The sequence below is a fragment of the Flavobacterium fluviale genome (assembly GCF_003312915.1).
Lineage (GTDB): Bacteria > Bacteroidota > Bacteroidia > Flavobacteriales > Flavobacteriaceae > Flavobacterium > Flavobacterium fluviale.
The window spans coordinates 1,960,827-2,018,497 of record NZ_CP030261.1; the positions used below are offsets into that span (position 1 = coordinate 1,960,827).

The window sequence follows — 57,671 nt, forward strand, 5'->3', positions numbered from 1 at the left end:
CATCAAAATTTTTAATGGTTTTTATTCGGAATAATTTGAGAATCGAGGTGGCATTTTTTAACTTCTTTTTTTCAAAATCGTAATTGTGTTCTCTTCTTAAAACATGCCCCATCACAATTAATTCTTGCTCATTTGCATAACCTCGATATAATTGTAGAATTGGTTTCATTAATTACGTATATTTAGGTAACTGTAAATTACTTAAATTAATTGGTTTTAAAAATAAAATTTTGAAAAAGAATATACTATTTATTGTAAATCCGATATCTGGAGATCTAGATAAATCGGATTTAATCGAATCTGTTGCAGAATTTGCGTCGACACATCATTTTAATCTGGAGGTTTATGAAACTACGGGTAAAAACGATTTAAAAGCGATACAAACAATATATAAGCAGCATAATCCAGAAAGAATTGTTGTGGCTGGAGGCGACGGAACTATAAAAATGGTTGCAGAAGCAATGGAAGATCACGATGTAATAATCGGTATTCTGCCAGCGGGCTCTGCAAACGGACTTTCGGTAGATTTAGATCTTCCGCCCGGAATCGAAGAGAACCTTAAAATAGCCTTTTTAAATAACTATATCGAAATGGATATGATTTGCATCAATGGCAAAAAAAGTATCCATTTAAGCGATCTTGGTTTAAACGCAAACTTGGTAAAGAACTACGAAGAAAGCGATGTGAGAGGTTTTTGGGGATATGCATTACAAGCTTTTACAACACTTAAAGAGGCAGAAGAACCTTTTGTAGCAACTATTACAGCAAACAATAAAACGGTTCAGCACGTTGCGAGAATGATTGTAGTGGCTAATTCCCAAAAATATGGAACTGGAGTGATCATCAATCCAAATGGTTCCATGAATGACGGAAAGTTCGAATTGGTAATCTTAAAAAGCTTGGATCTACTTTTAATCGGAAAAATTATTACAGGAAATATGCCAATTGATTCTGAGGATATCGTAATTATTTCAACAGAGAAAGCAACTATCGAAACAGATTATGCGGTTAATTTTCAGATTGACGGCGAATATTGCGGTGCACAGAAGTCTTTAGAAATTCATATTCTGCACAAGCAAATGAAATTGGCTGTTCCTTAGCTGTAAAGTTTGCTATTTAAAAGGATTTCTTTCCTGCCATTCTGTTTTCGGCTCGAGATAATTAAAAAACCTAGAAATGTTATGGTTGATCAATGCATTGCTATGCGTGATTAAACCATACATTTTTACAGGTTTTGCACCAACTGAGCTTTTGATTTCCAGTGCCGTTCTGGCAAAAACAATTTCCTTGAAACCTTTTTTAATAGAATACGAAATCATGTCGTATAACATATTCAAATAAAGCATTTTTTCGCGTTGCACACTTTCATCATAGCCTAAAAAGTAGGTGTCCATTACATCGCCGTTTTTAATCAAAGTGTTGAAGCCGATTAGTTTTTCGTCTAAAAAATAACCGTACAGCAAAAAGTTGTCGCCCATTATTTCTTTAAAAAAACTAAAATGATTTCGAGCTAGAAAAAAGGTATTGAAAGGAGCATTTTTGGCCACATGAAAATACAGATCGTAAATAACATCCTCGTATTTTTGAATGTCGTCTAAAGACATTTTTTGCTTTACGATTCCTTCAGATTTTTTTCGGGCACGTTTATATTGGTCACGATATTTTTTGGACAAAGCATCAATATAATCTTGTTCTGTTTTCCAGTTTTTAGGAATTTCAAAAATCATATTCGGCTGCGTCGAAAAAGTATAATTATTTTTGAATTCAGCTTGCAACGGTTCTATTTCTTTCGCGGTAAAATCTTTTATACTCGTTATATGAACTTTTTTTCCGCTTTCCTTTAAATCTTTTTTAAGCTGGTTAATAGCTTTATGAAGTGTTTTAATAGCTTTTGACTGCTTGATGTTTTTATCAAAAACAAAAGCATTCTGCCCAGTAAGCATATTATTGCCAACGAATAAAACGTGTGAAGCAAAATTCTTTAGGGCGAAATTACGAACAGATGTTTTTAAGCACTTATCGCGCTCTCCAAAAGATTCTAGTTTTTCTGCAAATAAAAACTGCGTTAAAACAATTCCAATCAGTTTTTCCTCTTCAAAAAATCCGATAAAATGACACGTCATATTAACTGGACAAGAGTTTTCCAGTACTTCGAGATATTCTCGCGTTAAAAAAATATTATCGGCAGCAAGCAGATTCCATTCTAAAGGCAGTAATGAAGCGCTTTTGTAAATCTGGAAAGAATAGGTTGTATTCAAGAGAGTGAACTAATTTCGTCAAAATTAGATAATATTTACAATAACTCATTTTCTTTAAGTTATTATTAAGAAAAACCCGTTTGACTTTAGGTTTCAAACGGGTTATATATTTTTTACTTTATGCAAAACCGCAGATAATGCCGCCCATTAATGTCAATGTTATTATCCAGTAACCACTATTAATGAAAATATATTTCCAAGATTTTCTTTCAAATAATCCATTAATTCCAATCAGCGGAAACGCAAAAAACAACCCAGACATAAATCCGTGAAGTGCGCCGTGTTTAAAAGTTCTATATGCCATTCCGTAATCTGCCATAAATGCGGCAAATGATGGTTTAGCGCTGTCAATTAACGGCGGTCCGCCAACCATTCCAACTGCTCCAGATTGATGAATTGTTAAAGACATTAAAGTCATCGTGATCATTAAAGAAAAAATGTATGTCAATCCGAAGATTTTAATCATATTTCCTTTTTTTAGTTCTTCCTGAGTAAGATTACTTTCTTTCATCCAGATAGTTCCAAATACTTTTGGGCTGTACCAAATAAAGCCGACAATGAGCGTAACAATTGCTGCTAAAAGTAAGGCAACGAAGTTAATTTCCATAATAAGAGGTTTTTAGAATTAGTTAATCAAAAGTAGTTAAAAAAACAATCGGCTTATATTATTTAATAAAAGGAGAACAAATCGCACGAATTAATTATTTATTAACAGTTTGTCGATATTATGTGTATTATATCTATGAAATATGTAATTTAGTCGACGAATTAAACGATGATATTTTTTATCAAAAAGTTGATCGTTCTTGATTTTTCCTTTAGCCTTAGTTTATAAAATTGAAATCTATAATCTTGAAAATTATTTATAATATTTACCCCAAATTAATCGCGCTTATGAATGAATTTTACACTCGTTAAAAAAGTTGATTAAATATATTTAGTTAATTGCTGAAACCGTAATTCGTTACGGTTTTTTGTTTTTTAGAAATTAAATGTTATTAAAAAAATAACATTTAATTTGGAAAGGATTTTTTATGTTTGTCCAAATTTTTCATAACTTTAATATAACTATTCCAAAAAGCAAAAGCCGATTGATGGTCGGTACTATTACTCACTTAATAAACAGAAATTATGACACTACAATATCAAGGTGAACAATACGGAAAGTCAACCACATTTACCATAAGAATTATTGGTAATAACTTATCAAAAAGCAGTTCTAACTATCAAATTGATCTTTTGGTAGGAGACAAAAGACTTCCAACTTTCACTACTGAAATTCACCAAAGTCTTTCTAATTGTTTAAAAGAAATCTATTTATTCAGAAAACATAACGGAATCAAATTTGATGAATCTACAGAGAAAATCGTTTCGCTTTATGTTCCTTATGATAAGGTATTATATAACTATAATAAATATGCTTTATTTAGAGCATAATTTTTCTCAAAATAAGATCAAAAAGACCATTTGAAAAGATGGTCTCTTTTTTATAATACAAATAACAAAATGAGTCTGCGACAATATTAAATATAAAAGACAAAAGCTTCAGAGAAATCTGAAGCTTTTGTCTTTTGTAGCCCTAACAGGTCAATTCTCGAACCATTTTTGGAATGATTTAAAAATTTTAAGCCCATTATAACCAGTTGTTTTGATTCAGATTTATGAATATTCTAAAAATTAAAATCTATTGTCTTACTGGCAGGGCTAATAAAAATGCTTATTCTTCATATCCAATTCTTCATCTAATAAACTTGATAAAATACTGCGTCATAAACAAAAGTTAAGCTTTACGGAATCCCGTAAAAAAATAATAAAATATTGAATTATATTGCCCGCAGAATCGTAATAACCCCAAATTTATCAAAATGCTTATGAAGAAACTTTACCTGCTTAATTTTATCTTACTGCCACTTTTAATTCATTCACAAGATATCCTTTGGGAGAAATCCTATGGGGGCACACACGCCGATTATCTTTTTGATGCCCAGCCTACGGCCGACTACGGCTTTATCCTGGCAGGCAGTTCACTCTCTGACAAGACTGGAAATAAGGAACAGGAAAACCATGGAGATTTAGATTACTGGGTTTGGAAAATGAAGGAAAACGGAGAACTGGACTGGCAGAAAAGTTTCGGAGGTTCCGGCTTTGATCTTCTCCAGAGCATTAAAAACACCAGTGACGGCGGATTTCTTCTGGCAGGCACATCAAGTTCTTCAAAAAGTTTTCAGAAAAAAGAAAACTGTAAAGGCCTTTCAGACTTTTGGATTATAAAGCTCAATGCGGCAGGTGATCAACAGTGGCAGAGAACAGTCGGCGGCGACGGTCAGGAGGAACTGCTCTGCGCCTTCCAGACAAAAGACGGCGGTTATATTTTGGGAGGCTCTTCAAGCTCCAGTCCGCGGTCTATTACAAGTTCCAAATTTGACGAAAAATCTTTTATCCCCGATCCTTATTCAAAGTCTGAAAAAAGCAGAGGCAATATGGACTATTGGCTTATAAAATTAGATAAACAGGGAGTTATTGAATGGCAGAAAACTTACGGAGGACAATATTCTGATCTGCTGCGAAGCATGGAACAAACTGCGGACAACGGCTATATTCTGGCTGGTTATTCTAATTCCCCTATATCAGGCGATAAAACAGAACCAAATAAAGGAGTAGGAGATTACTGGATCTTGAAAATCAATGATACCGGAGAAATTCAATGGCAGAAAACCTATGGAGCAGATGGTGATGACCAGCCTTATGTGATTCATCAGACCAAAGACGGCGGTTATATCGTTGGAGGAAACTCCAACAGTTCTAATGCATTGACAACAGAAGGAGGAATTGTGGCTAACGGAACAGATTACTGGATTCTAAAATTGGATCAAGATGGAGGCGTTGTCTGGAGTAAAACTTTTGATTTTGGTAAAGTTGATATATTGACTTCACTGGTAGTAAATAATGATGAAACTTATTTAATTGGCGGGCATGCCCGTAATGCAGCCCCGAGATCAAGCGGCGGGTTAATGTCCAAAGCGGTAAATTTAGTCGCTAAGGAAAAAGACGGCATTAATGATTACATAGCTTTGAAAATTAATAATCAGGGTGAAGAAATCTGGAGCAAAACTGTTGGAAGCGGCGGGGAAGACATTCTACGCAAACTGGTTGAAACCAGAGACGGCGGTTACCTTATGGCCGGAACTTCTAACGGTTCATCAAAAGATAAAAACTCTGCTATCGGATCAAATGATTTTTGGGTCGTAAAATTAAAAGATAAGGCTAAAGTTGAAAAAGTAAAGGCAAGTATCGAAGCCATTCCAAATCCGGTATCAACTTTTACAAATGTAATTATCGGGTATGATTTTACTAAAGGTACCGCTTCAGTAATTGATATTTTAGGACGAACCCTGCAGCACTTTGATATTTCCAGCAGAACCGTTCCGGTTGATTTAAGTTATTATGCAGAAGGAATCTACATTATCAAAATTCAGACAGATGTCAAGACTGAGTCCGTAAAAGTTATTAAAAAAATTAATTAGAAAAGAATGTACCATTATATAAACAGCCTAAAAGCAATTGGACAGGGTTTCCTGATAAAGAATCTTATTTTAACCTTAAACTTATTTTTCTTCTTTTTAAGTATTTCTACACTATATGCTCAGGAAACCCCAGAACAGGGCATTAATATTGTGACACCTTCTATAGATAATTATAATTTCACCAAATATGGAAATCTTGATATGTCTAATAATAATGGCGGATTTGCATATTCAGTTCCTTTATATACAGTTAAACAAGGCAGAATTACTGTTCCTATCTCTTTAAATTACTACACAGACGGCGTTAAAGTTAATGATATTGCAGGTATTGCAGGAATGAACTGGAATTTAGCGGCTGGAGGTATGATTACCAGAGTGGTAAAAGACGAGCCCGATGAATTCACCCAAACAATAAAATACAGACCTGATTCTCAGTCTATGCTGGATATAATTGCTGGGAACTACAGCGATGCGGAGTATTTGGCTGGTAAAAGAGCAGAAGCCATGAATATCTGGAACAGTACCTATAATACGATTGGTACTGCTTATTACAATAAACTGGATACGGAACAGGATGCGTACAGTTTCAATTTTAATGGTCACAGCGGTAATTTTTATATTGAAAACGATCAAATTTATTTAGACACAGATGAAATTGGAATACGTGCTTCTTACGAACGATTAGTTATTGAAGGCGTTGTTACTCTAAAGTTTACTTTCATTACTCCTGATGGTATGAAGTATATTTTCGGCGGTACAAGTGAAACTGTCGAAAGTTCTGAAATTTCTGGGGACTGTGCCAGAGCTTTTCGTTCTCCTATACCAACAACATGGCACTTAAAACAAATTGAATACCAACACCAGACGGTTGTTTTTTCTTATAAGACAATTTTCAAGAATTATCCCTATGATTTTTCCCAGAGCGTAACGTATAAAACTAAGTTAAGATACAGCACCTGTGGCACACCAGCAGCATCAATTTTTGAATGTAATACAACTTTTAGGACAAGTAATGCAAAAGTCTTAACTAAAATTGATTTTGGGGTTTGTAAAGTTGAGTTAGATTATTTAACACAGCGAGAAGATTATTATGCCGGCCACCTGCTGAACTCAATTTCTGTGTATAATGGTTTTTCAGAGGTTGAAAAAATTAATATGTCTTATGTATATGCAAACAGCACAACCAACAACAGCCCCACACCAACTGTTTCAGTAAATAAAAAAAGAGTATTTCTAGAAAGTCTTTCATTTAAGAATAATTCGGTCCAGAAATTTGAATATAATAACATAGATGGATTAAGTCCAAGACTTGCTTACAGTCAGGATATTTATGGGTATAATAATGGCAATGCCTTTGCTTCTCTACTGAATGTGTATTATGACGGCACTAGAGAAAATGGTTATTCGCAATATATGAATAGGGAATTCCCGGGTATGGTGGATCGGGCAGACCGCTCAACAGATCAGATTAAATCTTTGTATGGCACCCTTAATAAGATAATTTATCCTACTAAAGGTTATTCAGTCATTCAGTATGAAAATAACTTAAGTTTAGAAAATGTTGATGTTCAGATATCCGAAACAAGAGAGATTCAGTCGAACAAAACACCTTGTCACCCTTTAAATGATGATGAGTTTCCAAGCACTCAGACGTTTAATTTTACATCAAACGGATCCGTGATGTATTTTTTTGCAAATGCGTCTGTAGATTGGTGCGAGGGAGTTACAGTTGAAGAAGGGCATGACAGACATTCATTAACAATAAGAGATCTTACAAACAACTCTATTGTTTACAGCCTGACAATTGATGCTGATCAGGTTTTTAGATCTGATGGAAGCACTATCTCTCTTCAACAAGGAGATGGAATTATATCACCGATAAACACTGTTGCAGGACGTCAATACAGTGTTACTTACAGCACACTTTCTAAATTTAATGATGTTTACGGGAATCTTTCCTTTCAATACAATTTTCAAGATGTAAAAGAACTCCGTATGGTAAACTACAGCGGGGCCAGGGTGAAATCTATTGCAGATTATGATAGTAGCGGTGAGAAGTATAATGAAAAAAAGTACGTTTATAATGAGGTTAAAGATCTGAATTCAGGAAAAACAAGTCTGCACCATAATTTTTTATTCTCACCTTGGAAATTTGATTGTACTGTCCCGCCATGTCTTGACGGCAGATCATCAACGACATACGTGGACTGTAATAACACAATAACATTTGGTTCCAGTAATTATTTAAGCGGCGTACTCTCTCGTGGAAACAGAATTAATTACAAGACTGTTTCGGTCATTTTACCCAACCAAAACGCTATTGAAAACAAATATATGGTAAGCACTGGAGAATTAGATGCTCCTGAGATTGTTTACAGGAAAGCTCTGAAAGGTACTACCAGATCTAATCCTGAGGGATGGTTTGACGGAAAGCTGGAACAGGCCAATATCTACAATTTTCTAGATAATGGAAACAATCCTGTAAAAACTACCATTTCAAAATATGGAATTCTTAAAGAAGAGATCTTTTACAATTACAATACAGAATTAGGTTTAGACAGCGGAACAGGTATGGATATCATGAACAAAGACCATGTTACAAATGATCTGCCTTATAATATTGGCTGTAACACAATTATTTGTAATCTACAGGGGAAAATAGGCATTGAAAAATACTTTAACCACTGTATAATTCGTGCTAAAACAGAAACAATTGAAACAGAATACCTACACGGACAAGCCATAACCAATACAACTAAATATTTTTACAACGCTGCTAATAATTATCTTTTAAGCTCACAGACTACAGCCAATTCAGAAGGTGAGACATTAGAAAGCAAATATTATTATGCTTCCAATCCAGATATGGCCGGCCAGCCGTTTAGAGACGAGCTTGTAGCAAAAAATATGCTGCAGCCGCCTTTAAAAACAGAAAGTTATAATGGCAGTAAAATTTCAGAGCAGCTTACTGTTTATGATAACAGTGCATTAACATCCAATCTGCTGATGCCAAAAAGCATTTACAGCGGTAAATTTCCCGATTCAAGCGTATTAGACAAGAAAATCACTTATGATAAATATGATGATAAAGGAAACCTTTTACAGTTTACACCAGAGGGAGGAATTCCAGTATCGATAATCTGGGGGTATCATCAAACACAGCCTATTGCCAAACTAGAAAATCTGACTTATGATCAGGCAGAAAGTTATGTTGCAAATATTCAGACTTTATCCAATGCGGATAATGATAATTGTATGTCTGCCAATTGTAATGAGCAGATTTTAAGAACTGCTTTAAATAATTTAAGAACGGTCTTCTCTCAGGCAATGGTGAGTACATACACTTACAATCCGTTAATCGGGGTTACCAGTATGACAGATCCAAAAGGAACAGCTTCCTACTATGAATATGATTCAGCTGGCCGATTAAAATTTATTAAAGATAAAGATTTAAATGTACTTCAAAAATACTGTTACAATTTTAAAGGCCAGCAGATTAATTGTGACGATAATAGTTCTTCAAGTGTTGTATTATATAAAAGTGCAGCCAGAAGCGGTTCGTTTACAAAAGACAATTGTGATGCAGGCGGAGTTGGATCTGCTGTAATCTACACTCAGGCAGCAGGGGCAGCTGTTTCAACTATTTCTCAGGACGATGCAGATTCCAAAGGTCTTACTAAATTTAACACAGATGGTAAAGTATATGCAAATCTTCATGGGGACTGTACCTTTAGCAGTACAGCCTACAGTGGTTCGTTTACCAAAAATAATTGCGCTTCCGGCGGAGAAGGTTCTTCTGTTGCATACAGTCAGGCAGCAGGCGCCTCTACATCAAAAACCTCACAGGCTCATGCTAATGAAATTGGTCTTCAGAAATTCAATACAGAAGGTCAGGTTTACGCTAATTCAGAAGGGTATTGTACTTTTAGAAGTATAGCTTACAGTGGAACATTTACAAAGAATACTTGTGCTCTCGGTGGAACAGGACTAAGTGTAACATACAGTCAGGCAGCAGGAGTCGAAACTTCTACAATCTCACAATCTGATGCTGATGCAAAAGGATTAGTAAGATTTAACGCAGACGGACTTGCTTATGCTAATACTAACGGTCAGTGTTTGTTTAAGAATACAGTTCAGAGCAGATCGATCATAAGAACCAACTGTGCCGCAGGCGGAGCACCAGGAATTGCTATTTATACAGTTCCGGCAGGAAGATATGATTCTTATACTTCTCAGGCGGATGCGGATGCCAGAGCGCAGAACGAAATCGATGTTAATGGTGAGGCTTATGCAAATGCTAATGCCAGCTGCAGATTTTTAAATACGCTGCAGAGCAGAATAATTGAAAGAAACAACTGTGCAGCAGGAGGTACGCCTGGTAGTGTCATTTATAATGTTACAGCAGGAAATTATGATTCCTATATTTCTCAGGCAGATGCAGATGCCAAAGCCCAGAATGAAATCAATCTTAATGGACAGCTTTATGCCAATACTAATGCCATATGTACTTTCAAAAATACCGTGCAGAGCGGATTGTTCACCAGAAATAACTGTGCTGCGGGAGGTACACCTGAAAGTATTTACTATTCAGTCTCCGCAGGGATATATGAATCGAATATCTCTCAGGCAGATGCAGATGCAAAAGCGCAGAACTATGTCGCACAGAATGGACAGGCTTATGCAAATGCCAATGCCAGATGTACATTTTGGAATACTGCACAAAGCAGGTTATTCACCAGAAATAATTGTGCACCTGGAGGAACTCCGGCAAGTGTATGGTATACAGTTCCGGCTGGAAGATATCACTCGAACGATTCTCAGGCAGCAGCCGATTCTCAGGCGCAAAGCGAAATTGATGTGAACGGGCAGGCATTTGCAAACAACGATGCGAATGCTAAATGTACTTTTTGGAACAGTGAAAGAAGTGGATTATTTACCAGAAATAATTGTGCTCCAGGCGGAACACCTGCCAGTGCGTGGTATACTGTTCCTGCAGGACGTTACAGCTCTGTAGAATCTCAGGCTGCCGCCGATGCCCAGGCGCAGAATGAAATAAATGCTAATGGTCAGGCGTACGCAAATAATGATGCCAATGCAAAATGTACGTTTTGGAATACTGCACAAAGCGGTCTGTTTACAAAGAATGATTGCGCCGTGGGAGGTATTCCAGGAACAGCATGGTATACGGTTCCGGCCGGCCGCTACAGTTCTACAGAATCGCAGGCAGCGGCAGATGCCCAGGCGCAGAATGAAATTAATGCAAACGGACAAAATCATGCCAACGCCAATGCAGTTTGTACATTTTCTAATGTTTTAAAAATGCAGAGTTTCACAAAAAATAACTGCGATGCAGGCGGAGTTCCGGGTACAGCAACTTATGTAGTTCCGGCGGGAAGATATTTCTCAACCTATTCTCAGGCAGCAGCAGATGATCAGGCGCAGCAGGAAATTAATGCAAACGGACAAAATCATGCTAACGCAAATGCCGGCTGTACCTATTACAGCGCAGCCAGAAGCGGTTCGTTTACTAGAAACAACTGCGGTGTTGGAACTGTCGTGGGGTCAACTGTTTCCTACTCTCAAAATGCAGGTGTTGAATATTCAGTAACATCACAGGCGGAAGCTGACGCACGCGGACTGCAGCGATTTAATACAGACGGGCAGGCCTATGCCAATGTCAACGGATATTGCTTTTACTATAATCGAGCTAAAAGCGGCAGTTTTACTAAAAACAATTGTGCTTCCGGTTATCAGCCTGGAGCTCCGACCATTTACACTGTACCAGCCAATAGCCTTATCTCCTACAATTCACAAGCTGAAGCAGATAATTTTGCGCAAGATATGGTGAATTCCAATGGTCAGACATATGCCAATGCAAACGGAATTTGTAATCCGATTTATTTTGACGCATCAGGAGATATGCAGATTGCGCTAAAGAAAATGTTTATAACATTAACAGCTTCCTCCTCTAATCATAATGGTAAAATTTTCAATATCGAGATCTATTACGATACTGCTTCAAATCCTAGTGCCTATCAAACAGCCACTTTACAATTATTACCTGGTGAAACAAACAAAACTTTCACAGTTGGCGTTCCGGCTAGAACTTATGCATCAATGTCATTTTACTAAAAAATATGAAAAAATATATATCCATAATATTCTTATTATTTCTTGCTAAAACGGCTGTTACAGCTCAGACATTTAGTGACGATAATTTTATTTATACAATAGCACCTAAAAAAGCGGTACAGTCTGGCAATTTAAGTTCCCTTACCAAGGATCAGATGAATCAGACCGTACAATATTTCGACGGGCTTGGACGCCCTATACAAACTATTGTTCCGGCTCAGGGCGGAAATGGGGAAGATTTAGTGACTCCGGCCGCCTATGATGAGTTTGGAAGACAGCTCAAAGAATATCTGCCCTATGCAGTATCAAATGGCAGCAGCAGTTATCCGAGAGTAGATCCAGGTTCGGCAGTAAGCGCTGTGTCTTCATTTTACAATACAGAAAAATATGAAAACACTTCTAATCCTTTCTCTGAGAAGAAATTGGAACCGTCCCCTTTAAATAAAGTACTTAAACAGGCAGCTCCGGGAGCTTCCTGGGCAATGGGAGAAGGACACGAAATAAAATTTGATTATCAGACCAATACCGCAGCCGACAATGTTAAACTTTATAAAGTTATAACGACATGGAAAGAGGATCTGGGGCTATATGACATCTCACTTTCAGTTCCAGAAACTTATGCTGAAAACCAATTGTACAAAACCGTTACGTTTGACGAAAATACAACAGCTAGTCCCGCAGAAGGTGCCGGCTCAACAGTTGAATTCAAAAACAAGCAGGGACAGGTTATTTTAAAAAGAACTTATGATGCGGGTGATCCGCATGATACCTATTATGTATACGATGTTTATGGAAATTTAACTTACGTGATTCCGCCAAAAGTGGAAGGAAGTATAGATGTTGATGTTTTAAACGGGTTATGCTACCAATACAAATACGATAATAAAAACCGGCTGGCATCAAAAAAACTGCCCGGAAAACAGTGGGAATTTATTGTGTACGATAAACTGGACAGACCTGTTGCATCGGGTCCAGCACTGTCTCCCTTTAGGAATGAGACTGCCGAAGGATGGGTTATTACAAAATACGATGCATTTGGCAGACCAATTTACACAGGCTGGCTGGGCCAGACTGCAACAGCTGCTTCGAGAAAGGGACTGCAGGACACCCAGAACAGCGCAGCTCTGCTGTTTGAAACGAAACAGACTTCTGGAACGATCGACGACATACCAGCCTATTACAGCAATACTATTGAACCGACAAATTTTAAACTGCTGACGGTTAATTATTATGATGATTATGCTTTTCCAAATGCGCAGGCTGTTCCCTCTTCAGTGGAGGGGCAGACGGTTCTGCAGAATGTAAAAAGTCTTGCGGCAGGAAGCTGGATAAGAGCATTAAGCACAGCCTCTTCAACTGCCGGGGAAACCAGCACCATATTTTACGATGATAAAGCAAGGCCCGTAAAAAATTATCTTCAGAATTATCTGGGCGGTTATAGCTCCAGTGAGAATAAGCTTGACTTTACAGGAAAAACACTGTACACAATCACCAGACACAAGCGCACCTCCAGTAATTCAGAAATAACAGTAAGAGAGGATTTTACCTATTCTGCACAGGACAGACTGCTGACCCATACACATCAGATAAACGGCGGAACTGTAGAGCTTTTGGCAGAGAACACCTATGACGCTTTAGGACAGCTTGAAAGCAAAAAAGTCGGAAACAGCTCTGGAAACCCGCTCCAGAAAATCGATTTTGTCTATAATATAAGGGGATGGCTCAAGGAAATTAACAAAACAGATAATTTACAGCAGAATACTGATCCAGTTGATTTGTTTGCTTTTAAGATCAATTACGATATAACGCAGACAGATGTTTCTGGAGTCAATCCCTTGTACAACGGCAACATTGCTGAAACTTTCTGGAAAACTGCCACAGATATAAACGAGCGTGCTTACGGTTATAAATACGATCATTTAAACCGTCTGAAAAATGCAGTTTATGAAAAAAACGGACTAACAACCAGTGCGTATGATGAAAACCTCACTTATGACAAAAACGGAAATATAAAGAGTCTAACTCGTAAGGGAGATTATGACCCTCAGGTTGGGAATTTTGATATAGATGATTTGGTTTATACGTATCCGACAAACTCCAATCAATTATCAAAAGTGGCAGACAACTCCAATAACAGCAGCGGATTCAATGATGCTAATAAAACAGATGATGATTACAGCTATGATGATTTTGGTAATATGACTACAGATAAAAACAAAAATATTACTGCTATTACCTATAATCATCTCAATCTGCCAAAGAAAATAACATTTGGAACAACAGGCACTATTGAGTACATTTACAACGCATCGGGACAAAAACTGGAGAAAATAGTTAGTGAAGGTACTGTAACAACAACCACAAATTATTTGGGCGGTTACCAGTACAAAGACAATGTTTTAGAGTTTTTCCCGACAGCAGAGGGATATGTAAAGAATACGGCAGAAGCACTTTCATATGTTTATCAGTACAAAGACCATTTAGGAAATGTTCGTGTGAGTTATGCTAAAAACCCAGCCACTCAAGTTCTTGATATTATTGATGAAACGCATTATTATCCTTTTGGTTTAAAACATTCAGGTTATGTAGCAAGTCAAGAGAGTAATAATAAATATAAATACAATGGGAAAGAGTTGCAGGACGAGCTGGGGCTTGAGGTTTATGACTATGGAGCAAGAAATTATGATCCAGCATTAGGGCGTTGGATGAATATAGATCCTAAGGCTGAAAATTCTCGTAGATGGAATCCTTATAATTACGCATATAATAATCCAATTTATTTTATTGATCCAGATGGAATGCAAGCAGATGATTGGGTTAGAACTCAAGATGGTCAAATGATTTATGATAGTCGAGTTACTAATCAGGAAACAGCGAAAGAGTTTTATGGTAATTCAACATATGTTGCCGTGGGAGAATCCTATACATCTTCAAAGGGTACTAAAGTTGAACTAGGTAAAAATGGAGCTTTTACGGTTGATGGGGTATCTGATCAAGCTGTTGATCAAGCGCCTTTAAGTCTTATGAGTAATGGATTAAATGAAATAATCGAGTTTAATTCATCGATTGATAGTAGTGTTCAAGCACTTCAAATATTAGGTGTAACTAGTAAATCTTTAGATGCTGTAGGAGGATTTACAGGTAATGCTGCAACATTACTTGATGTAGGACGAGTAGGAATGGATTACGCACAAGGCGAAATTGGAGAAGGTAGAGCTCTGTTCCGTTTAGGTACAATTGGAGCGGCAACAGCCGCAGGATCAGTTGTAGGTGGAGAAGTTGGTTCTGCAATACCAGTCCCAGGAGTCGGAACTGCAGCAGGAGCCATTGCAGGTGGTGTAATTGGTGGAGGCTCAAGTGTTGTAGAGGAAGCTTATGACAAAGTTTCTGAAGAAATTCAAAGAAGTTTCAATAATTTTATAAATACAGTAAACCTAGCTGGATCAAATTCAAAACGTTAATAAAACTATGAAATTAAGAATCACCTTTTTTAATCAGGTAAAAACATCACTGTTTTTAATAATAAGTTCTATCACTAGTTTGGCTATGTTTACTTTTTTAGAAATAAATACTAAAAAATCGTTACTAATTATTGAAATTCCCCTTTTTGTTATTTTTATTTTGCCTTCTGTTTATATGCATTTAAACTACTATTTTCAAGGTAATGATATTGAATATGAATTAGATAATCAGAGGATAAAAATTATTAAGGACAAAGTTGAAATAATTTATACGAAAGATGCTTTTAAAGAGATTAAACTCTACATGTCAGGTACAAGATTGGCAGGAATGTCATTAAGGAATTTCCCTTTTGAAAATTATTATTATGCTAAAATAGTAATAGAAGATAATACAGAGATAATAATTACTTGCTTGTTTTCTCAAAAAATTGATAAGATTCTAGAATCGTATTATTCAGAAGTTCCCACACTAAAAATAAAAGATTTTTATCCTATAATTTAAAGGATAAAATATAAAAGGAGAAATATTGTTTCTCCTTTTTATTTTTAAAATAGTCGTTACTCTTTAATGCTATTTCGAAATAACAGTACTGTTGCGGAAATCTGAACTAGAGATTGTAATATGATAATAATTGCATTTATAGGATTATATATTAGCATATATTTAATAACTGCTGGAGTGTTAAATAATCCTAAGATAATTAGAATTAGTAGGATATATTTAATCCAAGAAACTCCATATCTAATTAAAACTCCTAATGTTAAAATCAACAAAATAGTTATTATACTAGTTTTTAATCCTTTTTGAGAAGAAATTATTTCAGGTGAAAGAAGCAGATTGATAATGCCAAGAAGAGCTGATATAAAAATTAAGTTTGATGATTTGATAAAATTTGAGTTTAAGGAAATTTTCATTTATGAGTTGTAAAAGTTTAAGATGTAGAATTTAATTGCCAAAATACGTTCTAAAGATAATAAATTTTTTAAAAGTTAAATTAAACTTCTTTTTAGTAATTGAAACCGTGTCCATTAATAAAAAAGGAGTATTAAATACCTTTTTGAAGTTTCTTTTTCTTTCTTTATTTAAACTTTTTCGAAACATAATCATTTATCTATTCACCTCTGAGTAAAATATCGGTAATGTATTAAATGTGTTTGTGGTTAATTATTGCGTTTAACATTTACAGAAAATCAGATATTTATATTACTATCGCATAAAATTAAAACAGCCCAAAAGCTGTTTTTTTATTTTATAATGTTTTAAATCGAAAAAAATGGAGTCAAATCAGACTAGGTGTTACAGATGTGTTGGTGATATTCGAGAGATGATAAAGTATAGAAAGACAAAATCTGGTAATCAAAGATATATTTGCAGAGCACGCCGGAAAACTAGAGTTGAAAATTATATTTATCAAGCATAGGAGGCAGAGATAAACCAGAATATTATCCAATTAACCAAAGAGGGTTTAGTAATAAGAAGCACGGCAAGAATATTAAAAATATCAACGACAACACTACTGAAAAGAATCATCTTAATTGCCAGAAGCATTGCCAAGCCGATTATCAGCAGAGGCAAAACTTATGAAGTTGATGAGCTGTGCACTTACATTAAGCACAAGAAAAATTATATTTGGCTGGTTTATGCATTGGAAAAGAATTCTAGAAGTTTTGTAAGTTTTAATGTTGGAAAACGAACCAATAAAACTCTGAACCGTGTTTTGGAAACTCTGAAATTATCTGACGCTAAAAAGATATTTACAGACAGACTTAAAAACTATAGGTATCTGATTGATGAGAAAGTGCATTCTATCAAACGTTTCGGAACAAATCATATTGAAAGGAAGAATCTGACACTCAGAACTCATCTTAAGCGACTAAACCGCAGGACAATGTGCTTCAGTAAAAGTTTAGTGATTTTTACTGCTGTTTTGAAGATTTACTTTTGGATTTGAGAAGTAAAACAGTAAGTTTATCTACGATATTCAGTAGATGAGATTAATAAGTATGGTTTAACTGCATTACTTGGAAATGTACCAGGAAGGGATTTGGCTCATGGCATTGAAAAAATTTTGATTACCCCGCTCTATGAAGAGTGCCTAATGAAAATCTGCGCAAATGTATCTGACTTTTTGCAATTTTTTTGTTCTTATAAATTGTAAGTATGTCAAAAGTCTCTGGCTTTTTTAGTATGGTATGGTTAAGCCTATTTCAAAATAGTTTTAAAGTCTAAGACTTTGAGACGTCTACTTTTTTATTATAGAATACGCAGCTTTTCATTAGAAGACTTCGTAGAGGGGGCTTTCGAAATTTATTTTTTAAAATTTATTCTGAAAGCCAATAAGTTATTTCAAACCCCTTACTTTCATTTCTTTGTTGATCATAGCTAAACTGCTCAATGCAGGCATTAAGGTTACGGGTAAAGCAAATACAGGAATGAGCGTTGCGATATTAAAGTTTTCAAAACCTTTGGTAGCGTACAGGTAAATTAGAATACCCACCGCAAGAACCGCAATAGTTAAAAATCCAATGACCACGCCTTTCAATAAGTTTCTTCGTTTTAACAATTGCTCGTTGGTTAAATTTTTAATTTGATTTGTCTGCATAATTTTTTTATTTAAAGTTCTATTAGTTATTTTTATTTTTACAAATGTATAAATAATACACCAATTGGTGTTTTATTTTTAATAAAAATTCATGAATTTATTTCTAAAGCTTGATTTAAAATGGAAAGAAAAGAAGTTTCTGGAACAGTGCGCAACAAGGAACGCAGCAAAATAAAATTTTTGGAAGCGGTAGGAAAAATATTGAAGGCTCAAGGTTTTACTGGTTTAAAAATAAACAACATTGCTTCTGAAGCGGGTGTAGACAAAAAAATGATTTACACTTATTTTGGCGGATTAGATGGCTTGATGGACACCTACATTCGCTCGCAAGATTATTGGAGTAATGTGTCGACTGAAAAAATACAAACGGATTCGAAAGATGGTGGAAAAGTTTTGCTGAAAGAAATGCTGTACAACCAATTTACATATGTTCACGAAAAAGAAGAATTGCAAAAATTATTGCTTTGGCGTCTTTCCGAAGAGCGACCTGCATTGCGAAAAATGACCGAATTGCAGGAAGAGAATGGTGAAGAATTGTTTAAAGCGATATTCGATCCGCACTTTGGAAAAAATGCCGAAAAATTTCGTGCTATTACAGCTCTTCTTGTGTCTGGATTATATTATCTCAATATGTATGCAGTCTTTAATGGAAGCTGTTTTTCGGGTTTGGATATGCAATCAGAAAAGGGACGCAAACAAGTGGAAGAAGCCTTGTCTTTTCTTATAGACAAGACGTATGAGGAGTTATAAAAGCTATACAAATAAAGAAGAAACATAACAATATACGTCTTGCCCTTCGGTAATTTTAAAGATTAGGTATTTTTATTTTAATCCTTAGGGTTCAAAAAAAAGAGCGGAAAGCTGGGAAAGCTTAAATCCAGAAATGTGTAGTCCTGAACAGTGGGATTGGGACTATATAGAAAGTAATACTCGGGAATAATTTATAGAATGAGAAAATAAATTTTGTTTAATTACTAAAAAGGTTCAATACCATTAGGTTAACTTAAAAGGATTAACGAATCATTTTGTTTTTTTAAGGTAAAACTTTTTATTGTCGGAGTAAATTATAAAAAAAAAACTATTTTTTTAAAAGACAGGTCTTTTTACCTTGTAGCGGGAACAGGACTCGAACCTGTGTCCGCTGCGGCGGATATGAGCCTGCCAAACTGTAATTTGAAATAAAAAAGCTCCAGATTTCTCTGAAGCTTTGTCTTAGTAGCGGGAACAGGACTCGAACCTGTGTCCGCTGCGGCGGATATGAGCCTGCCAAACTGTAATTTGAAATAAAAAAGCTCCAGATTTCTCTGAAGCTTTGTCTTAGTAGCGGGAACAGGACTCGAACCTGTGACCTTCGGGTTATGAGCCCGACGAGCTGCCTACTGCTCTATCCCGCGATGTTTCGGGTGCAAAGATACACACTAAATACGGTTATGCAAATAATTTTGATACTTTATTTTTTATAGTTTCGCTAAATATCAAGTTTTGCTAGACTTTAAAATCCAATAATTCCTCGTAAACATTTCCTGTTAAGCCTAATAGCAGACCAAATGCAGGTTCGGTTTTTATTCCTTTTTCTTTGAGTTTAATAATCTCTAATCTGAAGTTCTCGCCTTTTTTACGCAGAATTTGATCTTCAATGAGCATATGTTTATACCCATTTTGATGTAAAGTTGGAATATTCTGCCCGAATATTTCTATTTCAAAAATGTCGATTTTAAAGTTTGCCACTACAGATTCTACCTGATCAATTAAAGTTTCTCTAATAACAAACCCGTTTTCTTTTCCGAAAAAGAGCGTAATCTTATCTATAAAGTCTGTTTTACTTGTCCAATAACAAATAATATCAAGATCACTATTTTCAATGTCAATGTTTATGGGAATAGTACCCACTAAAAGAGGATCAAATTCAGACAGCTTTTCCAAAACTTTGTATTTTGTTAAAACTAAGAATGCGCTTTGTTGTTTTTGATTTCCTGTTTTTAAATATGAAATGTTAGTGAAATCAACCATCTTTAATCGTTATAATTTTTTTCTTCTTGGATTTCTTGCTCCAGCCTTTTATTGATGTTGATTTTGGCATTTGTAAAAACAAAAATCGTTGTTTGATATTCTCTGGCGTACTTGTTTGTAATCTGACCTCCTAAAAATGCCTTCTCAAAAAACGGACTTGTCTCTTTAAATTCATCGCTATTTTCTTCAAATTCTTTAACGCGTATGAGGTTTTTATATCGAATAGTAAGATCAAACCAGTTCACATAATCGGCGTTGAATGACATGGCTTTTATACCTTTTTTGGAGTAATAATTAATGGCTCCAGCTTGTCCGTAATTATCACAAATTATAATAGTTTCTTTTTGGCTGGGAAGCGTGGTATAAATAGAATCAACTTTGCCGGCCAATTCTTTCCAGCCCAGCATATCTGCAAAATCCTGAGGTAATTGGTGCTCTTTACCGTCTTCCCACCGAAGCATTCCCAATTTTTTATACTGCTCTGAATGTGTAACTATGTATTTAGGGCTTTTGTTAGGAAAAGCAACATTATACATGGGAATAAAAAGAAGAATGGGAATAAGAATAAAAACAGGTTTTAAAAAGCGTTTCCATCCATTTTCTAAAATAACTGAAAGATAAACAGCACCAAATCCAATGTAAATTGGGTACAAACCAATCGCATAATAAGACTTGGCTTTGAAATACATAAAGATTGAAAGTGTCAAAATAAATGTGGTAAAAAAGAATTGGAATTTTTGGAACTGTTTGTAACGAAGCAAAGCATAAAGCGCAGTCAGAATTACAAAAAGAGAACCAATAAAAAAGAGAATCTGCTCTTTTAAAAATCCTGCGCGATCTACATTTACCAATTGCGTTTCAGCCAATTCTTTCATATGATGAACAATTGGAAATTGATTACGATACTGCCAAACGAGATTCGGGAGAATCAAAAGAAATCCTAGAATTAAGGCAAAATAAAGCTGTTTTTGACCAAGAATTTTTCTTTGGTTAGAAATTAAAATAGAAGGAATTAATCCAAGTAATAAAAAGAGAATATTGTATTTATTGAGAAAGCCAAAAGCAAATACAACCGCTCCAATGTACAGCCATTTTGTTTTTTGGGAAGTTATATCTTGAATTAAAATATAATAAAATACAGTCCAGCACAAAACATCTAACGAGTTTGGCTGATAAAGCATATTCAGACGCAGTAAACAGGAGAATAGAATACCTAACGCGCCAAGTATCAAAGCATACAGATTTCCTTTTAAGAGTTCGATAGTTTTCCAAACAGTTAAAAGTGTCAGCGCACCAAATAGGGCAGGGAAGAACTTGACCCAAAAAACCGAATTTCCTAGAAGAAAAATAATATATGAAAACCAAGAGCTCACCGGCGGTACTGATAGATAGCCCCATGCCAAATGATGCGCTTGATACAGATGCAGATATTCGTCTCGCTGCAAATCATATTCGGGACTAATCAAGACGTACTGCAAAACAAATTTCAGTAGAATAAACCCAATTAAAACCAGCGTTTTTTTAGTCATGAAGTTTTTGGTTTTTAGTTGTAAATGGTTTTGTGTCAGTGTAAATCTAAGCGAATATAATGTTTATTTTCATTTTGATTGGAATAAAAAAAGCCCCAGATTTCTCTGAAGCTATTTTTATAAGGATAGAATTTTCTCTTATGGAATTTAGAATTTATTTTTTTTGAAATTTAAACAAATTATTCCTCTGCGGCCGTTTCAAATTCCATGTGATCAATAATTTCCGCTTCTGGTTTTTCAGGTTTCGAAGCTTTCAGTGTGTTAAATCTTTCCAGCATTTCTGTTTCGCCTTCCTCACCACTGAAATAAGGGAAAACATCCATAATAGGAGATTCCGAAATTGCCGGAATCGAATATTCGCCCATTGTATTTTTCATTACATGAATTGTGTTGTCATAAGCTTCGCGAACATCATTTGCTTGGACCAGCATGTACATACTCGTTTTTCTTTCTTTACCGCTTTCTTCATCATAAGCAATTAAAGAAACCTTAGATTTGAACCACCTGTCGGCATTTTCAAACGGATGAATTTCGGCATAATTAGCAACTTTAATATTCGTGATTTTAAACTCTTCACTAATATAGGCGGCCATTTCTTCATTTATTCTCTTTTCAGCTTCTGTATAAGACAAAGCATCAACCAAATATGGTTCGGTTAAAACTTTTTGTCCGCCGGTTTCATCTGTTTTTCTATATTTTACTTTGCATTCGTACCAAACTACGCTCATCTCTTTTAAATTTTAAGGATGCCAAAGATAAATTTTACAACAAAATAAATAGTTAAATCCTGAAATAGATATTCACAATTTTAGATATTTTTTGGTAATGTTTTGATCATCTGAAAGTTGCGATTTTTTGATTGGAAAGCGCTTTGTAATCGCATTCATCTTTTTAAATTTTAAAAAATTGAAATTATTTTTAAAGTGTAAAATATTGTAAGTCAATAAATTATTTTTCATCAATTTTAATTTTATTAAAAAAAAGCAATCACCCTCAAACCAAATGGTCAATTTGAACGTAAGTGTCAAAAGATAATGGCTAGGAGTGAGGCATATTCAAATGGTATTGGTTTTTGGAGCATATTGAGTCTGACCATATTTCTAGCTGTTATTTTTAGTAATTTTAAGGAGCATACATGACAGGAAAATTAAACGTTCAAAAGTTAAAAGAAACTTTAAAGTATATTGAAAGCAAACACAAAGAACTAAAAAGGCAAGGTCAAAATGATACGCGTAGTCTAGAATCTATGTTAAAATACTTGAAAAAAGATATGATAGAACAATATAATTTATCAGATCACCATGTTTCAATTAAACAAGAAATGAAAGATACAGAGACTTTTATCGAAAATGTTAAAACCATTATAGAAATCAATTCCTAAATTATATATAGAAAGAAAACTACTTTATTCAAGCTTAAATTTTTCGTTTTTGCAATCCAGAATTAGTTTATTATTAAGGAAAAGTTTATTTCCAATCATGCCTTGCATTCCAGAACTTTTCATTAAAAAATTCTGCAGTTTCGATGTGCCTTCGATGTAGGTAACTTCAGATAGTTTTAATGGTAATGCTCCAAATGCTATCTTCTGATTTGCATCAGCCGAAAAAACATCTAAAGTATTTCCCCAGGAATTTCCTTTTTCGATTTTTATGCGGCTCGTTTTGGTTTTGTATTCGTTCCAGACTTCTTTGGTGGTTATTAATTCATAACCGCTTGTTCCAGAGTCATAAAGTAGTTTTAAGTTCTCATTTTTGACCTTAGCAGGAATTAGGATTTTACGTTTTTTAAATTCAAAATCTGCAAAATCATTTTCTTTGATTTGTTCGATAAAGGAACAATTGTTGTTTTTAAAATCTAAAATTGTTATTCGTTTTTCTAATAAATCCGTACCAATTGTACCAATTATATTTGTGGCGTCTGAATCATCAAAATTGATTTTCTTGCCATAATTCAAAACTTCAAAATGAGCAGATTCAACGTTCATTTTTCCAATTTTAAAACCTGACGAAACTTCATTTTTTTCTGTATTGAGTTTAATCTGGCTGGAAAATTTTTGAGCAATAGACTCCAGCGAGTTTTTGTAAAAAACAGTAATTGGAGATCCAGAATCAAACTGCATGTAAAATGTCTCGTCAATTCCATTAATTTTTACAGGCAGAAGTAATGCACTGTGCGTATTTTCATCACTAGAAATCCACTTTATAGGAATCTTTTCTGCTGTTGCAGAGACACGAAGATAGTTCTCTTTGGGTGTGAATTTTTTTTGGAAGTAAAAGTAACCTCCCAACATCGATAAAGCGATCGATGCTAAAATAATAATGATAATTTTTTTAAATAATTTCATAGCTGATTTTTTTTGCAAGATTCGGCGATAGATTCCGATTTTCGAGCAAAAAGCATATGACATTTTTACGTCATTTTTATGACTTCGGCTATAAGAAGTTGTTTTTGAGTTTGATAGCTAATTCTTGTTTTTGGTTTAAACTGATTCCGTTTAATATAACAACAGCTAGTTTTAAACCAAGAATTGTTATTAATGGAATAAGAAATAAAGGGAAACGTGTGTGAAGAACCTTTTGAATAAAAGGGCTTAAAATTAGTAGAAAGGAAAGTATGAGACTTAAAAAGATGTGAATGGTTATGATTTGTTTTCCGAGTTCTCTATTTTTAAGATCTTTGGTTTTGTAAGTTAAAATTAAAGGAAAAATGATACTTCCAAACGGAATAACAAGTCCGGTTAATGCAGAAAGATTAATGATTTTAGCTCTTTCTATTTCACTATTTTCTTTTTGAACAAGTAGATTTTCTGGCTGGGTTTCTAAAGATTGAGCAATTGTTTTTAATGTAAATCCCTTAAGAATATTTCCAGCTTCGATTCTCTGAATGGTACGCAGGGAAAGCCCAGATTTTTCCGCCAGTTCATTTTGAGTCATGTTTTTTTCCTCTCTCAAAATTTTAACTTTATTGTTCATTTCTTCAGTTTTCTTTTTTTTAGTGTGCAGACGAAAGTAGGAAAAAAGTTTTTATCACAACAATTTAATTATTTGAGGCGTTTATTAAAGTATATTTTTCTTTTAACATTTTTAATTCGGAAAATCGAAAAACTAGAAAGTTTAATAAAAAATTAAGCTTTTTTCTTTAACAAAATTATTAACTTGTTGTAGAATAAAAGATTTACCCCGTTTTATTTTAACCAAAAACATATTTATGAGAGTATCAGTTGTCCGAAAAAATATAAAATTTACACCAGATTCTAGAAGAGTTGTAGCCCGATATTTTATGAACGGGAATGAACGAACTCAGCAAATGGTACTTCGGATCATGATGCTGAATGAAAAGCAGGTATTACAGACTTTAGAGCAGACCTTACGTGAATTTGCAAGACGTCATCGAAATATTTCGGCTGTGTTTTTTAGACATTGCGAAAGAATTAGACCCATAATCGAAGCAATGAAGATTGATTACGAAGGGATGTCTCTTGACAGAAAAATGCTGATAGGTTCTTATTGCACAATGGAATATGCGATTGAATCTGCCGCTATTTTTAATCCTTCAATTGTCGAAGATTTTGATCAAACGGGCTTAGAAGCCGGAGAAAAACGTGTTGTAATTTCTTTTCGTGCTACAGGAGAAGGCCATATTTCGTCTATTGTTTTTAGAAGAGGAATTTTAGATAGAGATAATAATCTGCATATAATGAAAATCGGTAATCATATTGATAAAGCCGAAATCGAACATAAAACCTTATTTAATAAAGAGCGATTCCTGACTAAGTTATCTGAAATGCATACAACAGATAAATATATTACCCAGATTATGCAGGATCTTCCAGATGAATTTGAATTTGCAATTCTCAAAAACATTCTGAATACAGCTTTGAGTGATCCTATTATTCGTGAAGAAAGAAAAACTGCATTGCAGGAAATACTTTGGCTGGCTAATTCGTTTTACGATATACAATTCAAACACGATTCTGATATTACAGAACGTGTAATATTTCCAATTTCAGATTCAGAAAGCCGTGGTATAGAAGATGCTCGCTTTGTGCGTTTTGTCGATGATGACAATTCGGTTCGCGTAATGGCAACTTACACCGCTTATAACGGACATACTATCTTGCCGAAACTGATTTCTACCGAAGATTTTTACAGTTTTAGAGTAATGCCGCTTCACGGGGCAGGGGCGCAAAATAAAAATCTTGCCTTGTTTCCTAGAAAGATAAAAGGTAAATACGCGATGCTTGCCCGAATTGACGGAGTTAATAACTATATTATGTATTCTGATCGAGCTACACAGTGGAATACGCCGATTCTTCTTCAGGAGCCGCGCTACACTTGGGAGTTGACACAAATAGGAAATTGTGGTTCGCCGCTTTGGACAGAAGAAGGCTGGCTGGTTATTACCCACGGTGTTGGTACAATGAGACGTTATTGTATAGGTGCGTCTTTATTTGATTTGGATGATCCATCTAAAGAAATTGGAAGACTTACAGAGCCTTTGCTTTCTCCATTAGAAGATGAGCGAGAAGGATATGTGCCAAATGTGGTATATTCCTGCGGGGCAATTATTCATAATGACAGCCTGATTTTACCTTACGCTGTATCCGATTATTGTTCTACTTATGGAGTGGTTAATTTGGCAGAATTATTAGATGCGTTGAAGAAAAGTAAGTAGTAATTACTTTTATTTTTTCAAATCAGGAATTTTCTCTGTCAAATTTTTCCAATATCTTTTTGGCATATGCTGAAGATGAAGTTTTGTGTTTTTTCTGGATTCAATATTGACACTGCTGAAATAGCGGCGCCATAAATTTTGAAAGAATTCTTCATCTTCATCGCATATTTCCGCGAGAAATTTTGATGAGGAAGTATCCGAATCAAACTTTAATTCTACCGTTGATACATTTTCAAGATCGTAGTAAATTCCGTATTTTCTTTTGGCGTCATAAATAAGCCAGCGCTGATCTGCATACCGGTTTTTAAAATGATTTTGGATAATTGGCAAAACATTACAATCAGGTTCGACAATTGCATAGTATAATTCGTCTTTCGTGAGCTTGAAACGAACAAAAGCTTTCATTCTGTGACTTTCTTTTCCACTTAAATGTGCTGCTTTTTTAACGTTTAAAACATCATTATTACCTAAATCTTGTTCTATGTTTATTGAACTTGAAAAGGCATATGAAACAAATCGAAATAAAGTTTCCTCCATCTGATTCAATTCAGATAAAAAGGCATAATATAGATGTGCAAAACCAGTAGGAGTAAGCCGTTTTTTCAGGCCGTCTAAAACTCGGTCTGCTTTAATACTATCTGTTGATACAATATGAATATTTGAAAAAAGTAAAGCATTAGATGCTTCATCTCTAGCGAAAACTACATCTTTGAGCTTATATTCATAAATTTCAAAAACAGCTGTCAGCCAGCCTTCATAAGTTCCGTCGTAAATTACCTGTGTCATTTTAAAATAAGGCAAGCTGGTTTGAAAAATTATTTTTGTATTTGCTGTTCTGCAAATTTAAAATCTGACTTTTTATTTGAATAGAAGTCAGATCTTTTTGCAGATAAAAAGGAGAAGCAAAAGCCAAAAAATACTTTGAGCGATTGTAGGCAATTCCTAATTTTTGCAAATCTTCAGGCTGCAGCTTTTTAAACTTTCTTGCAGCGACAATTTTTTTCGCACTCATAAAACCTATTCCAGGAATCCGTTTAATTAATTCAAGATCTGCAGTATTAATATCAACCGGAAATTGATCCAGATTTCGCAACGCCCAGCCTAATTTTGGGTCGATATCGAGATCAAGATTGGGCTGGTCAAAACCAACAATTTCGTTTACATTAAAACCATAAAAGCGAATCAGCCAATCTGCTTGATACAATCGATTCTCCCGAATCATCGGAACAGGAGTTCCAATTGCGGGAAGTCTATTGTCGTAACTAATTGGCACATATCCAGAATAATAAACACGTTTCATGCTCATTTTTTCGTAGAAATAATTGGCCATGCCTAAAATTTCGAGATCATTTTCCTGTGTTGCACCAATCACCATTTGAGTACTTTGTCCGGCAGGAGCAAAAATTGGTGCTTTATAATTTAGTTTTTTTTCTTCTTTATGGCCGGCAATTTCATTTTTAAGATATTCCATCGGCTTAATCACATCGACATGATTTTTGTCGGGAGCAAGCAGTTTCAAACTTTTTTCTGTCGGCATTTCGACATTCACGCTTAAACGATCTGCATATAAACCAGCCTCTTTTAAAAGCTCATCGCTGGCGCCGGGAATTGCTTTGAGATGGATATAACCATTAAAATTTTCTTCTAATCGTAATTTTTTTGCTATTCTTACCAGACGTTCCATTGTGAAATCAGGATTGTCAAAAATGCCAGAACTCAAAAATAATCCTTCAATATAATTTCTTCTATAAAAACCTATAGTAAGATCTACCACTTCCTGAACCGTAAAAGCAGCACGTTTAATGTCGTTACTTTTTCGGCTTACACAATAGGCGCAGTCAAAAATACAATGATTGGTCAGTAAAATTTTCAGCAGAGACACACAGCGCCCGTCTTCTGTGTACGAATGACAAATGCCATTTGCTGAAGCATCGCCTAAACCTTTATTTTTGTTCTTACGATTACTTTGACTCGAAGAACACGAAACATCATATTTGGCAGCATCAGCTAAGATCGCCAATTTCTCCATCACTCTTTCATGTACCATTTTGATCTTATTTAATTGTTTTTGAAAAGAAAATTTATCTATTCAAAACTACTCATTTGGCTTAAAAAGGAGCTGAAAATCACTGTTCTAAATTGTATCAATTTTTTCTAACAAGAAAAGGACTATATATTGAATGATTAATTTTCGAGAAGTTAGAAAACAGGTATAAATACGTGGTTGAGGTTTTTTCGATTTATATAAATTGCGCAACTGTATGAAAAATTAATCAAACCCCCTTATTGATTGGTTTATCTCCTAAAGAGCGTACAAGTATTAGCGAATATTAATAATCGAATTGCTAAAACGATGAAATTTATACAAGGACAAGATGTATCCTACACTGCATTGAGTGGGAGATCTTATAAGGCGACTGTGATCGAAAGAAAAATGGATTTCAAAAAAGGGCTTATAATAAAATCTACTTCAAAAGAGCGAGATTTTCATTATTTGATTGAAATTCAAAAAAATGGCTCAACAGAAAAAATTCTTTGTGCCGAAAACAATCTACAATTATTAGAAAATAAGAAACGAAGTGTTAAAAAAGCAGCTTAATAAATTATTAAGATTGAATATGTTTTTTTGTCTTTTGCGCATAATCAAAAAAGCTCCAGATTTCTCTGAAGCTTTCTGATAATTAGACCGTTTTTAAAACACCTCCATCTGCTCTAAGACAGGTTCCATTTGTGGCAATTGAAATAGGACTTGCTAGATAAGCGGCTAGTGAAGCAATTTCGGACGGATTTATAAAACGCTGTAGCAAAGAATCTGGATTGGTTTGATGTATAATGGCACTTTTCATTTGCTCCACATCTATATTTTGTAATCCTGCAATATGTTCTATAGTGGCAGCAACACCGTCAGAATAAGTTGGTCCGCCTAAAATTGTATTAACGGTAATTTCAGTTCCTTTTGTCAACTTAGACAAGCCGTTGCTAATGGCCATCATAGAAGCTTTTGTCATTCCGTAATGAATCATGTTTTCGGGAATATTTACGCCAGATTCACTGCTGATGAAGATAATTCTGCCTGATTTTTTCTCCAGCATCGATGGTAATAGTTTTTTTGAAAGACGTACGGCGCTCATTACATTGATCTCAAAAATGCGGTACCAATCTTCATCTTCTATGTTTTCAAAAGATTTCAATTCGAAGATTCCAAGATTGTTTACTAAGATATCTATTTCGATGATTTCATTTAATAAATCAGTTACTTCTTCTTTATTTCCAAAATCCGCGGCAATTCCAGAAACAACAGCATTAGGAAATTCCTGTTTTAACTTTTGTACAGCCGAAGCCGTTTTTTCTTTACTTCTTCCATTGATAATTACCTCGGCATTTTCGTTCAATAATTGCTGTGCTACTGCATAGCCGATACCTTGAGTTGAACCACTAATGAACGCTCTTTTTCCTTCTAATTTTAAATTCATTTTTATTGTTTTAATTTTGTAATGATTGATACATAAATAGTCAAAAAAATTAGCTGATAACAGCTAATTGCATTTCGATCTGCTCTTTTAAAATCTTTTTATCTGGGTACATTCTTCGCAGCGTATTTAAACCGCACCAGAATGTTATTAAGTACCTGCCCAATATTTCGGGATCAGTTGTCGATTTTAGGTTTCCTCTATTTTTTTCCCTTTGTATAGTCTGTGTGAACATTTCTTCAACTTCCTTTAGAATCTGCACCGCATCGAATTCCAGTTTTTCGTCGATAAAGGTCATTTCGACAACAGTATTAGCGATAATACATCCTTTAAGATGTTCGATTTCATCTGCTGAAGCATTACTTCTAAAAAAATCTTTAATTAATTCTAATGGAGAATCGCTTTGGTTTAATTCATTTTTAAAAGCATCAAATGCCAATCTGCGTTCTGCGATGGCTTTTTGAAAAACCTCTTTTTTTCCTCCTTTAAAAGTATTGTAAAAGCTTCCAGCCCCAGCTCCGGTTGCTTTTTGTAAATCGCTTAAGGAAGTAGCGGTATATCCTTTTTGCCAAAACAGTTCCTGCGCTTTTTTTATGATGCTGTCATCTTCGTAAATTGTAGGTCTTCCTCGCATTTGATTATATTTTGTAATGATCGATACAAAATTATTTCAAAAATCTTCTTGATGCAAATATTTTAAGTTTTTTTTAATTTAATTGAAAGATTTTCGGAACTGAAGCGGTGTTAAATCGGTTTTCTTTTTGAAAAGTTTGCTAAAGGACTGTGGATATTCGAAACCTAATGAAAATGCAATTTCGTTGACAGTTAAATTCGTTGTGGTCAGCAATTGTTTCGATCTTTCAATCAGATAATTATGAATGTACTGCTGGGTATTTTGACCTGTAATATTACGAAGCAGATCACTTAAATAACTGGCGGAAATATTAAGTTGCTGCGATAGATATTGAACGGTTGGAAGTCCGCTAAAAGTTGCATTTTCTTTATCAAAATAATCAAAAAGTAACTGCTCCAATTGGCTCAACAAATCATAATTAGAGTTTTTTCTAGTGATAAACTGCCTGCCGTAAAATCGGTTAATGTAATTGAGAAGTAAGTCTAAGTGCGAGACAATAAGATCTTGACTGTAATGATCGATATTGTTTTTTAATTCATCCTGCATTTGCTTGAGCAGTCCTGAGATAATTACATCTTCTTTTTCTGAAAGATGTAAAGCCTCTGCCACAGAATAGGAAAAAAAGCCGTAGTTATTAATTGTTTTTCCCAGCGGATAATGGTTCATCAAATCGCTCTTAAAAACCAACATAAACCCAGTCACAGGGTTATCGTTTGTCTGCGTTACGGAGAAAACTTGACCAGGTTTGGTCAGCGTCATCATTCCTTCATCAAAATCATAATCACGCTGACCATATTTAAATTTTCCGTTAACTCCCTTTTTTAAGGTGATACAGTAAAAATCGTTTGTAAAATGTTCCCAGATATTGCTGTGTTTATAACTTAAGGAAGCAAAATCAATTACACTAACCAAAGGATGATCTGGTTTTGAAAGAGCAAACAATTGATGCAGCTCTGAAATTGTTTTGATTTTATGTGGAATTGATTTTTTCATTTTACACAAATTTACAAATTAATCGAAATTAGTAGAGAACGAAATATTTTTCCATGATTCCATTTCTGCAGCTTCAGCTTTTCGATGCTCTATAATAGAGTTGTAACTATCTGGTCCCAAAGGAAGATGCACCGGCGGATTGGTTAATTTTGTAATATCAACTAATACTTGTGCCAGCTTAACTGGGTTTCCGGGCTGTTTTCCGTTAAAACTTTGGAGCATTTTTAAATGTTCTTCAACTTTATAAGCTTCGATTTTATTTTGTGTTGAGGCAAGGGTAGTGTCGCTCATGAAATTAGTGCGGAACATTCCAGGAGCAATTACCGTAACGTTGATGTTAAATTGTTTTGCTTCCTGAGCCAGTGCCTCTGAAAGTCCAATAACGGCAAATTTCGCAGCATTATAACTTCCTGTATTTCCGTAACCTACATATCCCATATTCGAGCTAATATTTATAATGTGCCCCGATTGCTGTTTGCGTAGAAAAGGCATCACGTTTCGAATTACATTTACGGTCCCAAATAAATTGACATCTATTGTTTTACGAAATTCTTCATCGCTTATTTCTTCTAGGCTTCCTACTAAATAATAACCTGCATTATTCACTACAACATCAATCTTTCCAAAATAATCTACTGCAGTTTGAATTGCTCTTTTTACTTCAAAATCATTTGTAATATCAAGCTGAAGCGGTAGAAAATTTTCGTTCTGCTCACTAATTTGAGTAGTTAATTCTGCTAAATTTCGTGATGTCGCTGCAACTTGATCTCCATTTTTTAAAACTGCATTTGCGATTTCAAGCCCCATTCCTTTTGAAGCGCCTGTAATAAACCATACTTTTCTAGTACTCATATTTTTTTACGTTTAATTGTAAAGACAAAATTCTATAAGATTTGCGTTTGAAAAGTGTTCAAAAAGAAGAATATTGTGTTCAAGTTGAGGTAAATTATTAGTACAAAAAAAAGCTCCAGATTTCTCTGAAGCTTTAGAATTATCGAAAATATTTTTAGAAATTAGTATTTACTTTTTTAGATCGATCTGCGATGTAAGAGATAAGCCAAGTTACTTGTCCTTCTTTTACAAAGTATATTTTTTTAGAGGCTAAATTCGGGATACTTTCCAGGCAGGTTACTAATATGTTATTTGCCGAAATCAAATATTTTTGGTCATAAGTACTTAAAACTCTAGCCGCTTCTTTATTGGTTTTCGCAAGAGTAGTATACTTTGTAAAATTATTTTTTAAAACAGCATCATAATCAATAACATCTTGTAGACTTAAAGCAACATAATGCTCTTTCACGTTTTCATTATAGTATAAGGTCGAAAATGCCCAAACAGCTCCACCAGATAAATACAATTTATCCTTTTTTTCTAAAGTCGGATTTGCATCGAACAATTCTTTTGTCTTCTTACGTAAAACAGGGTTAAAGTCAAAAGATTTTTCCTGATAAGTAGACATGTCATTAATCTGACTTTTATTTACTACTGTTTTTTCTACGGCATCAGTTAGTGTCATAGTACCAAAATCTAATGCTAAAGGAACAAACTCTAATTTGTTGTCTTTAAGTTCGTCAATATAACCGCCTTTAGTAGTTTGAGCACCGATATCTAAAAGGAAAGCGTTGGCAAAATCAACTGGAGGAATAGCGCCTTTAACTAGTGTTTTAGCTTCTTCATGAACATCTAGGATCTCAAGTTCTTTATTAGTAAGAGAAGAGATTTTGTTTTTTAAAACGTCAATGTTACGAGCAGATTCAAAAACAGGAGCAGCAACGATAAAGATGTTTTCTTCAAGAATTTTATGTTCGGCTCTGATTTTTTTTAATTGATCAACGACTGTATTGCTTGTTCTCGTGATATCTTCTGCAGTAAGTTCGCCAGCAGCGCTTATATGATCAGCAAACGGAATTCTTTCTGTCCAGAAAGAGAGAATTTTATAATCAGCTTTCTTAATATTATTTACATCAAGAACAGAAACTTTTATAGCTCTGCGGCCAATTTCAATTCCAGCGTAAATACTTTTTTGAGAAAATGAATTAAGGGTAAAAAATAAATTTAAAAGAATAAAAAATAGAACTTGGGGTTTGTTTTTTTTAAGCATTGTTGTTAATTATAATTATAATAAGATTTATTTCTAAAAAAGAATTTATGGTAATTATATGAAAGTCATAATTCTGAATTAAAAATTATAGTTTTCGGTATTGGATTGCAAATTTATAAAAACATTTACTAAGATAAATGCAGATATTAGAAAATATAGAATTTAAATGATAACCTTAACATTGGGCGATTTAAATCTTTTATATAACAAAAAAGCTTCAGATTTCTCTGAAGCTTTTGTTAAGTAGTCCGTGGGGGAATCGAACCCCCCTTACCAGGATGAAAACCTGGCGTCCTAACCGATAGACGAACGGACCTGCTTTTGTATTGCGGGTGCAAAAGTGCAACTATTTTTAGAATACACAAAACGTTTTCAAAAAAAACTTTATTCAATTTTTGTAAAAATAATGCATTTTACGAGTATCAATCGTCAAAAAATAAAATGATTTGAAATGTATTTGTTTGATTAATAATTGGTTGTTTTGTCGAGAAACAGCGAAGAAACTAATTTGCAGTACAGTGATATTTTCTAATTTAATTGAAAAATATTTTTCCAATTTTAAATTTTGAAAGAATATTCTTTTGTGTTTTCTGTTGTGTTTTGAATCTTTCAGGAAGATTTTATAAATAAGATAAGAAAAAAAGCTCCAGATTTCTCTGAAGCTGTGTCGTAGTAAATCTCTAATGCGAGATTTTTTTAATGGCTTTTTTTGGATTGAATAGAGATTTTAAAAGTATTTATGAATTTAAGGTTTAAAATCGATATCCTAAATGGAAGCCAAATCTCACAACTTGAGTGTGGTCAGTTTTATCAGGATTAAATAATAGTTTTCCCCAGCCGGCGTTAACTTCAAATATAAAACCACTTTTAGTAACCCATTTACTTCCTAAGCCTATACCAAGGGAAAAGTCAATTACATCTGGGTCTTCCGTAAATTTAGAAGTATCATTTATTTCGTAGACTTTTTTTCCGTCAATTGAGCTTAGCATTCCAAATCCTTCGGCAAAAAAGCCAGAAGCATATTTCTTTCCAAAGTATCTTCTGTAATAGGGAGATATGGAATAGTTCATATCTTCATCGGCATTGTCATTAAAAACATACAATCCTGAAACACCTAAAGATGATTTAGCATTCAAATTTCTTTCATAAGTAGCCTCAAATGATCCAGCTAAAGGTGATATCACATTTATTTTGACTTCGTTTTTTTTCTCGTTGTTATTCTGTGCATTTACAGAAAAAATTGAAGATAGCATGATGATAATTAAGTAGTTTTTTTTCATGTGGTATTTAGTTTATTTATTCGAGTCAAAAATATTAGACTTTGCTTAAATAAACGTTAATTAAACCTATGGATAAACCTAAATTAGTCATAAAATTCTTATTCAGTAATTTCTAGATATGTATGTCAATTTACGAAGAGCATATAATTGGAAAGGCGAATATTTCGTGCTGCCGAGAATGTTCGGTTCGTGATCGCAACAAATCTTAACCGAGTTAATTAAAACAAAAAAGCTCCAGATTTCTCTGAAGCTTTCTTTATCAGCGGGAAACATTCAAATATCTAACCAGATTATTGTGGATTATTATAATGTTATCGTCTACGCATGTTAATGATTTATATTAAAACAGAATATCTATGACAATTTTGATAGTTTTGTTACATGTATTAATTAGTTATATTTATAAACAAACCAATAGAGAATGAAGTTAATAAAACAATTTAAAGATAAGTTTGTAAATTTTTACGACAATTTGACTAATGCTGATTCAAGTTGGGAGAATAGACAATATGATTTTTGCTTAATTTTTGGACAGACCACTGAGAACAAATTGCCTTGGATAACAGCAAATTGGAAATCAGACTTTGAGCCATATTTTGACTTGCTAATAAAACAGAACGGAATTTTTAAAGAGGTAGGATGTAGAGCAACCAAATACAAACTTGAAAAACGTATTTCCAAAAAAGAAAAGGAATTTATATATCATTCAGAAATAAAGCTTGGGAAACTCAAATGGGATGAAAAATCACATGAAAAATGGACAATGTCTAATAATACGGATAATTACTTTCTCGATTTTGAATCATGGTCGCCAAGTTGGACAATTTGTGAAAAAAGACAATCACCGCCAGATGTTTATATTTCAATATCTAATGAAACTGATTTTGAAAATAATCGTGATATTAAATTTGGCTATTTTATTGTAGTGGCAATTGCCAAAAGTTTAAAATTTGACTCCAAACCGATTTTGAAAGAGTTGTCTGAAAGAATAAACTCGAAAGCCACAATTTTAAAAACAAGAAAATGGGGTAAACCTGAAAAAGACGAAAATTGGACTTTTGTAAATGGCATACAAGATACTTTTAGCAATGGTATCTATAAGGGCAGGAATTTACATTTGTTTAACTTTGAAGAGTTAGAATTTGAACCTACATGGGAAGTTATGCATCGAGCTAATTAAAGAAGAAGAATCTACTACGTATAACAACTTACTAAAAAGAGTATAAAATCAAAAAAAGCTTCAGATTTCTCTGAAGCTTTTTACTTTGTAGCGGGAACAGGACTCGAACCTTTGTCCGCTGTGGCGGATATGAGCCCGACGAGCTGTAATTTGAAATAAAAAAGCTCCAGATTTCTCTGAAGCTTTTTACTTTGTAGCGGGAACAGGACTCGAACCTGTGACCTTCGGGTTATGAGCCCGACGAGCTGCCTACTGCTCTATCCCGCGATGTTTCGGGTGCAAAGATACGCCGATTTTTTAGAAATCCAACGAAAACTTAAAAAAATGTTTTATTTTCTGTATTGAGTTGATATGACTACCTTTGCACCTTAAATATTATGCAAATGTCACATAAAGCAGGTTTTGTAAACATCATCGGGAATCCAAATGTTGGAAAATCAACATTGATGAACGCTTTCGTCGGAGAGCGATTGTCAATTATTACATCTAAAGCACAAACTACACGTCATAGAATATTAGGAATTGTAAACGGCGAAGACTTTCAATTGGTTCTGTCTGATACTCCCGGAATCATCAAGCCGGCATACGAAATGCAGGAATCTATGATGAACTTTGTAAAATCGGCTTTTGAAGATGCAGATATTTTGATTTACATGGTCGAAATAGGAGAGCAGGACTTAAAAGACGAAGCTTTCTTTAATAAAATCATTCATGCTAAAATTCCGGTTTTATTGCTGCTAAATAAAATCGATAATTCCAATCAGGAACAATTAGAGCAGCAAGTTACTTTTTGGAAAGAAAAAGTACCAAATGCAGAAATTTTTCCAATTTCTGCCTTGCAAAACTTCAACGTTCCAGAAGTTTTCGGAAGAATTATCGAATTACTTCCAGAATCACCAGCATATTATCCTAAAGATCAATTAACAGATAAGCCAGAACGTTTCTTTGTTAACGAAACTATTCGTGAGAAAATCTTATTGAATTACAGCAAAGAGATTCCGTATGCAGTTGAAATCGTTACAGAAGAGTTTTTTGAAGATGAGAAAATTATCAGAATCCGTTCTGTAATTATGGTAGAGCGCGAAACGCAAAAAGGAATCATCATAGGACATAAAGGTGCAGCGTTGAAAAAAGTAGGAACTGATGCCCGTGCTGATTTAGAGAAATTCTTCGGAAAACAAATTCACATCGAACTTTACGTGAAAGTGAATAAAAACTGGAGAAGCAACGCTAATATGCTGAAACGATTTGGGTATAATCAGTAAAAAGAGTATTCAGTCGCAGTTTACAGTCTCAGTCTGAAAATTGTGAATGCGAATTAAAAATATAACAGGAAACAACTCCAAAAAAAAGTAGTCAGTTTTTAATTTAGAGGTCACGTTTTTACCAGTTTTTTAACTGAATACTTAAAACTGTGACTGCAAACTAAAAAAGACTACCTTTGCAAAAAATTTAAATAAGGCATTTTAGATTTATAAATGATAGAACTTTAGGAAACTAAGAATCTAAAATTTGAAATCTAAAATCTAAAATTCAAAAAAATGAATAACATTGTTGCGATAGTAGGAAGACCTAATGTAGGGAAATCGACCCTTTTTAATAGGCTGATACAAAGAAGAGAAGCTATTGTAGATTCAGTATCTGGGGTTACCCGTGATAGAAACTATGGTAAAAGCGAGTGGAACGGAAAAGAGTTTTCTGTCATTGATACAGGTGGATACGTTCGCGGATCTGATGACGTATTTGAAGGTGAAATCCGTAAACAAGTAGAACTTGCTATTGACGAAGCCGATGTTATTATTTTTGTGGTTGATGTTGAAGAAGGAATTACGCCAATGGATGAAACCGTTGCAAAATTACTTCGTAAAGTAACAAAACCAGTTTTATTGGCTGTAAATAAGGTTGATAACGCAATGCGTGAGAAAGATGCGGTTGAGTTTTATAACCTTGGTTTAGGCGAATATTTTACTTTTGCAAGTATTTCAGGAAGTGGAACTGGAGATTTATTAGACGCTTTAATAGAAGCTTTCCCAGAAAAACCAGAAGTTGAGGTTAAAGAAGATTTACCACGTTTTGCAGTTGTAGGACGTCCGAATGCTGGAAAATCTAGTTTTATCAATGCCTTGATTGGTAAAGATCGTTATATTGTTACAGATATTGCTGGAACAACTCGTGATGCAATTGATACTAAATTTGACCGTTTTGGTTTCGAATTTAATTTGGTTGATACTGCTGGTATTCGTCGTAAAGCAAAAGTAAAAGAAGATTTAGAGTTTTATTCTGTTATGCGTTCGGTTCGTGCAATTGAGCATGCAGATATTTGTATATTGGTTATAGATGCAACTCGCGGATTCGAAGGTCAGGATCAGAGTATTTTCTGGCTGGCAGAGAAAAACCGTAAAGGTGTTGTAATCTTGGTAAACAAATGGGATTTGGTGGAAAAAGATACCATGTCTACTCGCGATTATGAAGAGAAAATCAAAAAAGAATTAATGCCTTTTACAGATGTGCCCATTTTATTCGTTTCTGCTTTGACAAAGCAGCGTTTATTAAAAGCACTTGAAGCTACGGTTCAGGTTTTTGAAAATAGAAAACAAAGAATTCCAACTTCAAAATTCAACGAATTCATGTTGAAGGTTATTGAAGCTTATCCGCCGCCAGCGACAAAAGGAAAATATGTGAAAATTAAATATTGTATGCAGCTGCCAACACAAACACCTCAGTTTGTATTTTTTGCTAACATGCCGCAATACGTTAAAGAACCTTATAAACGTTATCTGGAGAATAAAATTAGAGAGAAATGGGATTTTTCAGGAGTTCCAATCGATATTTATATCAGAGAAAAGTAAAAAAGAGTCCCCGCAAATAGGGGACTTTTTTATGTTTAATGCCTAAATAAATTACAAGATTGATTTTTTATTGGCATTATATTTGAATAAATGTAAAAAATACAATTAAACCTTTTGCGTTTTTTTAAGTCTTACTGATCTAACTAACCTAATTTTATGACCAAAATTTATTCGTTTGTATTGTTTTTAGCATTTATTTATTCGACAAATGCCCAAAATAATATCGTTGTTAAAGGAACTGTTGTTGATATTAACACGCAGTTACCGCTTGAACTTGCTACCGTTTATTTTACCTCTGTAAAAGATTCCACAATTATTGAATATGCAACTACCGATAAAAACGGGAATTTTATCATCAACACCAAAAAGTACGATAAACCAGTTTTTTTAAAAGTAAATTATACGGGTTTTCAAGATTATTACGAAGAACAAAAAGGACTTACAGAAAGTAAAGACTTTGGAAAACTGTACATGCTTGAAAACGTAAATGCCTTAAATGAAGTGGTAATTAAAACCGAGGCGCCGCCAATTACCATTAAAAAAGATACTTTAGAATTTAACGCGGGCTCTTACAAAGTTCGTCCAGATGCAAACGTAGAAGCATTATTGAAACAGCTGCCGGGATTTGATGTTGACAATACTGGAAAAATTACGGTGAATGGGAGGGAAGTGAATCAGTTTTTAGTGAATGGAAAAACATTTTTTGATAAGGATGGCGCTATTGCGATTAAAAATCTTCCAGCAGATATTATAAAAAAAATTCAGGTTTCTGATTTTAAAACCAAGAAAGAAGAACTCGCAAAACAAGAATCTACTTCAGATTATTCGACTGTAAATATTACCATTGACGAAAAGAAAAACAAAGGATATTTTGGAAAAGTACTTGGCGGATATGGATCAGACGAACGCTATGAAAGCAGTTTGATGATGAATTTTTTCAAGAATAAACAAAAAATCAGCGTTTTAGCTTCTTCAAATAATATCAACTCTACCGGATTTTCAATGGATGAGGTTTTTGATAATATGGGCGGAGGCCGTAATACACGTGGTGGTAATCAAGGTGCCGGCGGAGGCGGAAAGGGAATTACGCAGTCTACTTTAGCAGGAATTAATTATTCTGATGATTGGACAAAGGATTTGGAGTTTATGAGCAGTTATAACTTTACAAATTCTGTTACTAAAAATGATAGTAAATCGAATCAGGTAAGTTTCCTTCCAACAGGAAATATCGTAACCGAATCGGATTCTAAAAACAGAAACGAAAATACTGGAAACAATGTCAATTTTGAACTTGAATATAAAATTGATCCGACAATGAGAATTGTTGTTGCTCCAAAATTAAACCAATCACAATCGAACAGTAATTTATTTTCTTCATCTTCTTCTGAAAATGAAAACGGAGAATTATTAAACGAGAGCAGTGGAACATCACATACAGAAGGTTCGAATACAAATTTTGCTAACAGTATTAATTTCAACAAAGTTTTCGAAAAGAAATCACGAAACCTTAGTGTAGTTTTCAATAATAATAACACTAAAAACGATTCAAACGGAATCAATATTTCGGAAACTATTTTTTATCAAGACGGAAAGCCGAATGATGAAAGAAATCAAAATGCAAAAAATACCTCAAAAAGCGACACGTATTTGATTGATGTAGAATATACAGAGCCGATTACAGATTCGCTTCGAGTACGTTTTGGAACCGATTTTAACTGGCAGAATTCTGTAAATGATCAGAAAACATTTGATTTTGATGAAACGGCTCAGGAATATTCAGATTTAAATTTATCATTGACGAATTACACAACATCTAAACAAAACTCTATTTCTCCAAAGGTTGGAATCAGCTGGCAGAAGAGTAAATTCAGTTTGAATGTAAATTCAAAAACTTCAATTGTAGAATTTGATAATCATTCTTTTTATCTTAATCAAGCAACAGATTTGAATAAAAGATATGCGCTTCCGTACGGAAATGCCCAATTTCGATACAAATTCAATCGTTCCAAGAACTTAACATTTAAGTATGATTATTCCAATGCACTTCCATCTGCAACCCAGTTAATGCCTGTGGCGAATTTAAATAACCCATTAAATAGTGTCATTGGAAATCCAGATTTAAATCCGATTGAGAAAAACAGCGCAGGAATTGATTTTAAGAATTTTGATTTTAGAACTCGTTCTGGTTACAGCGTTTTTATTAAAGGTGATTATTATAATAACGATGTTGTTTCGACTTCAATTTATGATGAAAGTGGAAAAAGAAATACAACCTATGTAAATATTTCAGGAACTTATTCGGCTTCTATTGGAGGAAACTGGAACCAGCAGATTAAAAAAGATGCTCACACTTTAAGATACGGATTACGTTTAAGCGGTAATTATAATTTTGACAAGGGATTTACAAATGCCGAATTATACAATGCAAAATCGATTATCGTAACGCCAAGTGTTTATGCGTCTTATGATTATGGTGATGTGCTTTCGATTGCGCCATCTTACAGCTTATCTTATAATGAAACCCGTTATGAGAATTTTTCAAGAGATGCTACTTCAAATGTTATCCATAGGGTTAATCTGCAGACAACCTCTTACTGGCCGGCAAATTTGATTTTCGGAAATGACTTTGGCTACACTTACAATTCAAACATCTCTGGAGACTTTAAAAAAGATTTCTTTCTGTGGAATACGAGTTTGTCATACGGTTTCTTAGATAAAAAATTATACGCTAAGGTTAAAGTTTATGATGTTTTAAATCAGAATCAGAGTGCTACAAGAACGATTTCTTCAACATCGATTCGTGATGAGGAAAATACTGTTTTAAAACGTTATGTAATGTTTTCTCTAGCCTACAAAATCGGAAACTTTGCCGAAAGCAAAAAAGGAGGAAAGAGACAGCGAGGGTCATGATTTTTTTAGAGGCGCTGAGGTTCTAAGGTTCTGAGGGACTGAGGTTCAAAGGGGCAAAGGCTCAAAGGGACAAAGGGACAAAGGGACAAAGGGACAAAGGGATAATTTTAAAAAACCCGAATCAAATTTTTAATTTGATTCGGGTTTTTTAAAATCTAAAATCTAAAATCTAAAATCTAAAATCTAAAATCTAAAATCTAAAATCTAAAATCTAAAATCTAAAATCTAAAATCTAAAATCTAAAATCTAAAATCTAAAATCTAAAATCTAAAATCTAAAATCTAAAATTAAAAAACCGAAATACATTTTAAATATATCTCGGTTTTAATACTAAACTAATTAACTCTAACCTTACAATGAGTACTTCAACGTAACTCCGTAAGTTCTTTGATCACCTAATACTCCCGCATATTGGCCTGAGTTACCACCAGCTGGCAATAATTGCTCATAGTAGTCTTTATTTAAAAGGTTACGTCCCCAGAAGTGAACAGATAAGCCTTGTCCCGCACGGAAACCTAGACGTGCATTGAAAATTGCATATCCCGCAACAACTAAATATTTTGAAGCTGAAGGACTCGAAGAAAACTCAGAACGGGCATAAGAATCAACAGCTAGGAAAATTTTTCCTGCATTTCCGAAGAATCTTGCGTTGTCTGAAAGTTCTCCACCTAAAGATCCCGCCCATTTTGAAGCACCAGGAAGCGCAGATCCCGAAACATCTTTAAATGATACTGGAGCTCCAGTTTCTTCTAATGGAAGAGGCGCATTTGTAAATTTTACATATTTTCCATCAGTATAAGTTGCAGCACCATTAATTGTTAAATGCTGATTTATAACAAAACTAGCATCTAGTTCTACACCTTGTACTTGCACTTCATCTGCATTCGCAAGATAACCACGGTTAACACCTAATTCAGCTGCCTGAACGTTAGTTTGGAAATCTTTAATATCTGTTTTGAACAATGCAACATTTAAAATCGAATTTTTAAATGGTGAGGTTTTAACACCAACTTCATAATGATATACTTTTTCAGGTTTAATAACGGCAAGTTCTAATAATGGCTGACCAGCTGAATTGGTTGGAAGCCCCGCTACGTTTACACCCACAGGTTTATAACTTTTCGCGAAAGTTCCATAAGCATTGATCCTATCAGACGCTTTAAGAGTAACGGTAATGTTTCCAGAAAAATCTGTATTGTCAATAGCTGAATCAAATGCCTGATCAGAATATACTTGTCTTTTCAAAGCAAGTAAAGCAGGATCTGTTGTTTGTAAACCTCCGTAAGTTGTACGGGCATAATGCGCATCTTTTTTATCAAAGTTATAACGTAAACCAGGTAAAACATGCAGAAAATCAGTAATAGCCCAATCAATTTGACCAAATACTGCAGCACTAGAAGCTCTAATATTTGCATCGGTTTTAATTCCGTATCCTTCAAAAAGACCTGGAGTTCTCCATAAAGCACTAGTTGAACTTTGAGCAAATCTCCATTGCGCATTTCCAGATTCTTCAGTACCATCCGTTTGAGAAGTTTGATCAATAAAGAATACTCCAACAACACCGCTGATTTTAGATGTTAACTGTCCTGCGTAACGAACTTCTTGTGTAATTTGAGTTTGTCTTGTCGGATTTTGAGATTTTGCCAAAACTTGTAATCCTGTAAAGTCTCTATCATTTGAAGGATCCCAATTCCAAAAACGCCATGCAGTTGTTGAGGTAAGAGTTCCGCCTCCAATTTTTGTATCAACATTTAAAGAGAAACCTCCCATATCTTGATTAGAACGCCAAGGAGTATCTTGGTCAATTTTACGATCAAATGCATTTTGGCTTGGCAGCTGATAATTTAAGTCAGCAATAATAGCATCAAATTGACGATAAGCAGCTCTTTGTGTAGGAGCTACACCAGCAATAACTTGTGCATATCCGTCAGGACGCTGTGTTGTAATATCAGCAGCAAATATAACATTGGTATTCACTGTTGGAGTCCAAAGTAATTGTCCTCTAATTCCCTGATTGTTTAATGTATTTGTAGGTCTTCCTGTCGCCACATTATCCACTAATCCATCACGTTGTGTACCAGAGAAAGATATTCTACCAGCAACTTTTTTACCTAAAGCGCCTGTAAGGGAAGCTTTAGCCTGCAAGAAATTATAATTTCCATAACTTACTTCAAAGTCAGCGCCAGAATTAAAACTTGGTTTGCGAGTTGTAATATTAAAAGCTCCAGAAGTTGTGTTTTTTCCGAATAATGAGCCCTGCGGTCCACGTAAAACTTCAATTTGTTCTACATCGATAAAATCAAGTGTTGTAGCAGCCGGACGCGCGTAATAAACACCATCAACGTAGAAACCAACACCTGGATCAATACCATCATTTGTTAACCCAAATGGAGAACCTAAACTTCTAATATTGATACCCGTATTTCTTGGGTTTGAAGAGTAAAGCTGAACAGAAGGAACCAATTCTTTAATACGATTCACGTTAAATGCTCCAGTTTGTTCTGCTTGTTTTCCTGTAATTACAGAAATTGCAATGGGCACATCTTGAACTTTTTCGATACGGCGTCTTGAAGAAACGACAACTTCAACTAGTTCATTTTCTTCTCTTAATGAAACTTGAATTGGATTGGCAGGAATTGCAGTTAATTCAATTTCAGTTGTTTTATATCCAACATACTGAATTAAAAGAGTCAATGGTAATCTGCCTTGCGAGTCAATGATAAATTTACCGCTGTTGTCTGTAACAGCACTATGAGTTGTTCCTTTAATTACTACGTTTACTGCTTCTAAAGGTATGTTTTCACTTGTTGTAATTACACCTTCAACATTTTGTGCAAATGAAATAGAAAAGGTTAAAAAGAATAATAATGTAAAGATATTTTTTATAGATGTTTTCATTTTTATATTAAGTATATATGATTAGTAGAATTTAAAATAAAATTTTTTTAAATCAACACATATACATTATAAATGAATTGCTCTCAGTAGAGGCTGAAAGTCTTTTTGGTTTGTTTTGCAAAAGTTTTGTTACACCTGATTGACTAGAATGTACTTTCATGAGTTAAAATTTAGTAAATGATTAGTTAATTATTTCTGCAAATATAAATATTAATTCTATCGATTTACTAGGAATTAGAAAATATTTTTTTATTTATTTACTAATGAAGCGATTGTGATACCTTCCATAGCCTTCAAAGTTTTGTCTCGAATTAGCATTAAACCGTGGCGCAGACTGCATTCAGACTCGGTTTTACAATCAGAACAAGGCTCGTAAAAATTTAAAGAAGCACATGGCAAGAGAGCTATTGCACCGTCAAATAATCGGTGAATTTCTGCCAGAGTAATATCATTTTTTGATTTAATCAGATAGTATCCACCAAATTTTCCCTGCTTACTACTCACAAAACGGCCACGTTTTAGATCTAATAAAATCTGTTCTAAAAACTTTTTAGGAATATTGGCGCCATCAGCTATTTCTACCGTTCTAGAAATGTGATTTTCGTCTTGTTCTGCTAAATAAAGTAAGGCCTTAAGGGCGTATTTTGCTTTATGTGATAACATCTATATTGAATTGTAAATTGTAAAAATAAGATTTTTTAAACTTGAAACCTAAACTTGATACCGAGACTTCGGGAGAAACCAAAAAAACTTGAAACAAAATAAGTTTACCAGCCTCCGCTAGAACCACCACCAGAGAAACCTCCGCCTCCAAATCCACCGCCGAAACCTCCGCCGCCACCGAAACCACCACCAGATGATCCGCCGCCGAAACCTCCAAATCCGCCGCCGCCGCTTCTTCCAAGATTACTTAGAATAATCACGTCAAGCAGGCTGGGACCGCCTCCGCCATTATTGCCAGAATTACCTCCGCCGCCTCTTTTATTGCGGGCAAGTAAAATTAGAACAATGACTACAATAACAATAAAAGGGAAAATTGGAAAATCTTTGCCTTTAGTTTGTTTGCGTTCGCCTTTAAATTTTCCTTTAAAAACATCAATAATTGCGTCGGTACCTTTATCTAGGCCATTGTAAAAACTTCCAGCTTTAAATTCTGGGATTATAATATTTCGAATTATTGTACCACCGATTCCAGCAGTTAAACGATCTTCGACTCCGTATCCTGGATTAATAGCTATCTTTTTTTCATTTTTAGCTAATAGAATCACAACACCATTATCATCTTGTTTTGTTCCTCCAATTCCCCAAGTCTGTCCCCATTTTGTTGCGAGCTGACTCACATCTTCACCTTTAAGGCTTTCAATAGTAATAACTACAATCTGCGTTGTAGTGGAGTCAGAATAGCGAATGAGTTTTTTTTCTAATTGTTCTTTTTCAGTAGAACTTAAAACATTAGCGTAATCGTAAACAGAAGTTTGAAAACTAGGTTTTTCTGGAATTTCAAATTGTGCGAAAATGATATTACAGGTTAAAAACGATATAAATAAAAGAGTAAACTGAAAAATTCTATTGGAATTTGAGATTTTATTTTTGGAATTTTTCATTATTTATCCTTTTGAGATTTCGTTAGATAATTCGTTTGAGTCGTCTGCTAATGAAGGGAAATATTTTTTCAGTTGTTCTCCAGCGTTTAAAATGCCATCGACAATTCCCTGTTTAAAATTTCCAGATTTAAAATGAGAAGTCATGACATCTTTGGTACAACCCCAAAAATCAGCTGAAACCAAATCGTTAATTCCTTTATCACCGCAAATCACGAAATTTTTATCATCAACTGCAAAATAAAGCAAGACGCCATTCTGCAATCTTGTTTCATCCATTCGCAATTCATGAAAAACTTCTAAAGCTCTATCAAAATGAGCTTTAGAAGTTGTTTTTTCTATATGAACCCTAATTTCGCCAGAAGTATTTTTTTCGGCCATGCGAATAGCTTCAACAATCTCTTGTTCTTCTTCTTTGGTTAAAAAATCTTCTACTTTTGACATGACTAATTTTAGAGTTTAAATGTTGATTTTAGATTATAAATTGTTGTCTAAAATTTTTAGAACTTTACTTCAACAGGTTTGTCTGCTCCAGTAGAAGCTTCGAAATAAGGTTTTTCTTTGTATTCGCTCAAGAACCAGTTGTTTGGAATTTTCAAAACATAACCGTTATAAACTTGTACAGCTTCATTAAAACGAGTTCTAGCCGTTAAAATCTGGTTTTCAGTACTTGCTAATTCGTCTTGCAATTTTAAGAAATTTTCGTTTGCTTTTAAAGTTGGATATTGCTCAACAGAAACCAATAATCTTGATAATGATGAACTTACCCCGCTTTGAGCTTGATTAAATTCTTTTAATTGCTCTGGAGTTACATTACTTGGATCAATTGTTACCGAAGTAGCTTTTGCACGAGCTTCGATTACAGCTGTTAAAGTTCCTTTTTCAAAATCAGCGGCACCTTTTACAGTGTTTACTAAGTTCCCGATAAGATCATTACGTCTTTGGTAAGCCGTTTGAACATTTCCCCATTCTTTATTTACGGCTTGACTGTGTTGTAAAGCAGTATTTTTAATACCAATCGACCAAAATGCGATAATAGCAATAAGTGCTATAATAATTCCTACAGGGATTAACCACTTTTTCATGTTTGTTTTGATTTATGTTTATATCTATTTTTAATTACAATTCGTTTTTGATGTCGTTCAATTGTGTTTTTATCGACTCTAATTTACGTATTATTTCGAATTTATCTAATGTTTTCTTCTGTCCCTCTTTTAAATGTATTTTGGCACCTTCAAGCGTAAAACCTCTTTCTTTGACCAAGTGGTAAATTAACTGAAGATTGGTAACATCCTCCGGCGTGAACATTCTGTTTCCCTTTGCATTTTTCTTAGGCTTTAAAATATCAAATTCGCTGTCCCAAAAGCGTATCAAAGAAGCATTGACATTAAAAGCTTTGGCAACTTCGCCAATACTGTAATATCTTTTATCTTTAGAAAGTTCAATATGCATGATTCGTTTTTTTCTATTTTATTCCAAAAATACTATTTTTTCGTGATATTAATCTAATGATTGATTTTCTTGGTTTGCCATTTGCGAAATTGCCACATATTCTGCCGCAGAAATATTTCCGTAGTAAAAATTTAATGGATTCACCACTTTTCCATCTTTATGAACCTCGTAATGACAATGAGGCCCTTCAGATCTTCCTGTACTTCCAACATAACCAATAACATCGCCTCGTTTGACATGTTGTCCGGGTCTGCAGTTGTATTTGCTTAAATGCGCATACAAACTCTCATATCCAAAACCGTGCCTGATTACAACATGGTTTCCAAAGCCAGACGCTGTGTTGTCAGCTCTTGCCACAACGCCGTCGCCAGTTGCAAAAATTGGAGCTCCTGTGTTGGCAGTGAAATCCATTCCGTTGTGCATTTTTCGCACTTTCGTGAAAGGATCAATTCTATATCCAAAACCAGAAGCAACACGTTTTAAATTTTCATTTTGAACCGGCTGAATCGCTGGAATCGCTAATAATAAATTTTCTTTTGCGCCGGCTAATTTCAATATTTCATCTAATGATTGAGATTGAATTGCCAATTGTTTTGAAAGTTTATCTACTCTTTTAGTAGTGTTTGTAACCAATTGCGAATTATTATAACCTTCTAAAGCTTTGTATCTTTCAGGATTTCTAAAACCTGCTTTTCTTATAGAATCTGGAATTTCAGCTTTATTAAAATAAACTCTGTAAATATTATTGTCTCGTTCTTCCAAAGCATCTGCAGCTTCATCAATTTCGTCCAGTTTTTTATTCAAAATCGAATACTGTAATTTTAAATTTTCAATTTCACGTGCCTGTAAACGATCTTTTGGAGTTTCAAAATAGGGAGTATTAATTAAAAGAACAAAAACTAAAAAGCCAAACAGCGCCGAAGCCAATAAAAACAGTAATGCGTAACCGATTTTAATTCTTTTTCTGGTTTTTATTTTCGTATAAGCCAGATTTTCTGAGTCGTAATAATATTTTACTTTCGCCATATTTTAAAATACGCTATTTTTGCAGCTCGTAAAATAAGTTAGACGAACAAAACACATAAATGTTTCAGTTGCTTACCGCTTTTTTACAAGAACAAATTTAATTAGATAATTGGGGCAATTAGATAATTAGATAATGTATGAATTAATAATTTTATTGTTGCTAACTTAAAGTTTTTTAATTAAAAAATCATATTATTATCACATTTTCAAATTGACAAATTACCTAATTGATTAATTATCAAATTGACACATTTGTAAACAGATACATTTTCTAATTTAAATATGAAATCACAAGACGTACGTAAACAATTTTTAGACTTTTTTAAAAGCAATGGACACCTAATTGTTCCATCGGCTCCTATCGTTCTTAAAGATGATCCAACCTTAATGTTCAATAACTCGGGAATGGCCCAGTTTAAAGAATTTTTCTTAGGGAATGGAACTCCAAAAAGTAAAAGAATAGCCGATACGCAAAAATGTCTTCGTGTGTCAGGAAAACATAATGATTTGGAAGATGTAGGTTTTGATACGTATCACCATACTATGTTTGAGATGCTTGGAAACTGGTCTTTTGGGGACTATTTCAAAAAAGAAGCAATCAACTGGGCGTGGCAGCTTTTGACAGAAGTTTATAAAATTCCTAAAGAAAATCTTTATGTTTCTGTTTTTGAAGGAAGTAAAGAAGACAATGTTCCTTTTGATCAAGAAGCTTGGGATATTTGGAAAACATTAATTGACGAGGACAGAATTATCCTTGGAAATAAAAAAGATAATTTCTGGGAAATGGGAGATCAAGGACCATGCGGACCTTGTTCTGAAATTCACGTTGATTTACGTCCAGAAGCAGAAAAAGCTTTGAAACCAGGAAAAGAAGAAGTAAACAATGATCACCCGCAAGTAGTTGAAATCTGGAATAACGTATTCATGGAATTCAACCGTAAAGCTGACGGATCTTTAGAAAAACTTCCTGCACAGCACGTTGATACCGGAATGGGATTTGAGCGTTTATGTATGGCATTACAAGGTAAAACATCAAATTATGATACGGATGTTTTTACACCGCTTATCGAAAAAGTAGAACAGATTACAGGTTTAAAATATACATCTGACGAGGTAAAAGATATCTCAGAAGAACAAAATAAAACAAACATTGCGATTCGTGTTGTAGTAGATCACGTTCGTGCGGTTGCTTTTGCAATTGCTGATGGACAATTGCCGTCAAACACAGGAGCTGGTTATGTAATTCGTAGAATTTTGCGTCGTGCTATTCGTTACGGATTTACATTTTTAGGTACAAAAGAACCTTTTATCAATAAATTGGTAGAAGTTCTGGCAAACCAAATGGGAGAATTTTTCCCGGAAATCAAATCACAGCAGCAATTGGTTACGAATGTAATTCGCGAAGAAGAAGCTTCTTTTTTAAGAACTCTTGATCAAGGATTACAATTGTTAGAAAATGTAGTAGCAGAAACTACAGGAAAAGAAGTTTCTGGGGCTAAGGTTTTTGAATTGTATGATACGTTTGGTTTTCCAAAAGATTTGACAGCTCTTATTCTAAAAGAAAAAGGTTTCTCATATAAAGAAGAAGAATTTGAAGTTGAATTACAAAAACAAAAAACACGTTCTCGTGCTGCTTCTGAGGTTTCTACAGAAGACTGGAAGGTTTTAATTCCTGGAAATGTAGAAACATTTGTGGGTTATGATAAAACAGAAAACGAAGTAAAGATCACAAGAATTCGTAAAGTTGATTCTAAAAAAGATGGTGTTTTGTACCAAATCGTTTTAGACAATACGCCATTTTATCCAGAAGGAGGAGGGCAGGTTGGTGATAAAGGAACTTTGGTTTCTGCAAATGAAACGATCGAAATCATCGATACTAAAAAAGAGAATAACCTGATTTTGCATTTTGCAAAACAGCTTCCAGAAAATGTAGAAGCAGGTTTTGTGGCAAAAGTAAATACTGAGTTAAGAACATCAACATCTAAAAATCACTCGGCTACGCACTTAATGCATTTGGCTTTGAGAAGTATTTTAGGAACGCACGTAGAGCAAAAAGGATCGTTGGTAAATCCAAATTATCTGCGTTTTGACTTTTCGCATTTCAGCAAAGTTTCAGATGAAGAATTACGTCAGGTTGAAGCAAGTGTAAATGCGCAAATTGAAGCACAATTGCAATTGGTAGAACACAGAAACATTCCGATTAAAGAAGCATTAGATAAAGGTGCAATGGCTTTATTTGGTGAGAAATACGGCGATAATGTTCGTATGATTGAGTTTGGTGAAAGTAAAGAGCTTTGTGGTGGAATTCACGTGAAAAATACTGCCGAAATCTGGCATTTCAAAATCATTTCTGAAGGTGCTGTTGCGGCTGGAATTCGTCGTATTGAAGCGATTACAGGTGATGCAGTAAAAGACTTCTATCAAAATCAAGAAAATACGTTATCTGAAATAAAAGAAACATTAAAAAATCCGCAGGATATTTTAAAATCAGTTGCTTCTTTACAAGATGATAATGCGAAATTGAAAAAACAAGTTGAGCAGTTATTAAAAGAAAAAGTAGGAGCATTAAAATCTGAATTAGAGAAAGATTTCCAAGAAGTAAACGGAGTTAATTTCCTAGCTAAACAAGTTGATTTAAGCATGGCGTCGACTAAAGATTTAGCTTCAGCATTAGGAAGTTCAAAACCAGATTCATTCGTATTTTTAGCTTCTGTTGAAGATGGATTGCCAAATATACATTGTTATATCGCTAAAGAATTGGTTGCAGCTAAAAGCTTAAATGCAAACGCAGTAATCAAAGAATTAGGTAAATATATTGAAGGAAACGGAGGAGGACAGCCTTTCTTCGCTTCTGGAAAAGGTAAAAATGCAAACGGAATTGCGGAGGCTTTGGCTCACGCAATTGAGTTTGTGAAGTAAGTTTTTTTTATCGCACAAAGACGCTGAGTCGCAAAGTTTTTAAGCTTTGCGACTTTTTTTATTTTATAAAAGCTTATTTTTGTAAGTTTATACTTTAATTTTTTTAAAGTATGACCGAAAATGAAATTTCAGCTATTGTAGTGGATATCTGTTATAAAATGCATGTAAAATTAGGACCAGGTTTGTTAGAATCGGTTTATGAAGCGATTTTATATTACGAGTTAACTAAAAAAGGATTAGTGGTAGAAAGACAAAAGGCTCTTCCTGTTTTTTGGGATGACTTAAAACTGGATATTGGTTTTCGAACCGATTTAATAGTTGAAAATAAATTGATTTTAGAAATTAAATCAATTGAAAAAATAACAGAAGTTCATGCGAAACAAATTATGACTTATTTAAAAATTACGCAAATCAAATTAGGTTTACTGATAAATTTTAATGTGCCTTTGATTAAATCTGGTATTACAAGGATTGTTAATAATCTTTAGATTAGGTACAAAATGTCAATCGAAAGAAACTAAGTCAAAATTTTGCGACTCTGCGCCTTTGCACGATTTTTTCTTTCTATAAAAATTAAGATACTTATTAAAAAGCAAAATCGCAAAGCTTAAGAAACTTTGCGACTCTGCGTCTTTGCGCGATTAAAACAATTCTTATTTTCTTTCCCCAATCTGCTGACGCCACATGGCATAATACAATCCTTTCTCAACAATCAGATCATCATGTTTACCTTGTTCAATGATTTTACCTTGTTCCAAAACAAATATTCTATCAGCATGCATTACAGTAGATAAACGGTGAGCAATTAAAACAGTAATTCTATTTTTATCAGAAATGTTTCTAATTGTAGCATTAATTTCTTCTTCAGTAATAGAATCCAAAGCGGAAGTCGCTTCATCAAAAATCAATAAATTTGGATTTCTAAGAATCGCTCTGGCAATAGATAAGCGTTGTTTTTCTCCACCCGAAACTTTGATACCGCCTTCGCCAATTGTAGTATTTAAACCATCTTCGGCACGTCTTAAAAGTTTGTCACAGCTTGCTCTTTTTAGGGCATCGTATAAATCTTCGTCGGTTGCATTTGGCTTAACGAATAACAAGTTTTCACGAATTGTTCCTGAGAATAATTGGGCATCCTGCGTTACGAAACCTAATTGTTTTCTTAAATCGAGTAAATCAATATCAGTTGAATCAATATCGTTATATAAAACCTGACCTTCGGCTGGGGTGTATAATCCGACCAATAATTTCACTAAAGTTGTTTTTCCAGAACCAGACGGACCCACAAATGCTACGGTTTGGCCTTGTTTAATTTCAAAATTAATATTTTCAACCGCTTTAAATTTGGCTGTTTTATGCTGAAAACTCACATTTGAAAATAATAAGGATTGAATAGCTCCCACATGTTTTGGATTTTTTGGACGGAATTCTTTTGGAGCACTCAATAAATTCTTGAAGTTTTCCATAGAAACTTTAGTTTCATTAAGGGCAATAATAAAATTTCCAAGCTCTTGCAGAGGACCAAAAATGAAAAATGTAAAAAAGACCATTGTAAGCAAATCGCCCACAATAATTTTTCCGCCAAATAGAAAGTAGTATAAAGTAAAAACAACACAAGTTCTTAAAAAGTGAACTGTTGTTCCTTGAATAAAACTCAAACTTCTAATAAATCGAACTTTCTCTAGTTCTAACTGAAGAATTTTAAACGTATTTAAATTCAAACGTTTTTCTTCCTGATAGGTTAAGCCAAGACTTTTTACTAGTTCTATATTTCGTAAACTTTCTGTCGTTGAACCTGCCAAAGCATTGGTTTGGTTGACGATTTTTTTGGAAACAATTTTAATCTTTTTTCCTAAATATGAACTTACCAAAGCAATAATCGGAGCAGTAATTAAAAAGATAATCGAAATACGGAAATCAATTCGGGCAACATAAATAATTACAAATATGAATCCGATAATAGTTTGAAAAATCAGAGAAATAGAAAGCGTAATTAATTTTTCAGAATCGATTCGAACTTTAGTCAGTTTGCTCAAAGTTTCGCCGCTTCGCTGGTCTTCAAAGTCTGCATAAGGTAAATCAAGTGATTTTTTTATTCCATCAGTATACATTTGTGCACCAGTTCTTTGGATGACAACATTCGTGAAATAATCCTGAAAGTTTTTGGTTATTCTGGAAATCATGGCCGCACCAAGCGAAAGACCAAGCCAGAAGGATAAAGATTTGATGAAACCAGTTGGATTTCCTGCGTATTTGTGTAAACCAACTCCGCAATCCTGCATTAATTTACCGGTAATAATAGAATCTGATAAACTGAAACAAATGTTAATGGAAGCCATAATCAAAGCAAAAAACAGTAGCATTTTATGTTTGATTATATAAGAATATAATAATTTCATAAGTGAATTTTAATTTATGCGAGATGCAAAAGTAATGAATAGTTTGAGTTAGTGAAGTTGATTTATGTTATTAAAAACCTAATATGATCGATTATCTTTAAGCTTTCATTTTTGGATTAATCAATTTCAAACAAAGCCTCCGTCTTTCAATGTTTGCTTTTGTTTGAGATTATGTCTTAATGTGTTATTTTTCTGTCTTTTAGGAGTCATTATATTTTTATCAGGGAATTATTATTGCAAAATAATTTAATAAAAAAAAATGAAAAAAATTTTATGCCTTTTTGGAGTTTTAACTCTTGCTCTTGCATCTTGTTCTAAAGATGATGATGACAATAATTCTGGAAATGGAACAAATGCGATTTTAGTTAAAACAGTTACAGTAACGTATCCAGAGTATCCTTCTGAAAATTCAGAATCTGGAGTTACATATAATGGAAATAAACTTGTGAGTGTTTCTGGAAAAGACAGTAGAACTGATTATACCTATGAAGGTAATCTAATAGTAAAACAAATTGATTATGAGATTGAAGATGGTAAGGATTCTAAAAGTTACGAAGTATCATACAGATATACAAATGGAAAATTAGCAGAATCAATTTACAGTGAAAATTTCACATCTCAATATCCGTTTGGTCAATATAAGGGTAGATCTGTGTATACATATAATCCTGACGGGACTGTAAAAAGAGATAGCTATAGTACAGATTATAATACAGGAATAGAAACAAAAAGCCCTTATATTGCTTTGCTTACTTTGGTAAATGGAAATATTACTAAATCTGTAGTTACTTATACAACGCCAAGTTCTCATTATGTTTATACTAGTGAGTATGAGTATGATACTAAAAATACTCCTTTAAAAAATGTTTTAGGATATAGTTTGTTATTAGGTGAAGATGAATCTAGCTCTAACAATATTGTAAAACGTACTAAATTTTCTGTTTACGGTTCAGAAGTTTTAGAGCCATATGTTAATAAAACAACTTATGAGTATAATGCAAATGGATATCCAACTAAAAAAATAGAATATAGAGAAGATGGAGTAACTGTAGAAGCAATAACAGAATACACCTATTAATATAAATATATATTAATCTATTGAACCAAATACTTTTTGTATTTGGTTTTTTTATTGGTTTAGATTTAGAACCATACAATTAAGAAGGCAGAGTACAATTTCAAAAAATAATACATGATAAATAATTTAAAAAAAGCTAAGTTGGATTCTTATAAAATAATGTCTGATAATGTTATAAATATGCCTTCTTTAGTCACTTTTAGTAAACGTTATTTTCATTATTTGTAGTGAATTTATTATTAGTATTATGAGAGAGAAATTATATTGTTTTTTTGCATCTTTTTTGTCATTACTGATTTTGTCCTGCTCTGATGATAACCTGCGAACACACAATTTTCCAAATCAGCCGAATGATGAGAGATCAATTTTACCTCAAAACATAACATACAAAATGTTAAAAGATGATTATGATGATTATGGCTATCGAACAGGCAATAGCTATCATTATCAGGTAAATACATTTACTTACAGAGGGAATAAAATTGAAACTATTACCTGTAATTATTTGATTGATGGAACAAATAAGAATTATAGGATAAAGGTCATTTTTAGTTATGACGGAAATTTGATAACAAAAGCTGAATCTTACTTGTCGGACAGATTGTTAGGCACGACATTTTATAGTTACGAAAACAACAGACTCAAACAACAAATTCTTGTGTTAAGTAAAAATAACACGGAGTTAAATACCAAAATTATTTATTCCTACCATGAAGATGGAATAGTGGCTTACGATAAATTTTGGTTTGATGGCGAAAAAGCTCTTACAGAAAAGGCTCTACTAACAATTGTAAATGGTAACATCATAAAAAAAGTGCTGACAAGAGATACCGGCAGTAAAATTATTTATGATTATAAATACGATAATGAAGATAATCCCTTTAAAAATGTTTTAGGTTTAAATTTAATCGCATTTGGAGATCTAAGTATTGGAGTTGATCCTGATATGCTGCATGAAGATTTTGGAATAAGTGAATTTGGAACTAATAATATTATAGAAAAAAAGACAACTGTTAAATATGAGGATCAGATTATTTCTATAAATAGAGAAATATTCGATTTAGAATATTACAATCATGGATTTCCTAAGAAAAAATACATTAACAATGTAGAATTAGATGAGTTGCTTTTTGTGTATTAGTGACTTCAATATTTATAAAAGTAAAATGTCAGATATAAATACCATCTGGCATTTTTTTATTTTTATATTAATTCAAATTAAGGTAGAAGTTTTAAATGCATTAGTTTAGTTCTAAAAAAAATCCGAAATTTACTAGAAATACAATCTCATGCAATTTAGAACCCAAATTCCAATTTCAAAAAGTAATTTTCCTATCGATTATAATTCGAAATTACTTTCTATTGGTTCTTGTTTTGCAGAAAATATGGCGGAGAAATTCGATTACTTCAAATTTCAAAATGAAACAAATCCTTTTGGAATTATATTTAATCCCGTTTCAATAGACAGACTATTTAGCAGAGTCTGCAATCAGGAATTGTTTGAAGAAAAAGATGTTTTCTTTCATAATGAACGCTGGCACAGTTTTGATGTTCATTCGGATTTAAGCAATTCAGACAGGCAGGAATTGTTAGAAACATTAAATAAAGCGGTCACTGAAACACATCAACAAGTAAAAGAAGCTACTCACATTATAATTACATTAGGAACTTCTTGGATTTACAGAAATATAGAAAGTGAAGAAGTAGTTGCTAATTGTCATAAAGTCCCTCAAAAGCAATTTTCAAAAGAATTATTATCTGTTGATGTCATTCAAAAAAGTATTGAGAATACAATCAATTTAATTCAAAATTTAAATCCACAGATAAATTTCATTTTTACGATTTCTCCAGTTCGTCATATAAAAGACGGTTTCGTAGAAAACCAGTTAAGTAAATCGCATTTATTTGCGGCGCTGCACAACGTTTTAAAAATTGACAAATCACAATTCACAAGTCATAACTATTTCCCGTCTTACGAAATAATGATGGATGAACTTCGCGACTATCGTTTCTATTCAGAAGATATGATTCATCCTAATCAAATTGCGATAGATTATATCTGGAAACTTTTCAACGAAAATTATATTTCACAAGAGAGTTTTGCGCTAATGCAGGAAGTAGACGAAATTCAGAAAAGCCTGCGCCACAGAAGCTTCAATCCAGAATCTGAACAGCATCAAAAATTCCTGGCAAAATTACAGCAGAAAATAAATGCATTAGGAGATAAACTTCCACATATAAAATTTTAAATCAACTAGCCTTTCATACTATTCAATCAATGGTTATTTAACAGTAAAATTTTAGAATAATTCCTGATAATTGTGTAAATTGTTAAAGTTTAAATTTTACATTTTTGTAAAATGTCTAATTATGCTTTTTTCAGAAGCAATTTAATCATGTATTTTATTGACGTATGAATAAGAAACCCATTCATTATTTTAAAAAAACACTTCGTGTACTGTTATGGTGCGTGGTTTCTATAGTGGCACTTTTACTTCTTCTTATTATATTAATTCAAGTTCCATCAGTTCAGAATTTCGTTAAAGACAAAGCGATTACTTTCCTTCATAATAAGATTAAGACCAAGGTTTCGTTAGATCATATTTCTATTAAATTTCCAAAAGATGTAGTGCTGGAAGGTTTTTATTTTGAAGACCAGAAAAAAGATACCTTACTGGCTGGTAAGAGAT

Annotated in this window: 46 protein-coding genes, 3 tRNA genes and 1 pseudogene (2 of these 50 cut by a window edge); 21 read left to right on the forward strand and 29 right to left on the reverse strand. The window is 33.8% G+C overall.

The genetic code is table 11. The features are described 5' to 3' along the window. Positions 1 to 169 carry the 5' portion of an App1 family protein gene (locus HYN86_RS08790; protein WP_113677693.1) on the reverse strand. Its footprint begins 794 nt before the window's first position, so only the first 169 of its 963 coding nucleotides appear in the window; its start codon is at positions 167 to 169; its stop codon lies beyond the left edge, outside the window. 61 nt (positions 170 to 230) lie between these two features. Between HYN86_RS08790 and HYN86_RS08795 the strand changes: the two genes are divergently transcribed. Further along, on the forward strand, positions 231 to 1,100 hold the full coding sequence (locus HYN86_RS08795) for a diacylglycerol/lipid kinase family protein (RefSeq protein ID WP_113677694.1): 870 nt from the start codon (positions 231 to 233) through the stop codon (positions 1,098 to 1,100). A 12-nt stretch (positions 1,101 to 1,112) separates the two neighbouring features. Here the strand turns inward: HYN86_RS08795 and HYN86_RS08800 are convergent, their stop codons facing one another. Continuing rightward, entirely contained in the window at positions 1,113 to 2,258 is a 1,146-nt protein-coding gene (locus tag HYN86_RS08800) for a GNAT family N-acetyltransferase (RefSeq protein WP_113677695.1), read from the reverse strand. Positions 2,259 to 2,376: 118 nt separating this feature from the next. Next, entirely contained in the window at positions 2,377 to 2,865 is a 489-nt protein-coding gene (locus HYN86_RS08805; RefSeq protein WP_113677696.1) for a DUF1761 domain-containing protein, read from the reverse strand. 524 nt (positions 2,866 to 3,389) lie between these two features. On the opposite strand from HYN86_RS08805, the gene HYN86_RS08810 reads away from it, so the two are divergent. The 5 genes from HYN86_RS08810 (at position 3,390) to HYN86_RS08830 (ending at position 15,877) form a co-directional block, all read left to right on the forward strand. Then, positions 3,390 to 3,695 carry a hypothetical protein gene (locus HYN86_RS08810; RefSeq protein ID WP_113677697.1) on the forward strand — a complete coding sequence of 102 codons (306 nt, stop codon included), beginning with the start codon at positions 3,390 to 3,392 and terminating at the stop codon, positions 3,693 to 3,695. A gap of 434 nt (positions 3,696 to 4,129) precedes the next feature. Next, on the forward strand, positions 4,130 to 5,782 hold the full coding sequence (locus tag HYN86_RS08815; RefSeq protein WP_113679895.1) for a T9SS type A sorting domain-containing protein: 1,653 nt from the start codon (positions 4,130 to 4,132) through the stop codon (positions 5,780 to 5,782). A gap of 6 nt (positions 5,783 to 5,788) precedes the next feature. Continuing rightward, positions 5,789 to 11,914: a DUF5977 domain-containing protein gene (locus tag HYN86_RS08820; RefSeq protein ID WP_113677698.1), complete on the forward strand. Its 6,126-nt coding sequence runs from the start codon at positions 5,789 to 5,791 to the stop codon at positions 11,912 to 11,914. 5 nt (positions 11,915 to 11,919) lie between these two features. Beyond that, complete coding sequence (locus tag HYN86_RS08825) at positions 11,920 to 15,375, forward strand: DUF6443 domain-containing protein (protein WP_113677699.1); 3,456 nt, start codon at positions 11,920 to 11,922, stop codon at positions 15,373 to 15,375. 7 nt (positions 15,376 to 15,382) lie between these two features. Continuing rightward, positions 15,383 to 15,877, forward strand: coding sequence for a hypothetical protein (locus HYN86_RS08830; protein ID WP_162789334.1), 495 nt, complete (start codon positions 15,383 to 15,385; stop codon positions 15,875 to 15,877). Positions 15,878 to 15,933: 56 nt separating this feature from the next. Here the strand turns inward: HYN86_RS08830 and HYN86_RS08835 are convergent, their stop codons facing one another. Beyond that, positions 15,934 to 16,290: a hypothetical protein gene (locus HYN86_RS08835; RefSeq protein ID WP_113677701.1), complete on the reverse strand. Its 357-nt coding sequence runs from the start codon at positions 16,288 to 16,290 to the stop codon at positions 15,934 to 15,936. Between the two features lie 359 nt (positions 16,291 to 16,649). On the opposite strand from HYN86_RS08835, the pseudogene HYN86_RS08840 reads away from it, so the two are divergent. Then, positions 16,650 to 17,327: pseudogene (locus tag HYN86_RS08840) on the forward strand (IS1 family transposase). Between the two features lie 390 nt (positions 17,328 to 17,717). Here the strand turns inward: HYN86_RS08840 and HYN86_RS08845 are convergent. Next, complete coding sequence (locus HYN86_RS08845; RefSeq protein WP_113677702.1) at positions 17,718 to 17,978, reverse strand: hypothetical protein; 261 nt, start codon at positions 17,976 to 17,978, stop codon at positions 17,718 to 17,720. Positions 17,979 to 18,098: 120 nt separating this feature from the next. On the opposite strand from HYN86_RS08845, the gene HYN86_RS08850 reads away from it, so the two are divergent. Then, positions 18,099 to 18,728: a TetR/AcrR family transcriptional regulator gene (locus HYN86_RS08850; protein WP_113677703.1), complete on the forward strand. Its 630-nt coding sequence runs from the start codon at positions 18,099 to 18,101 to the stop codon at positions 18,726 to 18,728. Positions 18,729 to 19,299: 571 nt separating this feature from the next. Here HYN86_RS08850 and HYN86_RS08855 read toward each other — a convergent pair. From HYN86_RS08855 to HYN86_RS08870, 4 genes are all read right to left on the reverse strand, one after another. Beyond that, positions 19,300 to 19,372, reverse strand: a tRNA-Met gene (locus HYN86_RS08855). A 91-nt stretch (positions 19,373 to 19,463) separates the two neighbouring features. After that, on the reverse strand, positions 19,464 to 19,988 hold the full coding sequence (locus tag HYN86_RS08860; protein ID WP_113677704.1) for a DUF4269 domain-containing protein: 525 nt from the start codon (positions 19,986 to 19,988) through the stop codon (positions 19,464 to 19,466). 2 nt (positions 19,989 to 19,990) lie between these two features. After that, positions 19,991 to 21,517: a glycosyltransferase family 39 protein gene (locus HYN86_RS08865; protein ID WP_113677705.1), complete on the reverse strand. Its 1,527-nt coding sequence runs from the start codon at positions 21,515 to 21,517 to the stop codon at positions 19,991 to 19,993. 179 nt (positions 21,518 to 21,696) lie between these two features. Continuing rightward, positions 21,697 to 22,245, reverse strand: a complete 549-nt coding sequence (locus HYN86_RS08870; protein ID WP_113677706.1) for a DUF4494 domain-containing protein — start codon at positions 22,243 to 22,245, stop codon at positions 21,697 to 21,699. Positions 22,246 to 22,652: 407 nt separating this feature from the next. On the opposite strand from HYN86_RS08870, the gene HYN86_RS08875 reads away from it, so the two are divergent. After that, on the forward strand, positions 22,653 to 22,898 hold the full coding sequence (locus tag HYN86_RS08875) for a hypothetical protein (RefSeq protein WP_113677707.1): 246 nt from the start codon (positions 22,653 to 22,655) through the stop codon (positions 22,896 to 22,898). A gap of 24 nt (positions 22,899 to 22,922) precedes the next feature. Here HYN86_RS08875 and HYN86_RS08880 read toward each other — a convergent pair whose 3' ends face one another. Together HYN86_RS08880 and HYN86_RS08885 are read right to left on the reverse strand one after the other, a co-directional pair. Beyond that, positions 22,923 to 23,861: a hypothetical protein gene (locus HYN86_RS08880; RefSeq protein WP_113679896.1), complete on the reverse strand. Its 939-nt coding sequence runs from the start codon at positions 23,859 to 23,861 to the stop codon at positions 22,923 to 22,925. A gap of 88 nt (positions 23,862 to 23,949) precedes the next feature. After that, the gene (locus tag HYN86_RS08885; RefSeq protein ID WP_113677708.1) at positions 23,950 to 24,489 is read right to left on the reverse strand and encodes a helix-turn-helix domain-containing protein; all 540 of its coding nucleotides are present in this window, start codon (positions 24,487 to 24,489) and stop codon (positions 23,950 to 23,952) included. Between the two features lie 235 nt (positions 24,490 to 24,724). Here HYN86_RS08885 and HYN86_RS08890 point away from each other — a divergent pair, with 235 nt between their 5' ends. After that, positions 24,725 to 26,191 (forward strand): glycoside hydrolase family 130 protein, encoded by a 1,467-nt coding sequence (locus tag HYN86_RS08890; protein ID WP_113677709.1) that lies wholly within the window; start codon positions 24,725 to 24,727, stop codon positions 26,189 to 26,191. Positions 26,192 to 26,200: 9 nt separating this feature from the next. On the opposite strand, the gene HYN86_RS08895 is transcribed toward HYN86_RS08890, so the two are convergent. Together HYN86_RS08895 and HYN86_RS08900 are read right to left on the reverse strand one after the other, a co-directional pair. After that, positions 26,201 to 26,977: a TIGR03915 family putative DNA repair protein gene (locus HYN86_RS08895; RefSeq protein WP_113677710.1), complete on the reverse strand. Its 777-nt coding sequence runs from the start codon at positions 26,975 to 26,977 to the stop codon at positions 26,201 to 26,203. A gap of 1 nt (position 26,978) precedes the next feature. Further along, the gene (locus tag HYN86_RS08900) at positions 26,979 to 28,238 is read right to left on the reverse strand and encodes a putative DNA modification/repair radical SAM protein (protein WP_113677711.1); all 1,260 of its coding nucleotides are present in this window, start codon (positions 28,236 to 28,238) and stop codon (positions 26,979 to 26,981) included. A 306-nt stretch (positions 28,239 to 28,544) separates the two neighbouring features. Here HYN86_RS08900 and HYN86_RS08905 point away from each other — a divergent pair, with 306 nt between their 5' ends. Next, positions 28,545 to 28,790: a hypothetical protein gene (locus tag HYN86_RS08905; RefSeq protein WP_113677712.1), complete on the forward strand. Its 246-nt coding sequence runs from the start codon at positions 28,545 to 28,547 to the stop codon at positions 28,788 to 28,790. A gap of 82 nt (positions 28,791 to 28,872) precedes the next feature. Here the strand turns inward: HYN86_RS08905 and HYN86_RS08910 are convergent, their stop codons facing one another. The 7 genes from HYN86_RS08910 to HYN86_RS08940 all read right to left on the reverse strand — a co-directional run bounded on the left by HYN86_RS08910 (position 28,873) and on the right by HYN86_RS08940 (position 34,669). Then, entirely contained in the window at positions 28,873 to 29,664 is a 792-nt protein-coding gene (locus tag HYN86_RS08910; protein ID WP_113677713.1) for an SDR family NAD(P)-dependent oxidoreductase, read from the reverse strand. Between the two features lie 49 nt (positions 29,665 to 29,713). Further along, positions 29,714 to 30,295 carry a TetR/AcrR family transcriptional regulator gene (locus HYN86_RS08915; RefSeq protein WP_113677714.1) on the reverse strand — a complete coding sequence of 194 codons (582 nt, stop codon included), beginning with the start codon at positions 30,293 to 30,295 and terminating at the stop codon, positions 29,714 to 29,716. 78 nt (positions 30,296 to 30,373) lie between these two features. Then, positions 30,374 to 31,288: an AraC family transcriptional regulator gene (locus HYN86_RS08920; RefSeq protein ID WP_113677715.1), complete on the reverse strand. Its 915-nt coding sequence runs from the start codon at positions 31,286 to 31,288 to the stop codon at positions 30,374 to 30,376. Positions 31,289 to 31,306: 18 nt separating this feature from the next. After that, positions 31,307 to 32,140 carry an SDR family NAD(P)-dependent oxidoreductase gene (locus HYN86_RS08925; RefSeq protein ID WP_113677716.1) on the reverse strand — a complete coding sequence of 278 codons (834 nt, stop codon included), beginning with the start codon at positions 32,138 to 32,140 and terminating at the stop codon, positions 31,307 to 31,309. 154 nt (positions 32,141 to 32,294) lie between these two features. Beyond that, positions 32,295 to 33,389, reverse strand: coding sequence for a Ppx/GppA phosphatase family protein (locus tag HYN86_RS08930; protein WP_113677717.1), 1,095 nt, complete (start codon positions 33,387 to 33,389; stop codon positions 32,295 to 32,297). A gap of 244 nt (positions 33,390 to 33,633) precedes the next feature. Beyond that, positions 33,634 to 33,705 (reverse strand) — tRNA-Glu (locus HYN86_RS08935). Positions 33,706 to 34,141: 436 nt separating this feature from the next. Next, positions 34,142 to 34,669 (reverse strand): DUF3575 domain-containing protein, encoded by a 528-nt coding sequence (locus HYN86_RS08940; protein WP_113677718.1) that lies wholly within the window; start codon positions 34,667 to 34,669, stop codon positions 34,142 to 34,144. A gap of 421 nt (positions 34,670 to 35,090) precedes the next feature. On the opposite strand from HYN86_RS08940, the gene HYN86_RS08945 reads away from it, so the two are divergent. Then, the gene (locus tag HYN86_RS08945) at positions 35,091 to 35,849 is read left to right on the forward strand and encodes a hypothetical protein (protein ID WP_113677719.1); all 759 of its coding nucleotides are present in this window, start codon (positions 35,091 to 35,093) and stop codon (positions 35,847 to 35,849) included. A 194-nt stretch (positions 35,850 to 36,043) separates the two neighbouring features. Here the strand turns inward: HYN86_RS08945 and HYN86_RS08950 are convergent. Next, positions 36,044 to 36,116: transfer RNA gene (locus HYN86_RS08950), tRNA-Met, on the reverse strand. Positions 36,117 to 36,232: 116 nt separating this feature from the next. Here HYN86_RS08950 and era point away from each other — a divergent pair. The 3 genes from era to HYN86_RS08965 all read left to right on the forward strand — a co-directional run bounded on the left by era (position 36,233) and on the right by HYN86_RS08965 (position 41,608). Next, complete coding sequence (era, locus tag HYN86_RS08955; RefSeq protein ID WP_057117109.1) at positions 36,233 to 37,114, forward strand: GTPase Era; 882 nt, start codon at positions 36,233 to 36,235, stop codon at positions 37,112 to 37,114. Between the two features lie 276 nt (positions 37,115 to 37,390). Next, complete coding sequence (gene der, locus HYN86_RS08960) at positions 37,391 to 38,698, forward strand: ribosome biogenesis GTPase Der (RefSeq protein ID WP_113677720.1); 1,308 nt, start codon at positions 37,391 to 37,393, stop codon at positions 38,696 to 38,698. Between the two features lie 156 nt (positions 38,699 to 38,854). After that, entirely contained in the window at positions 38,855 to 41,608 is a 2,754-nt protein-coding gene (locus tag HYN86_RS08965; RefSeq protein ID WP_113677721.1) for an outer membrane beta-barrel protein, read from the forward strand. 351 nt (positions 41,609 to 41,959) lie between these two features. On the opposite strand, the gene HYN86_RS08970 is transcribed toward HYN86_RS08965, so the two are convergent. The 7 genes from HYN86_RS08970 to HYN86_RS09000 all read right to left on the reverse strand — a co-directional run bounded on the left by HYN86_RS08970 (position 41,960) and on the right by HYN86_RS09000 (position 48,585). Next, on the reverse strand, positions 41,960 to 44,506 hold the full coding sequence (locus HYN86_RS08970) for a TonB-dependent receptor (protein WP_113677722.1): 2,547 nt from the start codon (positions 44,504 to 44,506) through the stop codon (positions 41,960 to 41,962). Between the two features lie 249 nt (positions 44,507 to 44,755). Further along, positions 44,756 to 45,169 (reverse strand): RrF2 family transcriptional regulator, encoded by a 414-nt coding sequence (locus HYN86_RS08975; protein WP_057117104.1) that lies wholly within the window; start codon positions 45,167 to 45,169, stop codon positions 44,756 to 44,758. A 104-nt stretch (positions 45,170 to 45,273) separates the two neighbouring features. Then, positions 45,274 to 46,110 carry a TPM domain-containing protein gene (locus tag HYN86_RS08980; protein ID WP_113677723.1) on the reverse strand — a complete coding sequence of 279 codons (837 nt, stop codon included), beginning with the start codon at positions 46,108 to 46,110 and terminating at the stop codon, positions 45,274 to 45,276. Between the two features lie 3 nt (positions 46,111 to 46,113). Further along, positions 46,114 to 46,551, reverse strand: coding sequence for a TPM domain-containing protein (locus HYN86_RS08985; RefSeq protein ID WP_113677724.1), 438 nt, complete (start codon positions 46,549 to 46,551; stop codon positions 46,114 to 46,116). Between the two features lie 56 nt (positions 46,552 to 46,607). Beyond that, positions 46,608 to 47,192: a LemA family protein gene (locus HYN86_RS08990; protein WP_095953569.1), complete on the reverse strand. Its 585-nt coding sequence runs from the start codon at positions 47,190 to 47,192 to the stop codon at positions 46,608 to 46,610. A 34-nt stretch (positions 47,193 to 47,226) separates the two neighbouring features. Next, positions 47,227 to 47,559, reverse strand: a complete 333-nt coding sequence (locus HYN86_RS08995) for a MerR family transcriptional regulator (protein ID WP_026730479.1) — start codon at positions 47,557 to 47,559, stop codon at positions 47,227 to 47,229. Positions 47,560 to 47,607: 48 nt separating this feature from the next. Further along, the gene (locus tag HYN86_RS09000; protein ID WP_113677725.1) at positions 47,608 to 48,585 is read right to left on the reverse strand and encodes a M23 family metallopeptidase; all 978 of its coding nucleotides are present in this window, start codon (positions 48,583 to 48,585) and stop codon (positions 47,608 to 47,610) included. Positions 48,586 to 48,867: 282 nt separating this feature from the next. Between HYN86_RS09000 and alaS the strand changes: the two genes are divergently transcribed. Together alaS and HYN86_RS09010 are read left to right on the forward strand one after the other, a co-directional pair. After that, on the forward strand, positions 48,868 to 51,504 hold the full coding sequence (gene alaS / locus HYN86_RS09005) for an alanine--tRNA ligase (protein WP_113677726.1): 2,637 nt from the start codon (positions 48,868 to 48,870) through the stop codon (positions 51,502 to 51,504). Between the two features lie 110 nt (positions 51,505 to 51,614). Further along, positions 51,615 to 51,992 carry a GxxExxY protein gene (locus HYN86_RS09010; RefSeq protein WP_113677727.1) on the forward strand — a complete coding sequence of 126 codons (378 nt, stop codon included), beginning with the start codon at positions 51,615 to 51,617 and terminating at the stop codon, positions 51,990 to 51,992. Between the two features lie 165 nt (positions 51,993 to 52,157). On the opposite strand, the gene HYN86_RS09015 is transcribed toward HYN86_RS09010, so the two are convergent. Continuing rightward, positions 52,158 to 53,903 (reverse strand): ABC transporter ATP-binding protein, encoded by a 1,746-nt coding sequence (locus HYN86_RS09015; RefSeq protein WP_113677728.1) that lies wholly within the window; start codon positions 53,901 to 53,903, stop codon positions 52,158 to 52,160. A gap of 259 nt (positions 53,904 to 54,162) precedes the next feature. On the opposite strand from HYN86_RS09015, the gene HYN86_RS09020 reads away from it, so the two are divergent. The 4 genes from HYN86_RS09020 to HYN86_RS09035 all read left to right on the forward strand — a co-directional run. After that, a complete protein-coding gene (locus HYN86_RS09020) occupies positions 54,163 to 54,981 on the forward strand; it encodes a hypothetical protein (protein WP_113677729.1) in 819 nt (272 codons plus the stop codon). A gap of 247 nt (positions 54,982 to 55,228) precedes the next feature. Next, positions 55,229 to 56,122 carry a hypothetical protein gene (locus HYN86_RS09025; RefSeq protein WP_113677730.1) on the forward strand — a complete coding sequence of 298 codons (894 nt, stop codon included), beginning with the start codon at positions 55,229 to 55,231 and terminating at the stop codon, positions 56,120 to 56,122. Positions 56,123 to 56,270: 148 nt separating this feature from the next. Continuing rightward, positions 56,271 to 57,230 carry a GSCFA domain-containing protein gene (locus HYN86_RS09030; RefSeq protein WP_113677731.1) on the forward strand — a complete coding sequence of 320 codons (960 nt, stop codon included), beginning with the start codon at positions 56,271 to 56,273 and terminating at the stop codon, positions 57,228 to 57,230. Between the two features lie 164 nt (positions 57,231 to 57,394). Beyond that, positions 57,395 to 57,671: the start of a translocation/assembly module TamB domain-containing protein gene (locus tag HYN86_RS09035; protein ID WP_113677732.1), read on the forward strand. It continues 4,832 nt past the right edge of the window; only the first 277 of its 5,109 coding nucleotides appear in the window; the start codon lies at positions 57,395 to 57,397; the stop codon falls past the right edge of the window.

What these genes read in the sequence shown, in the direction of transcription:
- HYN86_RS09010 (WP_113677727.1), top strand. Translation starts at nt 51,615, where the DNA reads ATGACCGAAAATGAAATTTCAGCTATTGTAGTGGATATCTGTTATAAA.
- HYN86_RS08975 (WP_057117104.1), bottom strand. Translation starts at nt 45,169, where the DNA reads ATGTTATCACATAAAGCAAAATACGCCCTTAAGGCCTTACTTTATTTA.
- HYN86_RS08980 (WP_113677723.1), bottom strand. Translation starts at nt 46,110, where the DNA reads ATGAAAAATTCCAAAAATAAAATCTCAAATTCCAATAGAATTTTTCAG.
- HYN86_RS08965 (WP_113677721.1), top strand. Translation starts at nt 38,855, where the DNA reads ATGACCAAAATTTATTCGTTTGTATTGTTTTTAGCATTTATTTATTCG.
- HYN86_RS08820 (WP_113677698.1), top strand. Translation starts at nt 5,789, where the DNA reads ATGTACCATTATATAAACAGCCTAAAAGCAATTGGACAGGGTTTCCTG.
- HYN86_RS09025 (WP_113677730.1), top strand. Translation starts at nt 55,229, where the DNA reads ATGAGAGAGAAATTATATTGTTTTTTTGCATCTTTTTTGTCATTACTG.
- HYN86_RS09020 (WP_113677729.1), top strand. Translation starts at nt 54,163, where the DNA reads ATGAAAAAAATTTTATGCCTTTTTGGAGTTTTAACTCTTGCTCTTGCA.
- HYN86_RS08845 (WP_113677702.1), bottom strand. Translation starts at nt 17,978, where the DNA reads ATGCAGACAAATCAAATTAAAAATTTAACCAACGAGCAATTGTTAAAA.
- HYN86_RS08810 (WP_113677697.1), top strand. Translation starts at nt 3,390, where the DNA reads ATGACACTACAATATCAAGGTGAACAATACGGAAAGTCAACCACATTT.
- HYN86_RS08850 (WP_113677703.1), top strand. Translation starts at nt 18,099, where the DNA reads ATGGAAAGAAAAGAAGTTTCTGGAACAGTGCGCAACAAGGAACGCAGC.
- HYN86_RS08940 (WP_113677718.1), bottom strand. Translation starts at nt 34,669, where the DNA reads ATGAAAAAAAACTACTTAATTATCATCATGCTATCTTCAATTTTTTCT.
- HYN86_RS08830 (WP_162789334.1), top strand. Translation starts at nt 15,383, where the DNA reads ATGAAATTAAGAATCACCTTTTTTAATCAGGTAAAAACATCACTGTTT.
- HYN86_RS08865 (WP_113677705.1), bottom strand. Translation starts at nt 21,517, where the DNA reads ATGACTAAAAAAACGCTGGTTTTAATTGGGTTTATTCTACTGAAATTT.
- alaS (WP_113677726.1), top strand. Translation starts at nt 48,868, where the DNA reads ATGAAATCACAAGACGTACGTAAACAATTTTTAGACTTTTTTAAAAGC.
- HYN86_RS08860 (WP_113677704.1), bottom strand. Translation starts at nt 19,988, where the DNA reads ATGGTTGATTTCACTAACATTTCATATTTAAAAACAGGAAATCAAAAA.
- HYN86_RS08885 (WP_113677708.1), bottom strand. Translation starts at nt 24,489, where the DNA reads ATGAACAATAAAGTTAAAATTTTGAGAGAGGAAAAAAACATGACTCAA.
- HYN86_RS08870 (WP_113677706.1), bottom strand. Translation starts at nt 22,245, where the DNA reads ATGAGCGTAGTTTGGTACGAATGCAAAGTAAAATATAGAAAAACAGAT.
- der (WP_113677720.1), top strand. Translation starts at nt 37,391, where the DNA reads ATGAATAACATTGTTGCGATAGTAGGAAGACCTAATGTAGGGAAATCG.
- HYN86_RS08905 (WP_113677712.1), top strand. Translation starts at nt 28,545, where the DNA reads ATGAAATTTATACAAGGACAAGATGTATCCTACACTGCATTGAGTGGG.
- HYN86_RS08815 (WP_113679895.1), top strand. Translation starts at nt 4,130, where the DNA reads ATGAAGAAACTTTACCTGCTTAATTTTATCTTACTGCCACTTTTAATT.
- HYN86_RS08895 (WP_113677710.1), bottom strand. Translation starts at nt 26,977, where the DNA reads ATGACACAGGTAATTTACGACGGAACTTATGAAGGCTGGCTGACAGCT.
- HYN86_RS08945 (WP_113677719.1), top strand. Translation starts at nt 35,091, where the DNA reads ATGAAGTTAATAAAACAATTTAAAGATAAGTTTGTAAATTTTTACGAC.
- HYN86_RS09030 (WP_113677731.1), top strand. Translation starts at nt 56,271, where the DNA reads ATGCAATTTAGAACCCAAATTCCAATTTCAAAAAGTAATTTTCCTATC.
- HYN86_RS08900 (WP_113677711.1), bottom strand. Translation starts at nt 28,238, where the DNA reads ATGGTACATGAAAGAGTGATGGAGAAATTGGCGATCTTAGCTGATGCT.
- HYN86_RS08805 (WP_113677696.1), bottom strand. Translation starts at nt 2,865, where the DNA reads ATGGAAATTAACTTCGTTGCCTTACTTTTAGCAGCAATTGTTACGCTC.
- HYN86_RS08890 (WP_113677709.1), top strand. Translation starts at nt 24,725, where the DNA reads ATGAGAGTATCAGTTGTCCGAAAAAATATAAAATTTACACCAGATTCT.
- HYN86_RS08910 (WP_113677713.1), bottom strand. Translation starts at nt 29,664, where the DNA reads ATGAATTTAAAATTAGAAGGAAAAAGAGCGTTCATTAGTGGTTCAACT.
- HYN86_RS08930 (WP_113677717.1), bottom strand. Translation starts at nt 33,389, where the DNA reads ATGCTTAAAAAAAACAAACCCCAAGTTCTATTTTTTATTCTTTTAAAT.
- HYN86_RS09015 (WP_113677728.1), bottom strand. Translation starts at nt 53,903, where the DNA reads ATGAAATTATTATATTCTTATATAATCAAACATAAAATGCTACTGTTT.
- HYN86_RS08985 (WP_113677724.1), bottom strand. Translation starts at nt 46,551, where the DNA reads ATGTCAAAAGTAGAAGATTTTTTAACCAAAGAAGAAGAACAAGAGATT.
- HYN86_RS08990 (WP_095953569.1), bottom strand. Translation starts at nt 47,192, where the DNA reads ATGAAAAAGTGGTTAATCCCTGTAGGAATTATTATAGCACTTATTGCT.
- era (WP_057117109.1), top strand. Translation starts at nt 36,233, where the DNA reads ATGTCACATAAAGCAGGTTTTGTAAACATCATCGGGAATCCAAATGTT.
- HYN86_RS08920 (WP_113677715.1), bottom strand. Translation starts at nt 31,288, where the DNA reads ATGAAAAAATCAATTCCACATAAAATCAAAACAATTTCAGAGCTGCAT.
- HYN86_RS08995 (WP_026730479.1), bottom strand. Translation starts at nt 47,559, where the DNA reads ATGCATATTGAACTTTCTAAAGATAAAAGATATTACAGTATTGGCGAA.
- HYN86_RS08835 (WP_113677701.1), bottom strand. Translation starts at nt 16,290, where the DNA reads ATGAAAATTTCCTTAAACTCAAATTTTATCAAATCATCAAACTTAATT.
- HYN86_RS08970 (WP_113677722.1), bottom strand. Translation starts at nt 44,506, where the DNA reads ATGAAAACATCTATAAAAAATATCTTTACATTATTATTCTTTTTAACC.
- HYN86_RS08880 (WP_113679896.1), bottom strand. Translation starts at nt 23,861, where the DNA reads ATGAAATTATTTAAAAAAATTATCATTATTATTTTAGCATCGATCGCT.
- HYN86_RS08925 (WP_113677716.1), bottom strand. Translation starts at nt 32,140, where the DNA reads ATGAGTACTAGAAAAGTATGGTTTATTACAGGCGCTTCAAAAGGAATG.
- HYN86_RS08915 (WP_113677714.1), bottom strand. Translation starts at nt 30,295, where the DNA reads ATGCGAGGAAGACCTACAATTTACGAAGATGACAGCATCATAAAAAAA.
- HYN86_RS08875 (WP_113677707.1), top strand. Translation starts at nt 22,653, where the DNA reads ATGACAGGAAAATTAAACGTTCAAAAGTTAAAAGAAACTTTAAAGTAT.
- HYN86_RS08825 (WP_113677699.1), top strand. Translation starts at nt 11,920, where the DNA reads ATGAAAAAATATATATCCATAATATTCTTATTATTTCTTGCTAAAACG.
- HYN86_RS09000 (WP_113677725.1), bottom strand. Translation starts at nt 48,585, where the DNA reads ATGGCGAAAGTAAAATATTATTACGACTCAGAAAATCTGGCTTATACG.